56 protein-coding genes and 1 pseudogene (1 of these 57 cut by a window edge) are annotated in these 55,418 nt (G+C 63.5%); 19 read left to right on the forward strand and 38 right to left on the reverse strand.

The genetic code is table 11. The features are described 5' to 3' along the window. The first annotated feature begins 145 nt into the window (after positions 1–145). From glnH to AB4Y32_RS22845, 5 genes are read left to right on the forward strand one after another with little or no spacing between them, the layout of a single operon-like run. Positions 146–892 carry a glutamine ABC transporter substrate-binding protein GlnH gene (glnH, locus tag AB4Y32_RS22825; RefSeq protein ID WP_087739079.1) on the forward strand — a complete coding sequence of 249 codons (747 nt, stop codon included), beginning with the start codon at positions 146–148 and terminating at the stop codon, positions 890–892. Positions 893–915: 23 nt separating this feature from the next. Beyond that, positions 916–1,572 carry a glutamine ABC transporter permease GlnP gene (glnP, locus tag AB4Y32_RS22830; protein WP_368723524.1) on the forward strand — a complete coding sequence of 219 codons (657 nt, stop codon included), beginning with the start codon at positions 916–918 and terminating at the stop codon, positions 1,570–1,572. Then, the gene (gene glnQ / locus AB4Y32_RS22835; RefSeq protein WP_368723525.1) at positions 1,569–2,309 is read left to right on the forward strand and encodes a glutamine ABC transporter ATP-binding protein GlnQ; all 741 of its coding nucleotides are present in this window, start codon (positions 1,569–1,571) and stop codon (positions 2,307–2,309) included. The genes glnP and glnQ overlap by 4 nt, the downstream gene beginning before the upstream one ends. A gap of 10 nt (positions 2,310–2,319) precedes the next feature. After that, the gene (locus AB4Y32_RS22840; protein ID WP_368723526.1) at positions 2,320–3,384 is read left to right on the forward strand and encodes a C45 family autoproteolytic acyltransferase/hydolase; all 1,065 of its coding nucleotides are present in this window, start codon (positions 2,320–2,322) and stop codon (positions 3,382–3,384) included. Continuing rightward, a complete protein-coding gene (locus AB4Y32_RS22845) occupies positions 3,341–4,339 on the forward strand; it encodes a MurR/RpiR family transcriptional regulator (RefSeq protein ID WP_368723527.1) in 999 nt (332 codons plus the stop codon). The genes AB4Y32_RS22840 and AB4Y32_RS22845 overlap by 44 nt, the downstream gene beginning before the upstream one ends. A gap of 473 nt (positions 4,340–4,812) precedes the next feature. Here the strand turns inward: AB4Y32_RS22845 and AB4Y32_RS22850 are convergent, their stop codons facing one another. The 8 genes and pseudogenes from AB4Y32_RS22850 to npdG all read right to left on the reverse strand — a co-directional run bounded on the left by AB4Y32_RS22850 (position 4,813) and on the right by npdG (position 10,984). Then, entirely contained in the window at positions 4,813–5,781 is a 969-nt protein-coding gene (locus tag AB4Y32_RS22850; RefSeq protein ID WP_368723528.1) for a hypothetical protein, read from the reverse strand. Between the two features lies 1 nt (position 5,782). Then, the gene (locus AB4Y32_RS22855) at positions 5,783–7,006 is read right to left on the reverse strand and encodes a tyrosine-type recombinase/integrase (RefSeq protein ID WP_368723529.1); all 1,224 of its coding nucleotides are present in this window, start codon (positions 7,004–7,006) and stop codon (positions 5,783–5,785) included. A 272-nt stretch (positions 7,007–7,278) separates the two neighbouring features. Next, on the reverse strand, positions 7,279–8,211 hold the full coding sequence (locus AB4Y32_RS22860) for an AMP-binding protein (RefSeq protein ID WP_368723530.1): 933 nt from the start codon (positions 8,209–8,211) through the stop codon (positions 7,279–7,281). 220 nt (positions 8,212–8,431) lie between these two features. Further along, entirely contained in the window at positions 8,432–9,085 is a 654-nt protein-coding gene (locus AB4Y32_RS22865; RefSeq protein WP_368723531.1) for an NAD(P)H-dependent flavin oxidoreductase, read from the reverse strand. A 157-nt stretch (positions 9,086–9,242) separates the two neighbouring features. Next, a pseudogene (locus tag AB4Y32_RS22870) lies at positions 9,243–9,488 on the reverse strand (nitronate monooxygenase); the annotation flags it as partial. A gap of 52 nt (positions 9,489–9,540) precedes the next feature. Then, positions 9,541–10,167: a 2-phospho-L-lactate guanylyltransferase gene (gene cofC, locus AB4Y32_RS22875; RefSeq protein ID WP_368723532.1), complete on the reverse strand. Its 627-nt coding sequence runs from the start codon at positions 10,165–10,167 to the stop codon at positions 9,541–9,543. Beyond that, positions 10,164–10,295 carry a hypothetical protein gene (locus AB4Y32_RS22880; protein WP_368723533.1) on the reverse strand — a complete coding sequence of 44 codons (132 nt, stop codon included), beginning with the start codon at positions 10,293–10,295 and terminating at the stop codon, positions 10,164–10,166. The genes cofC and AB4Y32_RS22880 overlap by 4 nt, the downstream gene beginning before the upstream one ends. Next, entirely contained in the window at positions 10,292–10,984 is a 693-nt protein-coding gene (npdG, locus tag AB4Y32_RS22885; protein ID WP_368723534.1) for an NADPH-dependent F420 reductase, read from the reverse strand. The genes AB4Y32_RS22880 and npdG overlap by 4 nt, the downstream gene beginning before the upstream one ends. Positions 10,985–11,951: 967 nt before the next feature. Here npdG and AB4Y32_RS22890 point away from each other — a divergent pair. Continuing rightward, entirely contained in the window at positions 11,952–12,485 is a 534-nt protein-coding gene (locus AB4Y32_RS22890; RefSeq protein WP_368723535.1) for an acyltransferase, read from the forward strand. Between the two features lie 92 nt (positions 12,486–12,577). On the opposite strand, the gene AB4Y32_RS22895 is transcribed toward AB4Y32_RS22890, so the two are convergent. From AB4Y32_RS22895 to shiA, 5 genes are all read right to left on the reverse strand, one after another. Then, entirely contained in the window at positions 12,578–13,231 is a 654-nt protein-coding gene (locus tag AB4Y32_RS22895) for a ProQ/FinO family protein (protein WP_368723536.1), read from the reverse strand. Positions 13,232–13,548: 317 nt separating this feature from the next. Further along, positions 13,549–14,769: a porin gene (locus AB4Y32_RS22900; protein ID WP_368723537.1), complete on the reverse strand. Its 1,221-nt coding sequence runs from the start codon at positions 14,767–14,769 to the stop codon at positions 13,549–13,551. Positions 14,770–14,958: 189 nt separating this feature from the next. Continuing rightward, complete coding sequence (locus AB4Y32_RS22905; RefSeq protein ID WP_368723538.1) at positions 14,959–16,866, reverse strand: bifunctional sugar phosphate isomerase/epimerase/4-hydroxyphenylpyruvate dioxygenase family protein; 1,908 nt, start codon at positions 16,864–16,866, stop codon at positions 14,959–14,961. 27 nt (positions 16,867–16,893) lie between these two features. Beyond that, the gene (locus tag AB4Y32_RS22910) at positions 16,894–17,739 is read right to left on the reverse strand and encodes a 3-keto-5-aminohexanoate cleavage protein (protein ID WP_368723539.1); all 846 of its coding nucleotides are present in this window, start codon (positions 17,737–17,739) and stop codon (positions 16,894–16,896) included. Positions 17,740–17,893: 154 nt separating this feature from the next. Next, entirely contained in the window at positions 17,894–19,201 is a 1,308-nt protein-coding gene (shiA, locus tag AB4Y32_RS22915) for a shikimate transporter (protein WP_368723540.1), read from the reverse strand. A 352-nt stretch (positions 19,202–19,553) separates the two neighbouring features. Here shiA and AB4Y32_RS22920 point away from each other — a divergent pair, with 352 nt between their 5' ends. Together AB4Y32_RS22920 and AB4Y32_RS22925 are read left to right on the forward strand one after the other, a co-directional pair. Beyond that, positions 19,554–20,324 (forward strand): IclR family transcriptional regulator domain-containing protein, encoded by a 771-nt coding sequence (locus tag AB4Y32_RS22920; RefSeq protein ID WP_368723541.1) that lies wholly within the window; start codon positions 19,554–19,556, stop codon positions 20,322–20,324. 37 nt (positions 20,325–20,361) lie between these two features. Further along, positions 20,362–21,024, forward strand: coding sequence for a phosphoribosyltransferase (locus AB4Y32_RS22925; RefSeq protein WP_368723542.1), 663 nt, complete (start codon positions 20,362–20,364; stop codon positions 21,022–21,024). Between the two features lie 82 nt (positions 21,025–21,106). Here the strand turns inward: AB4Y32_RS22925 and galU are convergent, their stop codons facing one another. From galU to AB4Y32_RS22940, 3 genes are all read right to left on the reverse strand, one after another. Then, positions 21,107–22,000 (reverse strand): UTP--glucose-1-phosphate uridylyltransferase GalU, encoded by an 894-nt coding sequence (gene galU, locus AB4Y32_RS22930; protein WP_087735950.1) that lies wholly within the window; start codon positions 21,998–22,000, stop codon positions 21,107–21,109. A gap of 238 nt (positions 22,001–22,238) precedes the next feature. After that, a complete protein-coding gene (locus tag AB4Y32_RS22935) occupies positions 22,239–22,382 on the reverse strand; it encodes a hypothetical protein (protein ID WP_368723543.1) in 144 nt (47 codons plus the stop codon). Between the two features lie 358 nt (positions 22,383–22,740). Then, on the reverse strand, positions 22,741–23,037 hold the full coding sequence (locus AB4Y32_RS22940; RefSeq protein WP_368723544.1) for a YciI-like protein: 297 nt from the start codon (positions 23,035–23,037) through the stop codon (positions 22,741–22,743). Between the two features lie 242 nt (positions 23,038–23,279). Here AB4Y32_RS22940 and AB4Y32_RS22945 point away from each other — a divergent pair, with 242 nt between their 5' ends. The 3 genes from AB4Y32_RS22945 (at position 23,280) to AB4Y32_RS22955 (ending at position 25,420) form a co-directional block, all read left to right on the forward strand. Next, the gene (locus tag AB4Y32_RS22945) at positions 23,280–23,573 is read left to right on the forward strand and encodes a PsiF family protein (RefSeq protein ID WP_368723545.1); all 294 of its coding nucleotides are present in this window, start codon (positions 23,280–23,282) and stop codon (positions 23,571–23,573) included. A 357-nt stretch (positions 23,574–23,930) separates the two neighbouring features. Beyond that, positions 23,931–24,377, forward strand: coding sequence for a hypothetical protein (locus tag AB4Y32_RS22950; protein ID WP_368723546.1), 447 nt, complete (start codon positions 23,931–23,933; stop codon positions 24,375–24,377). 455 nt (positions 24,378–24,832) lie between these two features. Beyond that, a complete protein-coding gene (locus AB4Y32_RS22955; RefSeq protein WP_087735716.1) occupies positions 24,833–25,420 on the forward strand; it encodes a BPSL1445 family SYLF domain-containing lipoprotein in 588 nt (195 codons plus the stop codon). A gap of 257 nt (positions 25,421–25,677) precedes the next feature. Here the strand turns inward: AB4Y32_RS22955 and AB4Y32_RS22960 are convergent, their stop codons facing one another. The 10 genes from AB4Y32_RS22960 to mltG all read right to left on the reverse strand — a co-directional run bounded on the left by AB4Y32_RS22960 (position 25,678) and on the right by mltG (position 35,686). After that, positions 25,678–26,751, reverse strand: coding sequence for a glycosyltransferase family 4 protein (locus tag AB4Y32_RS22960; protein ID WP_368723547.1), 1,074 nt, complete (start codon positions 26,749–26,751; stop codon positions 25,678–25,680). Positions 26,752–27,170: 419 nt separating this feature from the next. Beyond that, on the reverse strand, positions 27,171–28,334 hold the full coding sequence (locus AB4Y32_RS22965) for an AAA family ATPase (RefSeq protein ID WP_368723548.1): 1,164 nt from the start codon (positions 28,332–28,334) through the stop codon (positions 27,171–27,173). Positions 28,335–28,410: 76 nt separating this feature from the next. After that, complete coding sequence (otsA, locus tag AB4Y32_RS22970; protein ID WP_368723549.1) at positions 28,411–29,844, reverse strand: alpha,alpha-trehalose-phosphate synthase (UDP-forming); 1,434 nt, start codon at positions 29,842–29,844, stop codon at positions 28,411–28,413. 363 nt (positions 29,845–30,207) lie between these two features. After that, the gene (locus tag AB4Y32_RS22975) at positions 30,208–30,564 is read right to left on the reverse strand and encodes a Rap1a/Tai family immunity protein (protein ID WP_368723550.1); all 357 of its coding nucleotides are present in this window, start codon (positions 30,562–30,564) and stop codon (positions 30,208–30,210) included. A 112-nt stretch (positions 30,565–30,676) separates the two neighbouring features. Beyond that, a complete protein-coding gene (locus tag AB4Y32_RS22980) occupies positions 30,677–31,450 on the reverse strand; it encodes an ankyrin repeat domain-containing protein (RefSeq protein WP_439899824.1) in 774 nt (257 codons plus the stop codon). A gap of 51 nt (positions 31,451–31,501) precedes the next feature. Continuing rightward, on the reverse strand, positions 31,502–32,293 hold the full coding sequence (locus tag AB4Y32_RS22985) for a TatD family hydrolase (RefSeq protein ID WP_368723552.1): 792 nt from the start codon (positions 32,291–32,293) through the stop codon (positions 31,502–31,504). A gap of 43 nt (positions 32,294–32,336) precedes the next feature. Continuing rightward, positions 32,337–32,843 carry an N-acetyltransferase family protein gene (locus tag AB4Y32_RS22990; RefSeq protein ID WP_368723614.1) on the reverse strand — a complete coding sequence of 169 codons (507 nt, stop codon included), beginning with the start codon at positions 32,841–32,843 and terminating at the stop codon, positions 32,337–32,339. Positions 32,844–32,913: 70 nt separating this feature from the next. Next, complete coding sequence (locus tag AB4Y32_RS22995; RefSeq protein ID WP_368723553.1) at positions 32,914–33,963, reverse strand: DNA polymerase III subunit delta'; 1,050 nt, start codon at positions 33,961–33,963, stop codon at positions 32,914–32,916. A 92-nt stretch (positions 33,964–34,055) separates the two neighbouring features. After that, positions 34,056–34,676: a dTMP kinase gene (tmk, locus tag AB4Y32_RS23000; RefSeq protein ID WP_368723615.1), complete on the reverse strand. Its 621-nt coding sequence runs from the start codon at positions 34,674–34,676 to the stop codon at positions 34,056–34,058. Further along, complete coding sequence (mltG, locus tag AB4Y32_RS23005; RefSeq protein ID WP_368723554.1) at positions 34,676–35,686, reverse strand: endolytic transglycosylase MltG; 1,011 nt, start codon at positions 35,684–35,686, stop codon at positions 34,676–34,678. The genes tmk and mltG overlap by 1 nt, the downstream gene beginning before the upstream one ends. Before the next feature lie 78 nt (positions 35,687–35,764). Between mltG and ygfZ the strand changes: the two genes are divergently transcribed. Together ygfZ and AB4Y32_RS23015 are read left to right on the forward strand one after the other, a co-directional pair. Next, a complete protein-coding gene (gene ygfZ, locus AB4Y32_RS23010) occupies positions 35,765–36,811 on the forward strand; it encodes a CAF17-like 4Fe-4S cluster assembly/insertion protein YgfZ (RefSeq protein ID WP_368723555.1) in 1,047 nt (348 codons plus the stop codon). A gap of 100 nt (positions 36,812–36,911) precedes the next feature. Beyond that, positions 36,912–37,736, forward strand: coding sequence for an NRDE family protein (locus tag AB4Y32_RS23015; RefSeq protein WP_368723556.1), 825 nt, complete (start codon positions 36,912–36,914; stop codon positions 37,734–37,736). Between the two features lie 28 nt (positions 37,737–37,764). Here AB4Y32_RS23015 and AB4Y32_RS23020 read toward each other — a convergent pair whose 3' ends face one another. The 5 genes from AB4Y32_RS23020 to AB4Y32_RS23040 form a co-directional block, all read right to left on the reverse strand. Then, complete coding sequence (locus tag AB4Y32_RS23020; RefSeq protein WP_368723557.1) at positions 37,765–38,724, reverse strand: alpha/beta hydrolase; 960 nt, start codon at positions 38,722–38,724, stop codon at positions 37,765–37,767. Between the two features lie 91 nt (positions 38,725–38,815). After that, positions 38,816–39,685 (reverse strand): SDR family oxidoreductase, encoded by an 870-nt coding sequence (locus AB4Y32_RS23025; protein ID WP_368723558.1) that lies wholly within the window; start codon positions 39,683–39,685, stop codon positions 38,816–38,818. A 70-nt stretch (positions 39,686–39,755) separates the two neighbouring features. Further along, on the reverse strand, positions 39,756–40,754 hold the full coding sequence (locus AB4Y32_RS23030) for an NADP-dependent oxidoreductase (protein ID WP_368723559.1): 999 nt from the start codon (positions 40,752–40,754) through the stop codon (positions 39,756–39,758). A gap of 54 nt (positions 40,755–40,808) precedes the next feature. After that, positions 40,809–41,255: a PaaI family thioesterase gene (locus tag AB4Y32_RS23035; protein WP_368723616.1), complete on the reverse strand. Its 447-nt coding sequence runs from the start codon at positions 41,253–41,255 to the stop codon at positions 40,809–40,811. A 30-nt stretch (positions 41,256–41,285) separates the two neighbouring features. Beyond that, entirely contained in the window at positions 41,286–41,585 is a 300-nt protein-coding gene (locus AB4Y32_RS23040; protein WP_368723560.1) for a Dabb family protein, read from the reverse strand. 440 nt (positions 41,586–42,025) lie between these two features. Here AB4Y32_RS23040 and AB4Y32_RS23045 point away from each other — a divergent pair, with 440 nt between their 5' ends. Next, positions 42,026–42,319 carry a GYD domain-containing protein gene (locus tag AB4Y32_RS23045; RefSeq protein ID WP_368723561.1) on the forward strand — a complete coding sequence of 98 codons (294 nt, stop codon included), beginning with the start codon at positions 42,026–42,028 and terminating at the stop codon, positions 42,317–42,319. A 170-nt stretch (positions 42,320–42,489) separates the two neighbouring features. Here the strand turns inward: AB4Y32_RS23045 and AB4Y32_RS23050 are convergent, their stop codons facing one another. Continuing rightward, positions 42,490–43,113 (reverse strand): trimeric intracellular cation channel family protein, encoded by a 624-nt coding sequence (locus AB4Y32_RS23050; RefSeq protein ID WP_368723562.1) that lies wholly within the window; start codon positions 43,111–43,113, stop codon positions 42,490–42,492. Positions 43,114–43,459: 346 nt separating this feature from the next. Here AB4Y32_RS23050 and AB4Y32_RS23055 point away from each other — a divergent pair, with 346 nt between their 5' ends. Beyond that, positions 43,460–43,897 (forward strand): LEA type 2 family protein, encoded by a 438-nt coding sequence (locus AB4Y32_RS23055; RefSeq protein ID WP_439899827.1) that lies wholly within the window; start codon positions 43,460–43,462, stop codon positions 43,895–43,897. Between the two features lie 86 nt (positions 43,898–43,983). Here the strand turns inward: AB4Y32_RS23055 and AB4Y32_RS23060 are convergent, their stop codons facing one another. The 5 genes from AB4Y32_RS23060 to AB4Y32_RS23080 form a co-directional block, all read right to left on the reverse strand. Then, positions 43,984–44,790, reverse strand: coding sequence for an SH3 domain-containing protein (locus tag AB4Y32_RS23060; RefSeq protein WP_368723564.1), 807 nt, complete (start codon positions 44,788–44,790; stop codon positions 43,984–43,986). Positions 44,791–45,459: 669 nt separating this feature from the next. Next, a complete protein-coding gene (locus AB4Y32_RS23065) occupies positions 45,460–46,638 on the reverse strand; it encodes an acetyl-CoA C-acyltransferase (protein WP_368723565.1) in 1,179 nt (392 codons plus the stop codon). Between the two features lie 55 nt (positions 46,639–46,693). Next, on the reverse strand, positions 46,694–47,320 hold the full coding sequence (gene pncA, locus AB4Y32_RS23070; RefSeq protein WP_368723566.1) for a bifunctional nicotinamidase/pyrazinamidase: 627 nt from the start codon (positions 47,318–47,320) through the stop codon (positions 46,694–46,696). 107 nt (positions 47,321–47,427) lie between these two features. Further along, entirely contained in the window at positions 47,428–49,512 is a 2,085-nt protein-coding gene (locus AB4Y32_RS23075; RefSeq protein WP_368723567.1) for a 3-hydroxyacyl-CoA dehydrogenase NAD-binding domain-containing protein, read from the reverse strand. 170 nt (positions 49,513–49,682) lie between these two features. After that, the gene (locus tag AB4Y32_RS23080; RefSeq protein ID WP_368723568.1) at positions 49,683–51,371 is read right to left on the reverse strand and encodes a 3-(methylthio)propionyl-CoA ligase; all 1,689 of its coding nucleotides are present in this window, start codon (positions 51,369–51,371) and stop codon (positions 49,683–49,685) included. A gap of 151 nt (positions 51,372–51,522) precedes the next feature. Between AB4Y32_RS23080 and AB4Y32_RS23085 the strand changes: the two genes are divergently transcribed. The 4 genes from AB4Y32_RS23085 (at position 51,523) to AB4Y32_RS23100 (ending at position 54,976) form a co-directional block, all read left to right on the forward strand. Next, positions 51,523–53,091: a YdiU family protein gene (locus tag AB4Y32_RS23085; RefSeq protein WP_368723569.1), complete on the forward strand. Its 1,569-nt coding sequence runs from the start codon at positions 51,523–51,525 to the stop codon at positions 53,089–53,091. Positions 53,092–53,327: 236 nt separating this feature from the next. Continuing rightward, a complete protein-coding gene (locus AB4Y32_RS23090; RefSeq protein ID WP_090862268.1) occupies positions 53,328–53,858 on the forward strand; it encodes a septation protein A in 531 nt (176 codons plus the stop codon). Position 53,859: 1 nt separating this feature from the next. Beyond that, entirely contained in the window at positions 53,860–54,186 is a 327-nt protein-coding gene (locus AB4Y32_RS23095) for a BolA family protein (protein WP_087735739.1), read from the forward strand. 10 nt (positions 54,187–54,196) lie between these two features. Continuing rightward, positions 54,197–54,976, forward strand: coding sequence for a peptidylprolyl isomerase (locus AB4Y32_RS23100; RefSeq protein WP_368723570.1), 780 nt, complete (start codon positions 54,197–54,199; stop codon positions 54,974–54,976). 181 nt (positions 54,977–55,157) lie between these two features. Here the strand turns inward: AB4Y32_RS23100 and purL are convergent, their stop codons facing one another. Then, positions 55,158–55,418: the 3' portion of a phosphoribosylformylglycinamidine synthase gene (purL, locus tag AB4Y32_RS23105; protein WP_368723571.1), read on the reverse strand. It continues 3,831 nt past the right edge of the window; 261 of the gene's 4,092 nt are visible here — the last part of the coding sequence; its start codon lies beyond the right edge, outside the window — the gene reads right to left on this strand; it ends in the stop codon at positions 55,158–55,160.

Below are 55,418 nucleotides of genomic sequence, written 5' to 3' on the forward strand. Positions count from 1 at the left end.
GCCCCCAAAGCCAGGGTATACCCAATTCGCAAGCAAATTTGCGTACGCCCCCTATTGCGCAAATAAATTTGCGAGAAGATACTCAGCGCAAATCGACTTGCTGTCGTTCCCTGTCGTTTCATCAACCAACGCAGAAGGTGTCGTCATGAAACTTGTAGCAAAGCTCGCCGCGGCCGCACTGGTCGCTGTTTCCGTCCTTGGTCATGCGGCGAGGGCAGAGACCCTGCTGGTCGCCTGCGATACGGCGTTCGTGCCATTCGAATTCAAGCAGGGCGACAAGTACGTCGGCTTCGATATCGATTTGTGGGCGGCCATCGCGAAAGATCTGAAGATCGACTACAAGCTGCAGCCGATGGACTTCAGCGGCATCCTGCCCGCGTTGCAGACGCATAACGTCGATGTCGCGCTCGCAGGCATCACGATCAAGGACGAGCGCAAGAAGGTGATCGACTTTTCGGACGGCTACTACGACAGCGGCTTCACGCTGATGGTGCCCGTCGCAAGCACGATCAAGGGCCCGGACGACCTGAAGGGCAAATCGCTTGCGATCAAGACAGGCACGTCGTCGGCGGATTACGCGAAAGCGCACTTCGCTGGTACGGACCTGCGCCAGTTCCCGAACATCGACAACGCGTACCTGGAGTTGCAGACAGGCCGCGTCGACGCGGCCATGCACGACACGCCGAACGTTCTCTACTACATCAACACGGCAGGCAAGGGCCACGTGAAGGCAGTCGGTCCGCAGATGATGGCGCAGCAATACGGCATCGCGTTCCCGAAGGGCAGTGCGCTCGTGCCGAAGGTCAACGCGGCGCTTGCGAAGATCAAGGCCGATGGCCGCTATGCGGCGATCTACAAGAAGTGGTTCGGCGTCGAGCCGGCGAAGTCCTGATAAGCGGCCTCGGGAGAGAAGTCATGCAGTTCGATCTGTCCGTCGTCGTCAATGCGTTGCCTGCGCTGTTACAGGGCGCGCGGCTCACGGTGCTGATTACCATCGTGGGCCTCGCGGGCGGCATGCTCGTTGGCTTCCTGTTCGGCCTGATGCGCGCTTACGGCAACGCGCTCGTGCAAAAGATCGCGTTCGCGTACGTGGAATTCGTACGCGGCACGCCCATCGTCGTGCAGGTGATGTTCATCTACTTTGCGCTGCCCGTGCTGCTGAACGTGCGCGTCGATGCGATGACGGCCGCCGTCGTGTCGATCATCGTCAACTCGGGCGCGTATATCGCCGAGATCGTGCGCGGCGCGTTTCTGTCGGTGCCGCGCGGCCTGAAGGAAGCGGGCCTCGCGCTCGGCATGCCGATGTGGCGTGTGCTGGCGTTCGTCGTCGGGCCCGTCGCCGTGCGGCGCATGACGCCGTCGCTCGGCAATCAATTCATCGTGAGCCTGAAGGATACGTCGCTCTTCATCGTGATCGGCGTCGGCGAACTGACCCGTCAGGGGCAGGAGATCATGGCCGCGAACTTCCGCGCGGTCGAAATCTGGACGGCCGTGGCCGTCATCTATCTGTGCATGATCGGTGTGCTGACGTTCTGTCTGCGCACGATGGAAAAGAGGATGCGGATTCTATGAACGCGCTCGCCAACATGGTGGAATTCAAGCAGGTGACGAAGCGCTTCGGGCAGACGATAGTGCTCGACGGCGTCGATCTGGACATCCGCGCGGGCGAGGTCGTGGTGCTGATTGGTCCGTCGGGTTCGGGCAAGTCGACGCTCCTGCGCTGTATCAATGCGCTGGAGCATATCGACGGAGGCGATCTGATCGTCGATGGCATCAGCGTGCGGGGCGGGGCGAAAAAAGTCCGCGAGATCCGCAGGGAAGCGGGCATGGTGTTCCAGCAGTTCAATCTGTTTCCGCAAATGACGGCGCTCGAGAACGTCGCGTTCGGTCCGCGCCAGGTGCGCGGCGCGCGCAAGGACGAAGCGCAGGCGCTTGCGCGCGAACTGCTCGCAAAGGTGGGCCTCGCGGGACGCGTCGATCATTACGCGAGCGAGTTGTCGGGCGGGCAGCAGCAACGCGTGGCGATTGCGCGCGCTCTCGCCGTGAAGCCGAAGCTGATGCTGTTCGACGAGCCCACTTCGGCGCTCGATCCGGAACTGCGCCAGGAGGTGCTGCGCGTGATGCAGTCGCTGGCGGAAGAGGGCATGACGATGGTCGTGGTCACGCATGAGATGGCGTTCGCGCGCAAGGTCGGCACGCGGCTCATCTTCATGGAGCACGGACATATCGCCGTCGACGGACCGCCCGCCGAACTGCTCGACAATCCGCCGAATCAGCGCCTGCGTGATTTCCTTCAACACGTCGAATAATTTCGCACACATGCCAGCACTTGGATTCATCGAAATTTCCGGCTCGCCTTATGAGGCGGGCCAGGCGTTAGGTTGCTTCGGCGCCGACGCCGTGCATCGTCATCTGGTTCATGCGCCTGCATGGCACAACGTGATGCAATGGCGCGGCACGCCGATGGCAGCCGCGATGGCCGCGCACGTGCAGCAGCGGTTTCCGCGCATCTGGTCCGAGTTGCAAGGGCTCGCCGACGGCCTGCGCGCGCCGTTCGACGACGTCTTTCTTTGGAACTGCCGCGGTGACGTCTGGGCCGCGTCGCCCGATGGATGCACGACGGTGCAGTTGCCGTTTGCAGCGGAAAAGCGCATCAGCCACAACGAAGACGGCGATCCCGGTTTCGCGGGACATTGCGCGCTTGCAGCGTGCCGCATCGCCGGCAGTCCGGGCTTTACGGCGTTCGTGTATCCGGGCTCGCTGCCGGGGCATACGTTCGCCGTGACGGACGCTGGCCTCGCGATGACGGTCAACAATCTGCGGCAGCGCCGGGTCGAGGCGGGTGTGCCGCGCATGGTGCTCACGCGCGCGGTGCTGGATGCGCCGAGCGTCGATGCCGCGCTTGCCGTGCTGCGCGATAACCCGCGCGCGGGCGGTTTCCATCTGACGCTCGGGGCTTGCGCGAGTCCTGCGCTGCTGAGCGTCGAATTCAGCGCACACGGCTTTTCGGTGCGCGAGATCACGCAGCCATCGCTGCATGCGAATCACGCGATCCATCCGTCGATGCGCGATTTCCCGCAGGTCGTGACCGATTCGTCGCGCGACCGGCAGGCACGCGGCGACGCGCTGTTGAACAAGACGCGCGAAGCGGGGCGCACGCCTGATCCGCTTGCGATTCTCGCCGACACGCACGGCGCGTCGCTGCCGATCTATCGCGCCGACCCCGCCGACCCGGACGACGAGAACACGCTCGCCACCGCCGATATCGTGATCAGGGCATCTCACATAGAATGGGACGTTTATGAACAGCCAGGCAGGCCGCCCAGGTATCGACTGATCGATGGACACAGACAAACGCAAGACACGCCGCACGGCTCTGAATGACGATGAGGCGAGGGCGCCGGAAACGAGGGGAAGCGTGCCGCGCAGCGTCGACGGACTGCGCGAACTGGTGGTGCGCATCGGGCGCGACGAGGCGGGTGTGTCGCTAGGCGGCAAGGCGCATACGGTGCTCGCGAGACTGCTCGAACGGCCGGAGGAAGTGGCCGTGCGCACCATCACCGATCTGGCGACGGCCCTGGACGTGAATGCGTCGACGCTCACGCGACTCAGCACGAAGCTCGGCTATACCGGGTTCGCCGATTTTCAGAGCGTGTTTCGCGATTCGCTCGCACAGCGCCATCGGCACTTCTATACGCATCAGGCCGAGCGGCTCGTCGCGGGGAAAAAGGCGCGCACGCAGACGCCCGTGAACGGCGGAACGTCGCCCGAGGTCGAGGTCGTCGCGCAACTGGCGCGCGAATCTATCGGCAACGTCGAGACGTTTCTTGCGCGGCTGTCGCCTGACGATCTGCGCGGCGCGGCGGCGTTGCTCGCGGGCGCGCCGCGGGTTCGCGTGCATGGCTTGCGCCAGTTCAGCGCGCTTGCGAGCTTTCTTTGTTATGGGCTCGGGATGATCCGGACGGATGTCGCGTTGCTCGATGCGCAAGCACTCGGCGTGGCAGAAGGACTCGCGCAACTGCAGCCGGGCGACGTGGTGGTCGTGTCGAGCGTCGCGCCTTATACGCGCAGCGTTGCCGAGGCCGCGGTGGCAGCCGCCGAGGCCGGTATGACCGTCATCGCGATTACGGATACGCTTGCGTCTCCATTGGTACCGCCCGCGCGCCACGCGTTTCTGATTCCGCATGACAGCAGTTTTTTCAGCAACAGCATGGGCGCTTATCTGATCTTTTGCGAAGGCTTGCTGAATCTGGTCGCGACGCATTTGGGGAAACGGTCGTTGCAGGCGTTGTCGCGGCGCGAGCGGTTGATCACGGCGTTGGGGATTGAGACGGGGTGATTCGGGCGTTTCTTGGGAGCCGGTCGAGGATTGATGGCGCGTGTTGCCAAAGAGCCATAACAACCGGCGTCCGGTCAGCAGTGCAACTTGGCCGCTACAACAGATGTCAAAGCTATTTTGAAATGTCCGCTGTCCAGCCAAGTTGAAATGTCCTCCGATGGTCCGAAAAGCGGACATTTCAACTTGGCTAAAAGCGGACATTACCATTTAGCCGCTACAACAGAAAAGTTGAATCTTGGTATGTATGGCTTGCTGTTGCGTCGGTTTTAGTTTTTCGGATTTTCTTTATATTTCAACGGGTAAGGCGGCCAAGTTATCCACAGGATGTCCAGTTTTTGGGGTGTGGCCTGTTGCGTGCAGGCGGCCTCGGTTTTTGTTGCGGTTTGACGCAACAGGATTTCACCTAAGATCGCTCTCTTGCCGCCCCGTTGTTGCGCCCCCGGCTGCCCACTAGCCGACTTGCGTCTTGGGGTTCACGCCGAGACGCCACAGCACGTCGATATTTTTGAGATAGACGGCGACGTCTGCGCGTGATGCGTGGATGATCGAATGATCCTGATCATCGGCGCTATCGACCTGCGCGTCCACGGGTCCTCAAGGCACTGGCAGATGTCGTTGATGTCGTCGCGATACTGTTCCAGCCTGTCCGCTTCCCAGTTCCTCACAACGTCGGGTGCGAGAAGCACAGTCAGTACACCTTTTCTTTCCCCGATATACCGTACCGGGGGAAGCAGGCCGCCAATGTAGGCGCACAGCAACATGCCTGCTTCATCCAATGCAGGAGGTAACGCTCCCGCTGCGCGTCCGGATTCCGTCGCAACCTGATCGGCAATGCCGTCCAGGTATCGAACAATGCTCGCTTCCTCGTCGACTGAGAGAAACGCGTCTCCAGATCGAACGCCCGCATAGGCGTCCCCTGCTGGCCAGGGGAGCGCACTCAGGAACTCCAGATACGATTCAGACCAGCCGTTCAACCGATGGCGACATAGCATACGGAGAACCGTCTTGACGCACGAGTAGGCCGTCGTCGGCATGTCCCGCGAGCGCAGGATTTTCCACAGCCGGAGAATTCCGGTCGGCGTTGCGCTCAGCACCGACGCCATATCGTCGCGGCTGATGTGCAGGCCACCGCCTACGGCATGGAGAACCGTAGACATGCTGAGGTCCTCGCCGAGCACAAATGCGAAGACGTGTTTCAGAAGTAACCCGTAGGCCCTCCCAAACCGGGCAAAGTCAAACACTCCTCTTGAGCCATCGTACATGTATTCGAACGAATCGGAACCTTCGGGATCGGGTATTGATCTCACACAGTCATCGAATTCATCGTAGTAGCGGATGACAGGAGGCAGAATGGGCAGGGCGGCCAGCACCTTCTCAATAGGGTCGTTCTGCGCCGCGTCCAGAGCGCGAAACAGTTCGCTCGGCATCTGCGACCCGCTCATGTCAACGTCCCTTTGGAAGGGCGCGCAGGAGGGCAACCCGATCATCAAAGGCATCGTTCCAGACATTCGCAAGTCGATCCTCGAATACGGCACGGGCGTAGCGCGATGGCATGACCGACTTACTTGACCAGCCGAAGAACGTCCGCATTTTCTGCAGTGCCTCGTCCATTGAATCGCCTTGCTCAAGCAACTGATGAAGTCGAACGACCGCGCACGTGTGGCGCAGATCATGAGGTGTTACGGATTCCTTACCAGTACGATCCTGCAGCTCATTCAATACGTCAGACGGCAGGCAGCGCGACACCTGGGCAAACGCCTTTGTCAGCGTTTCGGTGGCGAGCGGCATATTGGATTGCGCGTTCAACAGGAACGGGTGATCGGGCCGGCCACGATAGTTTTCTACGTAGGTCTCTACTATGGTGGCCGTTAGCTGACTGACGGGCACCTGACGGACGGAGTGCACGGTTTTGATCGAAGGTTTCGAATACCGTGGGTCGCCATCGTCATCTTCATACCCGTTTTCCTGAACATTGAGCCAGTACCGAGTCCTGTTCTGCTTCTGGTCATAGGCGCTTTTCACCGCATCTGCAGGAAGCAGCAGGATCTCGCCGCGCCGCAGCCCCTGATGCAACATCAGCACAAATGCGACGTAGACACGCCAGCGCGTTTTCATGCGTAGAAACGGATTTTGCGGGCCTTCCGGATCAAGCAGCGCGTACAGCGCTCCGACGGTACTCGCTGGAAGCGATCGGACCGCATCCACCGCTGCGCGCCTGCGAACGCGCAGCTGGCTGTAAAGCGAAGACAGCCGGTGCAATCGCTGCTCAATGTGCCGGAGCCGATCGTCGGCGCTCCGGGCGCTGGAAAGCCAGGTGATGACGTCGGTTACAAACCCGAGGCCAGTTTGCCAGCGATTTTCGTCGGCACTGGTCACCGCTGGCTGATTGCGGATCGAGATGAACCACGATTCGAGGATTGCCGCCAGTGCCTGGTCGTCAAATCCACTCAGGGCATCATCAAGCGCGTTGGCGCCAATCAGGTCGTCCGCATGCTGATACAGGTTTTCAACGTACCGAAGCTTCTGCGTGAGCGTTGAACTGGCGAGCTGTGCTATCGACGTCGCTGACCAGATCGCAGACCAATAGCGCGGTATGCCGGTTTTGTCGACCAACACCGGGCCACGAAGTGCTGCAGGAACAAGGCTGCTGTTGAGCTGACGAAACACGGGCCGCTCGCGACGAATACGCAACTGCCAAATTTACCATTCGCTGTGTGTCAGGTTGCTGACTCGGTGCGCCTTCACGCAACACTTTAAAACTGACCACATACGTTGATAATTTATGTTATGTCAAATAACCAGCCCGCAACAACCATCCAACCCACCAACCCGCATCCCCAAGACACAGCCATAACCAAAGATTCGCAACACGCATCGGACGCAACTCACGCAAACTTCCCCGCGCATCCGGGCGTCCCCTCAAGTCATACGAGCGACTCCTACGACACCATTCGAGCGCGATCCTTCCAGTACTGCTCCCGGACCTGTCGACGCAGCACCTTCCCGACCACGCTCACCGGAAGCGATTGAACGAAGTCGATCGATTTCGGTGCCTTGAACCGGCCAAGACGGCTCTTGACATGCTCGATCAGCTCGTCTGGACTCACCTGGGCGTCGGCCCGCAATACGACCTCGGCATGCACCGCTTCGCCCCATTCCTCGTGCGGCACGCCGACCACGGCGGACCTCTGCACGGCCGGATGAGAATTCAGCGCAGCCTCGACCTCGATCGCATACACGTTGAACCCGCCCGTGATGATCACGTCCTTCTTGCGATCGACGATATACAGGAAGCCCTGCTCGTCGATATAACCCATGTCGCCGGATTTCCAGTAACCGTCTTCGAACTCGGCCGCAGTGCCCTCCAGATTGGGCAGGTAGCCTGACACCGTGGCGCGCGAACGGAGCCAGAATTCGCCCCTCTGGCCCGGCGACACGTCCACGCCGTCATTGCCCACGACCCTGAGATCCACGCCCGGTGCGACACGCCCGGCCGAAGCGAGTTGCGCATCGCTTGCCACAAGATGATCGGCCTTGGTCAGGCACGTCACGGCCTGGAGACATTCCGTCGAGCCGTACTGCTGCACGAAAATATCGCCGAACCGCTGCTGTGCCTGCCTGAGCTTGGCGGGACTCATCGGCGCGCCGCCGTCGGTCAGCGTGCGTAGCGATGAGAGATCGTGCTGCGTGGCCTCCTGCAATTCCAGCAGCCGGTAGATCAGCGTCGGAAGCAACAGACTGGCATGCGGCCACGCGCACGTTCTATCGCGTTCGGCAGCCGTCGGCGCAACGACGTGCGCCGCGACCTTTCTTGCCGTTTCGCGAATCATCAGTTCCCGCTCGCTGAGAAATGCCGCTGAATTGTCTTTCATAGTCATTCCGCCAGTTGGTTTCGTTTCAATACGTGATTACGAATGCCGCCGCTTCCGGCCCGGCTTGCGCTGTCGCACCGCTGCCGCCCTTGCGCGTCCCGTCCGCCGACAAAAGAATGCAGATCGATTTATTGATTTGTATTCCTTACTAACATGGGGTGCATCGTCATGGTCGATCCGTCGCGAACGGCGCGCCACATCGATGTCGAAAACGAAGCGATCAAACCGACACCATCCGGTTCTGTATCTCCTCTGCTTCGTGGAGTGCTCGTTGAATGATCGCCGACGCGGACAGCACCTCGTCGATCAGTCCCTGAACCTGTCCGATCGGCAAAATACCGCGCTCCATGTCGCCCTTATGGATGGACAGCAGCGTGGATTTCGTCAATGCGCCGATCCTGACTTGCACCAGGTTTGCAGGCCGCACGCACGCCATTCTGAGAATCTGAGGCAAGGACATCCCGAGCTGGGCGGCGCTCGCCAACGCACCCGGCACGGCTTCGATGAAACTGATCGCGCGACGAGCACGCTTGCGCGCAGCTCGCGTGTCCATCACACGGCATGGAATCCCGTCGAAACTCGGGCTGTACAGCGTGTCGGTCACGCTCTTGCTGATCGCCGTATCCTTTGCGTGCAGCGGACTTTCGAGCGACAACGCGAAGCGCGTACCCATCGCGATGGCGTCGGCACCGAGCGCGAGCGCCGCGACCAGCCCTCGCCCGTCAGCGAACCCTCCCGCCGCGATGATGGGTAGCTCGACGGCATCGCGCACGGCGGGGACGAGCGTCAGCGACGTCGCTGCGCCGCCGTGTCCGGCCGCCTCGTGACCCATCACGATCAGCGCGTCGGCACCCGCCACTTGCGCGGCGCGCATGCTTTTCGGTCGTAACCGTGTTGACGATCATGCCGCCGTAGGCATGAACGGCATCGGCGATTTCCTTGCTTCGCCCGAGCGACAGATTCACGACGGGCACACGCTCTTCCAGCGCGACGCGCACGTTCCCCGACGCAAACGCCGTCAACATCGTGATGTTGATGCCGAATGGCCGCGAGGTGATCGCTCGCACGCGTCGAATGGACTCGCGCGTCGATTCGGGGGTCAACGGGGCCGTTGCAAGAATGCCCAGCCCTCCCGCTTCGGAGACCGCGGCGACGAGTTCCGGTACGGCAATGTGGCTCATGCCTGAACAAACGATCGGATGATCGATACCGAACAGTCGTGTAATGCGGGTTTCCAAAGTTGAGCTCCTTAGTCGTTTGCATCGGCGAGTGTTCATGTCCAAACGGCGCACCGTGCGCCGCGCTCGGGCTTGCAGTCCGCGTACGGCCCTACGCTGCCCGCGCGCGCGGCCACAGCCACAGCACGACGAAACGCAGCGCTTGCAGGTCCGCCGGCGTGTCGAGATCGACGGCAAGCCCCGGCCGTTGAACCTCGACAACCGGCAAGCCATTTCGCGCTGCCGCGCCGCAGTGTCGCGCTGCGCTGTCTTTCCCGAAGCCGAACGCGAACGGAACGTCGATGGGCAGGCATAGCGCGTTCGTGCCGCAACCCGTGTGGTCACGTGCAAGCGCGACGCCGGTTGCCACGGGAACGGCTGTCGCCAGCGCGATCAGATCGTCGGCGCACAGCAACGGCAGATCGCACGACACCGTCATCAGGCGTGATCCGCGATTCGTACCAAGATGGGCGCGTGCGTCGTCGAGGGCGCCGTTCATCCCTGTGTGATTGCGCTCGATGAGCCATTCGACGCCCGCCCTGTGCGCCACAGCCGCCACTTCGGCGCAACGCGTCACAACGAGCGTGCGTGCGCGCCCGGGAAACCGCGCGGCCTCGGCCAACACATGTTCGAGGAGCGCCGTGTTCAGACGAATGCGTTCGTGCTCGCTCAATAAGTCGGCGAGGCGTTGCTTGCCGCTGCGTATGGATCGAACGGGTACGACGAGCCAGGGTTTCATGCGTTCGCTCTCAGGCCGGACAGGTCGAGTGGATCGAGCACGGGTGCCGCGAGTTCGGCGCCTGCTGACACAGACGCGACGGCTGCCGTTGCCGTCGAGACGATCTGCACAGGTTGCCGCGGCTTCATTGCTCGCGCGCGTGAGGATCGGCTTCGAAACCCGTGATGCGAATGCCCGCACCCGGAATCTTGTAGCGCGAATTGATGGCGATGAGCACCGACGTCAATGCCTCGGCGGCCGCGGCGTTGCAGATGGGCCCTGCATGGCACGCACGCAGGCCGATCGCGCGGGAGAGACCGATCACGGTGTCACGCGCGTCGATGTCGTCGCCGCACACCAGCACGTCGCATTCGGCCTCATGCGCAAGATCGCGCAGATGATGCGCCGAGACGTTCTGGAATGCCGCGACGACGCGCACGTCTGCACCGAGGTGCGCCTGCATCTGCGCGACGGCCGAACCGCCCTCGGGAAGTTGCACGCGTGCGACTTTGGGCGGCACGAGCGGCACAGTCGCGTCGATCAGGATCTTGCCGCCGAGCCTGTAGCGCACTTCATCGACGATGGCGCGTGCAGCCGCGTACGGCACCGTCAGCACGACGATGTCGGCTGCCTGCGCGGCAGTCGGATTGTCTTGCCATGTCAACGCCGCGCGGCCGAGTACGTCGTTGAGTTCGGCACATACGCGCACAGCCTTCTCTGCGTTGCGCGAGCCGATGATGACCCTGTAGCCGGCCTGCGCCCAGCGCAATGCAAGCCCGCTGCCTTCATTGCCCGTTCCGCCAAGCACGGCGATCGTCGGTTTTTCCTGTCGCATCATGTTGTCCTTCGCGTGTCTTTTCGATTCCTGCGACCTGAGTGGCAGCGTCGTGTTGGCTGTGAGTACCTCGGCGCCGCGCGCATTTCGGCGTGCCGCGCGAGTCCGGACGCGTCACGGTCCCGACTTATGGCCAGTCCCGCCCGTGCCCGCGCAAGCGACGGTCAATCGAGGTTCAATGTCACGCAGCCGGAGCGCTTCGCGATATCGACGAACGCTCGCAGTTGCGACAGAGGGTGGCGATGTACCCCATGTTGATGCCGATATGCATGCGGCTTGTCTCCTGTTCGACTCGACCGGGTTCGAGGATTGCTGCCGTTATCTGGCAGTTCGTGGCGCGATGCTATGCCAACACGTCTCGTGCGCACCCTGTCCTTTGAGGGGGTGTAGAGGTGTAAGCAATCCAGCGCTCGTCGCCCGTTTCAGGGCGTAGTTGCACCGCTCGGCAGAGCGTCGAAAGACAGTGATGAGCGACTGATTCGGGGCCACAGAAGGCATGCGCGCAATTCAACCCGAAGTGGTCGGCGCGACAGCGCATGGCGTGTCGAAGCTACGCGTTCGCGATCGCGAACGGCGTTGCGTCATGTGTGGCGAATCACTGCATCAGCGGCACGCGACGGCAGGCGTCGATACAGCGCTGATCGAGGCGAAAGCGGGGAACATTTCGACGCGCACCGCGCGATGACGTCGACGTTGCGACGCACGATGCTCGAATTCGCGCCAAAACCCCCTCTGAATAGGCCACTTGAGGAGCGAAACGGATTCGCGGGTGCAAGCGATCGGTAAGATCATACTTTTAGTCCAACCGAGCGGTTCGATGGCGGCGGTCAATCGAGCGAGCCGGGATTATCGACATGCCCTTCAAAGAATGGCTGAAGCCAGAACAACCCGACCGCGCGTGCGCCCCACGGAGCACGGCAACGTTCGACCGCGCGAGGATCGCACGATGCGCGGCGATCAAGGCAGGACGATGAATCTACTGACGGCACTGAAACGACACATCTTTATTAGCATCGGCAACGTGATGCCGACGTACGGCCCGTTCAATCGCATGCGTGCTTCGATGTATCGCAAGGCGGGCATGACGATCGGCGAGGACGTGACGATCATCGGACCGTTGGATGTCGAGATGAGCCTCAACGAGGAAACGATCGGCGGCATTTCGATCGGAGACCGCGCGTATCTGAACGCAGACACGCGTCTCGCCTGTCGGAACAGCCGGATCTCGATCGGCGTCGACGTGCAGATCGGACCGCGCGTGTCGTTCGAGACGGCCACGCATGGTCTCGTGTTCGAACCCGAGTTCGGGCGCGGACTGGATCACCACGAGATCTGCATCGAAAACAAGGTGTGGATCGGTGCGGGCGCGACCATCCTGCCGGGCGTGACGATTCACGAGGCGGCGGTGGTTGCCGCAGGGGCCGTCGTGACGAAGGATGTGCCGGCTTATACGCTCGTCGGCGGCGTGCCGGCACGGAAAATCAAGGATATCGAGCACGCGTGAAGCGTGCGGCGCGCGCTGCATGACGGAGCAATGCGGGCGAGGGTGTGTCGCCGATTTCGCCCTTCTCCGCTGCCCCGTTGGTGAACCGGCAATCAACCGCGAGCCTGATCCGCCTCGGACGTCTTGCCTTCATCGGCGGCAGCGCCTTCTGGCTCCGGCTTGCCACTGTCCTCCGCAGCCTTCGCGACGGCATTCGCTTCGCCCTCCGGCCTGGCCGGCTTCGTCCGCCCACCGGAGCGACGACGCGCAAACGCCGAATCCGATGCCGTGACCTTGCCGGTTTCCGTCCCCGTCAGATCGACGCGCGGCGCGCCTTCCGTCAAGCTCGCCCAATAGCGGCTGCCGCGGCACCAGGTGCTCACCGCGTCGCGGATTTCCTGCTCGGTCAGCTTCAGTTCGCCCGCTTGTGCAAGCAGATCTTCGAGAATGCCGATCTTCAGGGCGACCTTCGGCGCCGGATTCTTCGGAAACGCCAGCGGAAAGCGCTTCTGCAATTTGCCGATGGTATGCACGACGGGATCGACGGGATTTTGCCGCGCTGCCGGCCGCGCCTGCGCCGGCTTGCCCGCCGGCTTCGCGGCAGGCTTTGCCGCCGGCCTGGCGTCCCGGGGTTTTGCGTCCTTCGCTTTGGCATCCTTGCCACCCGCCTGGGCAGCCTGCTCTTTCGCCGCCTGCTTTTGCTTGCGCTGCGCGTTTGCCTGTTTGGCGAGTTCGTCCCTCAGCTTCGCCAGTTGTTCAAAGCCCATGTGTTCACCTGTATTGCAATGACGCAGGATTGTAGCAGCCGACGGGCGTCTTCACCCCGGCCGACTACCCACTGCCGTGCGCTTATCATGCACTTTCTTGATGGCCCTTTCTTGATGCTCTTCGCGATATGCGAGCTTTCGCCTCGGCGTGCATGAGGCGTGGCAGTGGCCGACTCGTTTAGCAAATAACGATCCTGATACGCGTGAATCACAAAAAAAAGTTGTCACCGCATGCGATTCTGCGCGAGATTCACGCATAAAAAAACAAAGCGCCGCAAACGCGGCGCTTCGTGTGACTTCAAGGACAACAAGCGGCATCAGAACCGATGCACGATACCCACGCCCACGCCGACCATGCTGCGCGATGACGACGGCGTCGAGTTGAAGCCGTCGCCGAGCGTCGCCGTCGCGTTGATGATGTTGCCTGCACCGTTGTTGCCGAGCGTCTGGCCGTTCGCGCGCTGATACGCCTGCAATGCATACAGGCCCGTGCGCTTCGACAGCGAGTAGTACTCGGACAGGTTGAACTGCTGATACTGCGCGCTGCTCGTGATGCCGTTGGACTTCGTCGCACGCGTGTAGCTGTAGCCCGTCGCGAAGTCCCACGCGGCCGCCGGCTTCCAGTGCAGCACGATGCCACCCGTGTTCCAGATCGCCTCGCTGTGGAACGACGAGCCGGTGCCCGGAATGTACTGCACGTTCGTGTACGTCGCCGTGATATCGAACTGGCTGTTGAACGTATAACCCGCGCCGACTGCGAAGCGCTGCTGCGCCTGCGCCGTGCGATAGCCGTTGGTCACGGCCGAGACGCCCGTCTGCGCGCCCGCATTCGACGTCGTCGAGTCAGCGCCGAATGCGCCGCCGCCGACCGTCGAGTTGTTGATCCGCGAGAAGCCGACTGCGAGACCGATCGGCCCCTGTGCGTACTGGATCGCCGTGCTCCATGTCGAGCCCTGGTTCACGCTGCCCGGCACGCCCGCGAACGAATACGAGCCACTGAACTTGAAGCCATACAGTTGCGGCGACATGTACAGCAGTGTGTTGTTCGCGCGATAGATCGTGTCGAGGCCATCGACGTCGCCCGGGTGCGCGCCGTAGAAGCCCGTGAGCCAGGTCGTCGGGCTATACGGCGACAGCAGCTGGTAGTACGACGCGTACTGACGGCCCGCCGTGAGCGTGCCATACGTGCCGTTCGTCACGCCGACGAATGCCTGGCGGCTGAACATCAGGTTGGTCGTCGACATCGCGCCGCTGTTCGCGCTGAAGCCCTCTTCCAGCGTGAAGATCGCCTTCGTGCCGCCACCGAGATCTTCCGCGCCCTTCAGGCCGAAACGGCTGCCTGCCCATACGCCCGTGATCATCTTGAACGCCGAGTGGCCGCCCGATGTCGAACCGAGCGTCGTCGAGCTCGACTGATAACCGATGCCGTTATCGACGATGCCGTACAGCGTCACGCTGCTTTGCGCGAACGCGGGTATCGAGGCCAGCATCGCTGCGCCGGCCAATGCCGCTTTGACTTCGGGGTAACGTCTTTTCATCTCCAAGACCTCTTTATGTTTGACTGTTATGACGATGCTTTGCATTGCCTGTCGGTGGTGAACAAACGAGCGGACAAACGAAGACCGTCGCCGCCCGTGCTGCGTGGTATTGCAGGGAAAGCTGAACTAGTGCGGGAAAACAGGGGTATTGCGAGGACCGCTAAGGCTTACTGCCAATGCGCACCGCTTTCATGTCGTCGAGCCGTTCTTGCGTTGAGCTTGTGCAGCGAGCCGCACGGGTGCATTGACGGCGCCGTAGCCATCGTATCCGCCCGTGCGCTGGACGACTTCGAGAAAGAAGCGGCCGTCCATCTGCTCGGTGTAGACATGGAAGAACTCGCCGCCTTGCGCATCCCTGTCGTAGAGAACGTGGGCGTCACGCATCTTCGTCACCATGCCATCGGGGAAATCGTAACGTGCTTCAAGGTCGTCGTAATAGTTTGGCGGGATCTTCAATAGCCGAACGTCGCGTGCGCGCAACTGTTCGACGGCGGCGAAGATGTCGTCGGTGACGAAGGCCACGTGGCTCAGGCCCGATCCGCGATACGTGTTCAACGACTCCGCAACGGACGTATGCGCGTCTTGCGATGCGTTCAGCACGATGCGCACGGAACCGTCGGCGCTGCGCACGGCGCGGCTGCGCACGAGTCCATACGGATCGGGAAGCAGCCACGCGGGTTCCGCCTCGAAGCCGAATACGGCCTTGAAGTACAGGACCCAGGTGTCGAGCGCATCGGCGGGCAGGTTCAGGCAGACGTGGTCGATGCGTTCGAGTCTGCCCTGCTCTGCCTTCGAATGCGTAGCATCGGGCGCGGGCGGATTCAGAACGAAATCGGCTTCGTAGAGCGTCGGCTCGTCGGGCCGCGCATCGACGAAGTAATGCAGGCTGCCATCGGGCGCACGCACGCTGGGCACGACGCGCTCGTTTGGCCCGACGCGGCCCGAAAACGGTGCATAGCCGAACGACGTCGCGCGCTCGAACACACGCGCCGCATCGTCGACCTGAAACGCCGATGCGCACAGCGACAGTCCATGTGTATGAAAGAACCCGCTGGCGAACGAATCGGTTTCCGCGTTGAGCACGATCGACGCATCGCCTTGCTGATAGAGCGTCACGTCTTTCGATCGATGCCGGCCCGCCGCATGAAAGCCCGCTTCGGCAAAGCGTTGCGCAAGACGCGGCGCGCTTGTCGAATCGACAGCGAACTCGATGAACTGAAAGCCCGAATGCGACGGCGGCGCGGGCGGCGTGAACAAAGGCTGCTGTGCCGCCGGCGCGACGCGTCGCCGCGCGGCCTGCTCTTCGAGATACAGCAGCGAGCGATAACCGTCGGCGGCCGTCGCGGCTGTCGGTGCCGCACGAAAGCCGTCGTTGAAAATCTCGAGCGAAAACGGACCTCGATAACCCGTTGCGAGCACGCGATCCGCGAAGCCCGCCACGTCGAAGTCGCCCTGCCCTGGAAAGCATCGATAGTGGCGGCTCCATTCGAGCACGTCCATCTTCTGCAGCGGCGCGTCCGCGATCTGCACGAACGCGATGCGGTCGCCTGGAATGTCGGCGATGGGATCGATCGGGTCACCGACCGACAGCGTATGGAAGCTGTCGAGTATCACGCCGAGGCTCGGATGATCGACGGCATCGACGAGCCGCCATGCGTGGCGATACGAATTGACGTGCTTGCCCCACGCGAGCGCCTCGAAGCCGACGCGCACGCCTTCGCGTTCCGCGAGCAGTGCGAGCTGGCCGAGCTGATCGACGATCAGCGCATCGTCCGCGATCGCGTTTGCATTGACGTTGCTGCACACGAGCACGAGATCGGTGCCGAGCTCGTGCATCAGCTCGAACTTGCGCTGCGCGCGGTTCAGGTTCTGCGCGAGCCGTTCCTTCGATACGCCTTCGAAATCGCGAAACGGCTGGAACAGCATGATTTGCAGGCCGAGATCGGCGCAACGCTTGCGGATGTCGGCGGGCGAGCCGTCGAAATACAGCAGGTCGTTCTCGAAGATCTCGACGCCGTCGAAGCCCGCTGCGCGAATCGCGGCGAGCTTCTCGACGAGCGTGCCGCTGACCGACACGGTGGCAATGGAGCGAAGCATGGGTATGACGTGAGTGAAGATTCGTTTCTATGCAGCGGGCTTGAGCAACAGCATCTCGCGAGCCTGTTTCGCGGTCGCGACGGGACGGCCGAATTCGCCGCACAGCTTCGCGACGCGCTCGACCAGTTGCGCATTGCTCTTCGCAAGCGTGTCCTTGTCCCAGCGCACGTTGTCCTCGAGGCCCGTGCGGCAATGACCGCCCATTTCGAGCGTCCAGTAATTCACTTCGAGCTGGTGACGTCCGATGCCCGCTGCCGTCCACGTCGCCTCAGGCAGCAGCTTTTGCAGTTGCGCGACTTCGAATTCGAGAATCTCACGCCGTGCGGGCAACGCATTCTTCACGCCCATCACGAACTGCACATGCACGGGTTCTTTCAACAGCCCTTGCCGGACCAGATCGACGGTGCTGTACAGCATCGCCAGATCGAAGATTTCGATTTCGGGCTTCACGTCGTAGTCGAGCATCGTCTGCGCGAGCGCGCGAACGAAATCGGGCGGATTCTCATAGACGGTCGTCGGAAAGTTCACCGAGCCCGTCGCGAGCGAGGCCATGTCGGGGCGCAGGTCGAGCATCGCGCCGCGCTGCTCGAACGAACGGCCGCGGCCGCCCGTCGAGAACTGGATGATGATGTCCGGGCAATGCTTGCGGATGCCTTCCTGAAGCGCCGCGAAACGGTTGCGGTCGGAACTCGAGCGCTCGTCTTCGTCGCGTACGTGAAGATGCACGAGCGTCGCGCCCGCTTCATACGCCTCGTGCGTGCTTTCGATCTGCTCGGGCACCGAGATCGGCACGGCCGGGTTGTCCTTCTTGCGCGGCACGGAGCCCGTGATCGCGACGGAGATGATGCAAGGCTGATTCGGATCGTGATTCATGGCAAAACCTTCTTCGATGAAACGCGTGATGCTGCGCGCCGCGTTCGATGTATCGTTCGCAAGCCGCGGCGCCATGCCTGCGTGCGATATTTGCGTGTGCTACCTGCGTGTTCTACCTGCGTTCGATGCTCGCGTGCGTTGACAAGCGTGCGGCTTAGCGCGTCTTCATCTTCCACGCGACCAGCACCGACAGCAGACAGCCGATCGCGAGATACGCTGCAACGGGATGCCACGAGCCGCCTGCCATGCTGACCAGCGCGACCGCGATGAACGGCGTGAAGCCGCCGCCGACCACGCTCGCGACCTGATAGCCGACGCCCGCGCCGCTATAGCGGAACTCGGTGCCGAAGAGTTCGGTGAACATCGGTTGCTGGACACTCACCACCATGTCGTGCGCGACGTTCGCGAGCATCACGGCGAAGATCACGATCCACAGCGTCGAGCGCGCATCGAGCGCGAGAAAGAACGGCACGGCCGACAGCATGCCGATCACGGCCCCCGTGATATAGACGCGGCGGCGGCCGAAGCGGTCGGCGGCGAGCGCGAAGAGCGGGATCGTCACGATGCTGACGGCGCCGACCAGCAGGCCGATGTTCAGGAAGAACTGACGCGGCATGCCGAGGTTGCTCGTCGAATAGCTGAGCGCGAAGGCCGTCACGATGTACATCGTGAACAGCTCGGCGAGACGCAGCGCGATGATCAGCAGGAACGCCTTCGGGTTTTCGCGCAACGCGTCGAAGATCGGCAGGCGCGCGCGGTGATGCGTCTTCTCGACCTTCTCGACGAACTCCTTCGACTCCTCCATGCTCGAACGCACCCACAGGCCGATCAGCACGAGCACGACGCTGAACACGAACGGAATGCGCCAGCCCCACGCCTTGAAGGCATCGTTGTCGAGCGTCGACGTGAGGATCGACACGATGCCCGTCGCGAGAATCAGCCCGACGCCATAGCCGACCTGCACGCCGCTGCTATAGAACGCCTTCTTCTTTTCGGGCGCGCTTTCGACGGCCATCAGCGCCGCCCCGCCCCACTCTCCGCCGACCGCGAAGCCCTGGATCGCGCGCAGCAGGACGAGCAGCACGGGCGCCCACCAGCCGATCGAGGCGAAGGTCGGCAGCAGGCCGATCAATGCCGTCGAGAGGCCCATCATCATCACCGTCAGCACGAGCATGCGCTTGCGGCCCAAGCGGTCGCCATAGTGGCCGAACACGAAGCCGCCGAGCGGACGAAACAGGAAGCCGACGCCGAACGTGCCGAACGCCGCAAGCGTGCCCATCGCGGGACTGATGTTGGGGAAAAATTCGGTGTTGAAGATCAGCGCGGCGACGATGCCGTACAGCAGAAAGTCGTACCAGTCGACGACGGCGCCGACGAAGCTGCCGAGCGCTGCCTTGCGCGCGCGGCTCTTTTCGGGGCTCACGTACGTCGGGGATTCGGTGGAACGAAGGACGGAAGTCATGACGGATGTCTCGGGTATCGTGTTTGCAGCGCGGGTTTCGGAGCCGGCGCTGAAAGTGGCTCAAGAATAGGCAGGCGTGAGTGGGCGGGCAATGCTCCGAATGACGAAAGCGTTCGATAATCGCACGCTCCTGTGCGCTCAGCGCGCGCTTTTCGGGTTAGCACCAGGCGGGGCATCAGGGCGGTCATCGCGTGTCTCCAATACTTTGTCGGGTGTTCGAAGCGTTCGCCGTGTTTCGGAACGTGATTGGATGCTAGGAGGGAAACGCACGCCGACCCAAGAACCAAACGCACCGTTTGCGCGATAATCGCGCTTACAGACGCGCTAAACGCGCAGAACCAGGGTAATTGCTATGAACCGACCGCCACTGGACAAACGGGACTGGATCGCAGGGCTCGAAAAAGGGCTCGCCATTCTCGAGTCGTTCGACAGCGAGCACGCGCGCCTCACGCCGAGCCAGGCCGCGCAACTGACGGGCATGACGCGCACGGCCGCGCGCCGCTATTTGCTGACGCTCGAACATCTCGGCTACGTGCAGGGCGACGGCAAGCTGTACGGACTGACGCCGCGCGTGCTGCGCGTCGGCTGGTCGTATTTCGACTCGGCGCGTCTGCCGAAGACCGTGCAGCCCTATTTGCAGCAACTGAGCGCGACGATCAACGAGTCGGTCTATGTAAGCGTGCTCGACGGCTGGGAGCTGGTGTTCATCGCGCGCAACGGCACGTCGCGTGTGATGACGACGGGCTTCGTGCTCGGCGCGCGCGTGCCTGCCCCGCTCACGTCGCCGGGCGTCGTGCTGCTTGCGTATCACCGCGATCAGGAGGCGATGCAGACGTGGCTCAACGACACCGAGCTCGCGCCCTTCACGCCGCACACGGTGACGAACCGGACGGGGCTGCTCGAAAAGATTCGCCGCGCGCAGGCCGATGGTTTCGCCGTGATCGAGCAGCAACTGGATATCGGCGTGCGCGGCGTGGCCGTGCCGATGAAGAACCGCCACGGCGATGTGGTCGCGGCGCTCAGCACGAACATGCCGATGGGCAAGGAATCGACGGAAGCCGCGTTGAATCGCGTGTTGCGACCGTTGCAGGAGTCGGCACTCTCCATGCTCAACGTCCTATAGTGAATGAACGGATTTGTAGCGGACGTGGGAGCGAATCATGTTCTGTCGATTTGCCGATCGTGCCGACGCGGGCCGCGCGCTCGCCGATCAACTGAAGCATTACGCGCAGCGCGACGACGTGGTGGTGCTCGGTCTGCCGCGAGGCGGCGTGCCCGTCGCGTATGAAGTGGCGCGCGCGCTCGGCGCGCCGCTCGACGTGCTCGTCGTCAGAAAGCTGGGGATGCCGTGGCAACCGGAACTGGCAATGGGGGCGATCGCGTCGGGCGACGCGCTCTACCTCGATGAAGAATTGATGCGCGAGTCCGGCGTCTCGCAGGCGGAGTTCGACCGCGTGCTGGCGGACGAGAAGACGCAGCTCGCGAGGCGCGAGGCGCTCTTTCGTGATCCGCAGCGCGCGAGCGTCGATGTCGCGGGCCGCGTCGCCATCATCGTCGATGATGGACTCGCCACGGGCGCTTCAATGAAGGCTGCCGCGCGCGCAATGCGCGCGCGCGGCCCGGCAAAAATCGTCGCCGCGTTGCCCGTTGCGCCGTATGACGCGGCTGAACGCATCGTCAGCGATGTCGACGAATTCGTCTGCGTAGCGGCGCCCGAACTCTTCTTCAGCGTGAGCCAGTTCTATTCGGATTTCGACGAAACCACCGACGACGACGTGCGCGAAATACTCGCGCGCGCATCGTCGGCGAGTGGGCACGCGTGAACGGGATCACGCGTGCGCTCGCGCGCACCGATGCGCAAGGCAGCGGCTGGTAGAGACGATGCCGCTGCCATAAACGCTGCTTTCACGCGGCGGCGGCCGTCAGATGCATGGGCAGATAGCTTTGCAGATAGTCCTCGAACTCCGCGCGCACTTCCGGGTGGCGCAGCGCGAATTCGACGGTGGCCTTCAGATAGCCGAGCTTGCTGCCGCAATCGAAACGCGTGCCGAAGTAACGGTAGGCCAGCACCTGCTCTTCCGTCAGCAGCGATTCCAATGCGTCCGTCAGTTGCAGCTCGCCGCCTGCGCCCGGCTTCAGCGCGCGAATGTGGCGGAAGATAGTCGGCATCAGCACGTACCGACCGACCACGCCGAGGTTCGACGGCGCCTTCTCGGGCGCGGGCTTCTCGACGATGCCCGACAGCTTGATCACATCTTCTTCCCATTCCTTGCCATCGACGACGCCATACGAACGGCTCGCCTCGCGCGCAATGGTTTCGACGCCGACCACCGAGCTGTGATAGTGGTTGAACACGTCGACGAGCTGCTTCATCACAGGCTGTTCGCTGTGCAGCAGGTCGTCCGCGAGAATGACGGCGAACGGGCTTTCGCCGACCAGTTTTTCCGCGCACAGCACGGCATGACCCAGACCGAGCGCTTCCGCCTGACGCACGTAGAAGCAGTCGACGTTCGAAGGCTTGATGCTGCGCACGAGCTCGAGCAGTTGCTCCTTGCCGCGCGCTTCGAGTTCCGCTTCGATCTCATAGGACTTGTCGAAGTGGTCTTCGATTGCGCGCTTGCTGCGGCCCGTGACGAAGATCATCTCGGTGATGCCCGCGGCGATCGCTTCTTCGACCGCGTACTGGATCAGCGGCTTGTCGACGATGGGCAGCATCTCCTTCGGGCTCGCCTTCGTGGCGGGCAGAAAACGTGTTCCGAGGCCCGCAACAGGGAAGACGGCTTTGGTGACTTTCAGCATGGTGTGCATTTCCACTCGGTTGATTGAATGTATGCAATCGCCAGGACAGGCGGCGCGATATCGTGCCCAGAAAAGACTGGCGAGCCATAAACACGACTCAACAATTAGTTATTGATTCATCTCGCGGGTCAAACCATTATATGAAATACATTCGGAAATAATGACGCGATCAGCTTCAATCAATTCACATGTGACGTAAATCTTGCTTAAGGCGCAGGCGCGTCCAGGCGCGCGACGCTCACTCTTTGTCCTTGAATTGCGGCATGTTTTCCGGAGTTATCCGGATACGGCTGATCGGCTCGTTGCGCAGCGCTTCGCGCCAGGCAGAAACGGCTATTAGCAGCGACAGCACGCCAACGCCGGCGAGCAAATGCAGGTTCATGACCTATCCTGTCAAAGGTTTGCCGCATTAACCTAACACGAAAAGAGCGCCAAATAATCTCATCGACTAACCGAATTGCGCCATTCTCTCCACATTGAAAAACAATCGCTAAATTATTGAATCATTTCTTATCGATTTTTTACACGTCCGTTCCTCTACGGTAGGCAATCGGCGTGCTGTGTCGTGAATGGCCGCGCGTCATCTGTTCAACGAGCCAGGCATAAAACGCCATCGCGCAGACGGATTTTCCATTTGAGCCGCGACTTTTCCGCCGCGCGAGGCGCTCATAGCCGCTTCGAAGAGCCGTCGTTTTTCTACTCTGCGACGCACTCGAAGTGTGCAAGCGAAGGATGCGCGTTCAACGAACTGGCGTCGACGCGTGCTCGCCGACGACGGTCGTCCAGGGCCGCACGCGCCATTGCGTGACGAGCCCATTGAGCACATACGGGTCGGCTTTGGCGAACGCTTCAGGCACGTCGGGCGAATCGGCGTCGAACAGCAGCACGGCGGAATCGACGGGATCGGCCAGCGCGCCCGCCAGCAGCAGTTCGCCGCGCTCGGCGGCCGCCCACGCGAGCTTCAGATGCGCGCCACGAAATTCGGCACGGCGTTGGAGATAATCGGATGACACATCGTAGATCAACAGATAGTGCATAGTGAAAACTCCCGGATGGTTACGACTAAAGGATAGCGGTACCGACTGTTCGGACGAGCGATCCTGGGGAAACACCTGTGCATTCCGAACGACGTCCCGGTCAACCGATTGCCCTGTCCGTTCGTTCTGACAGGCACCATGCGAAGCAATGGTGACGGCCAATCACAGCGAAGGCGACCCGCCCGGCTCGAAGCCCGTCTCACGAGAATCAACAACATCCACAACCCGTGATGGAGTGTCCCATGAAGATGCAAGCCATTATCACCGCCCTCGCCCTGACGGGCTTGCTCGCGTCGCCCGCATTCGCCGCGAACAGCCAGCAAACGAAGATGGCCGATTGCAACAAGCAGGCCGCCGACAAGAAAGGCGATGAGCGCAAGGCGTTCATGAAGAGCTGCCTGGCGGCCACGCCGACGGCTGCCTCCACGCCGATGTCGCAACAGGACAGGATGAAGATGTGCAACACGCAAGCCGGCGACAAGAAAGGCGACGATCGCAAGGCGTTCATGAAGACCTGCCTGAGCAACAAGGGCTAACGAAGGTTCGGTTCGAACCGCTGTCTGGTGGCTGCTCGTCCTTTGTGCGGGGAAAGCGAAGTCGAACCGTAGAAGGCGAAAAACGGCGTCCGTTGTGCGGGCGCCGTTTTTTTGCGCTCGGGCCGTGCCCGTTGCCGGTGTGGCGTGTCACGTCGCGTCACGTCTCATCACGTGCTGGCGATCCCCTCGCCTTGCGCTGTCGAGCACCTATCAGCGCTGCCCGGTGCATCGCGCCCTGCACTTTGCGGGCCATTTTCTTCTATGATGGCTGCACAGACGGCCCACCCCCACCTAAAACAAGTCCCACGGGCCGCCAGCTTGTCGTTGATGCCCCTCGCGCATCCCACGGAGGCAAGGATGGTTGGGAGACACAAGAATCGCTGGCTGCGTCGCTGGCTGGTGGTGATCGTATTCTGGGCGGTGCCTGTGGCGATCGTCGCCGTGCGCGAGATTCAGGAGGAGATGGCCTATAACCGGGTCGACCTCAACAACGCGCTCACGACGTGGCAGCTCACCGACGCGCAACGCGCCGCCGGCGCCGCCGCGCGCTGTCGCGGCATGCCCGACGATGCGCGCGCGGCCGGCTGTCCCGCTGACGTGCTAGCGGCCAATGCGCCGCGTCAGCAGGACGCGCTCAACGAATACGAGGTCCGCAAGAGCACGCTCGCCAACTATCTGTGGCATGCGTTCGTCGGCTACTGGGTCGTGCCGGCCGCAACGATTTTCGCGATCGGCGTCGTCATCGGGATGGTGCGGCGCGCGCTGCGCAGGCCGCCCGTGAACAAGAGCACGGCGAATCATTAGCGTAGTGACTTTCGCGTGCTTCAGGCCCTCGCCCGCCATTGATGACAAAACCGGTGTTACGGCGATGCGGCGCGCATGTGGATCGCGTCGCGACAGAGGCGGATGCGGCATTCCCGCAACACTTTCCATTGCCTTTCGACTGATTTTTTCGCAGTGCAAAAACCGGTAAATGCGACCTGCTTTCCGTGTCATGCGATGACGCGGACTGCGCGGCAAAGCGAGCCAATCGTATGACATCGCGTGATCGTTCGACGCTGCCGGGACACGGGTGCGGCCCATGTCCACCGACCGGCCAGAATTACCCAACGATTCGCTGACGATCCCCGGAGCGCCCGTCGCACAAGGGTTTGCGCGGTGTTCGCAAGATCCTTTGCTTTCTTGTGCGTGTGATATAACTAAACAGGCAACCCGCGTGAACTGAGGCTGCATCCCCGGAACCACGATGGAGAAAAACGATGCAAAGACGAAACTTCATTCTGAAGAGTACCGCCGCGCTCGCTTTCGGAAGCCTTGCACTGGCCGGCTGCACCACCACCAAGAGCAGCGGGGAATCGGCCGCTACCGACATGTCCAAACGCCAGTCGATCGACGCCAGTGTCGACGGCACGATGTCGCGCCTGTACACCTCGGTCAGCGGGTCGCGCGAACTGGTCTCGAAGGCGCGTGGCGTCCTCGTGTTCCCGTCCGTGCTGCAGGTCGGCTTCGTGGTCGGCGGGCAGTACGGTGAAGGCGCGCTGCGGGTCGGCGGCCATTCCGTCGGGTACTACAGCACGATCTCCGGCTCGTTCGGCCTGACGGCGGGCGCGCAGTCGAAGGCGATCATCTTCCTCTTCATGACGCAGGACGCACTCGACAAATTCCGCAATTCCGACGGCTGGTCGGCGGGCGCGGATGCGTCGGTCGCGCTCGTCAAGGTCGGCGCGAACGGCGCGGTCGACACGACGACGGCCACCGCTCCCGTCCAGGCGTTCGTGCTCACGAATGCCGGCCTGATGGCCGACGTCTCGCTGAACGGCACGAAGGTATCGCGGCTGAAGATCTGACGACGTGACGCTGGCGCGGCCCGCTTTCCTCCGTGCATCGGGGCCGGGCCGCTCTCGCGCATGGCGACGGGACGCGGACGCAAGTCCGCCAGGCAGGCGGTGTTCCGGCAGGCTGTCGATCAACCGTGCGGTGTCGCCGACCGTCGACGGCGTATATGACAAAGGGCAATGCAGCTACGCACTGCATCGCCCTTTCTTTATGCGCGATTCCTATCCGCGCCCTTTGCGCCCTCTGACGCGGACTGTGCGGGGACGCGTCAGGTAGTGCTCGACGACGCGTCGATCACCTTGAAGCGCGAGCGCTTCTGCGCGCGGATCACGGATTGATACGCCTCGATGTACTGCCGCGCCATCCGGTGCGACGTGAAGCGTTCTTCGAAGTGCTTGCGCACCAGCGCGCGCGGCAGCTTGTGCAGACGATTGATCGCGGCCACCGCGCCGATTTCATCCTCGACGATGAAGCCCGATATGCCGTCGTCGACGACTTCGGGCACCGCGCCGCGATTGAACGCGATGACGGGCGTGCCGCACGCCATCGCCTCGATCATGACGAGCCCGAACGGCTCGGGCCAGTCGATCGGAAACAGCAGCGCATGCGCGCCCGACAGGAATTCGGCCTTCTGATCGTCGGCGATCTCGCCGATGTATTCGACATACGGCAGATCGAGCAGCGGCTTGATGTCGCGTTCGAAGTACTCGCGGTCGGCGGCATCCACCTTGGCGGCGATGCGGATCGGCAGCCCGCAGCGGCCCGCGATGCGGATGGCCGTATCGACGCGTTTTTCAGGCGAAATGCGCCCGAGAAACGCGAGATATTTCTGCTCGACGGGCTGCGGCACGTAGAGCTTTTCGGGCAGCCCGTGATAGACGGTGGAAAGCCATTTGGCCTGCGGCATCGGATGACGCTGCGCGTTCGAGATCGAGATGACGGGTGCCGTGTTGAACGTATCGAACACCGGCTGCTGCTCCGGCAGATCGAGACGTCCGTGCAACGTCGTGACGAACGGCGTGTCCTGGCGCTTGAACACCGAAAACGAGTAGTAGTCCATGTGGAAATGGAGCACGTCGAAATCTTCTGCCTGACGGCGCACGAGTTCCATCAGCAGCATGTGCGGCGCGATGCGGTCGCGAATGCCGGGATCGAGCCGCAGCGCGCGCGGCCACACCGCTTCGAGCTTCGCGCTCGTGACGGAGTCGCCGCTTGCAAAGAGCGTCACGTCGTGCCCGAGGTCGACGAGCGCCTCGGTGATGTACGACACGACCCGTTCGGTGCCACCGTAAAGTTTCGGCGGCACTGATTCGGTCAAAGGGGCGATCTGCGCAATTCTCATGTGTGTCTCCAGGCGGGCAACGATGCGGGCCCGACGCGGCGAGTCGGTGGCGAACGAGTATGCCAGCAGGCCGACGGCCGATCAAACGCGGCGCGACGGTTCGATGCACGCTCGCGCGTCGATGCGCCGCCCGGCTCGGGTCGAACCCGGGTCAACCCGGACAACCCCTAAGGAGCGCTATTGCTTCGGCAGCACAAGGCGCGCTTCGCCGCTTCACCTAGGCACCACTCGTTTCCATTTACGGATTATTGCCTACCCTTTCGCGAAAGACCCTGGGGTATTTCAATTGCATGTCGCTGTTACAGTCGGGAAACACTCGATTACGGTGCTCGATTTCGGCGCTCGATTTCGGCGCTCGATTACGGCGTTCGATTCTTTGCGTATCGGGCACGTTGTCTGGCCCTTCGCGGTGCATACCGTTATCGCGCAAGCCACTTCCACGCGGGCAGATCGCGCGAATCCGCATCGACGATGCGCGTCGCGCCCGACTGCTTGTCGAGCACGACCGACTCGCTGCCCTCCTCGCGCTCCAACGCCGAAATCAGCCGCGCGGCATGCGATACGACGATCACCTGCGAGCGCAGCGAAGCTCGCGCGATCAGACGCCCCAGTGCGGGCAGCAGATCGGGATGCAGGCTCGTCTCCGGTTCGTTGAGCACGAGCAGCGCGGGCGGACGCGGCGTCAGCAGCGCGGCGACCAGCAGCAGGTAGCGCAGCGTGCCGTCGGACAGTTCCGCGCCCTTCAACGCGCGCAGCAGGCCTTGCTGCTGCATCGTCACCTCGAAGCGCCCTTCGAAGTTCGTGATCTCCACGCGCGAGCCGGGAAACGCATCGTCGATCGCGGTGTCGAGTGCGTTCGCGTCGCCGATCTCGCGTATTGTTTGCAGCGCCGCGGCGAGGTCCGCGCCGTCGTCGCCGAGCACGGGCGTATGCGTGCCGATTTGCGGCAGGCGAACGGGCGACTCCGCATCCGTTCTGAAGTGATCGTAGAAGCGCCAGGAGCGGATTTGTTCACGTACGGCGATCATCTCCGGCGCGCTTCGCGGGTCGGAGAACTCCGTCATCATGCTGTCGAAACTCGCGACGGAATGCGGAATAGTCTGCCATTCGCCGTCGTCGCCGCGCGCGCGGATCGTTGCGCCGTGCCGGTCTACCAGCAGCGCCGACGGACGCAGCACAGTCCCGTTCCAGATGCACTCGCGCTTGATGACGGGATCGAGCCCGAACTGCGTCTCGCCGGGAACGGGCAGGCCGAGGTCGATCGCATAGCCGAATTCGTCGCCGGCAAAGCCCAGTCTGAGATTGACTGGCTCCGAGCGGCGCGAGCCCTGCACGGGCGTCTCGCCGGCGAGCATCGCACGCGAAAAGCGCTCGGGACCGGCCCAGAGCGTCGACTGCAAACCGCCTTCGCGCGCGAGCGACGGAATGACGCCGCCGCGTGCGGTCGCGGCCAGCAGGCGCAACGCGCGGTACACGCTCGACTTGCCGCTTCCATTGGGTCCCGTGACGATGTTCAGCCGCCCGAGCGGCACGATCAGATCGCGAAGCGACCGATAGTTGGCGATCGCAAGCGTGCTCAGCATCCGCGCTCCGAACAGCGGGCGTTTCGTTCAGAACAATCGAGATTGATCCGGATAGCGAATAAATGCCGGCGACGCATCACGTATCCTTCGCCTGCCGCGCCGACGACCAGCTCTCGGGAAACGCAGCGGGCGCCGGCACATTGCGCAGATCGCGCAGGAACGAGTCGCGCCACACGCCGAGATCGTTCTTGCGCAACGCTTCCATGTCCATTTCGTGGCGCTGCTGGCGCTCAGCGAGCGGCATCGCGAGCGCTTGCTGCAACGCTTCGCACATGCCGATCGAATCGTGTGGATTCACGATCAGCGCGCCCTTCAATTCCGCCGCCGCGCCCGCGAACATCGAGAGCACCAGCACGCCCGGATCGTCTGTGTTCTGCGCGGCCACGTACTCTTTTGCGACGAGATTCATCCCGTCATGCAGCGGCGTGACGAAGCCGACCTGCGATTCGCGGAACAGCGACATCAGTTTCCAGCGGTCGTATTGCTGGTTCAGATAACGGATGGGCGTGTAGTCGAGGCCTGAGTATTTTCCGTTGATACGCCCTGCTTCATATTCGAGTTGCTGACGAATGTCCTGGTATGTCGTCACGTCGGAGCGCGTCGGCGGCGCGATCTGGACGAGCGAGACATTGCCGCGCCACTCGGGCGAACGCTCCAGCAGCGCTTCGAACGCACGGAATCGCTCGACGAGCCCTTTCGAATAGTCGAGCCGGTCCACGCTCATGATCAGTTTGCGACCTTCGAGGCTCTGCTTCAGGTCGAGCACATGCTGACGGCTCTCGTACCGCTTTGCCTGCTCGGCGATCTCATCGGGGAACACGCCGATCCGGTACACACCCGTGCGCAGCTTGCGGCCGAACGCTTCGACGTGCCCATCGTCCGATACGGCGCCGCGCGCGTGCCTGGACAGATAGTCGTGAAACGCAAGCTCGTCGTTTTGGGTCTGAAAGCCCAACAGGTCGTAGCAGCACAACGACTTGACCAGTTCTTCGTGCGGCGGGATGTTAAGCAGAATCTGCGGCGACGGAAACGGAATATGCAGGAAGAATCCGATGCGGTTCGACACGCCTTCGGATCGCAGCGCTTCGGCGAATGGAATCAGGTGATAGTCGTGGACCCAGATGATGTCGTCGGGCTGGAGCAGCTTGATCAGCTTGTGCGCGAGCCACGCGTTGACGCGCCGGTAGCCCGCGTACTCGTCGCGCTCGTAGCGCGCGAGGTCGTTGCGGTAGTGGAAGACGGGCCACAGCGTCGCGTTCGAAAAGCCGCGATAGTACTGGTCATAGTCCTTGCGCGTGAGCCCTGTGGTGGCGAACGTCACGCTGCCGTCCACTTCGAGTGTCGGGCCGGCTTCGGCGACCGTTTCGCTGACGACGTCGCCGCTCCATCCGAACCACACGCCGCCCGTGTCCTTGAGCGCGCCGAATACGCCCACGGCCAGCCCGCCCGCGGAGCCCTTGGTTTCCGTCGGCGTTGCCACGCGATTCGACACGACGATCAGTCGGCCCATGTCGTTGTCCCTCCACTTTCGTTGAGGCGGCCGGTCGTCGTGGCCGGCGCGCGCTGTTCAGTGTTGGTTCGACCGTGGTTGCCCTGGATCAGTTGCACATTTGTGAATGGCCGGAAGGCATAGGCAAAAAGCCCGCATCGGCGCGGTCCGCAGTTGCGCGAGAAACGACGCTGAAAGAAGCATGAGGCGCGCGCCAGCAACGAAAGCGCGGCGGCAAAGCACTCGCAAATGAAGCGCGGACGAAGAACGAAACGCGACGGAAGCACACGCTTCGCAGGCGCGAAAACGCGCGCCGTGCATGCAGCACGGCGCGCGTCGGAATGTGGCACGAACGGACGCAGCGGGCGCGCCGCCCGCCGTCCGTCAGCTACCCGACTTGCAGGGGAACGCCTTGCCGAGCCCTAGCGAGACGGCCGTGCTCGCGTTGTAGCCCGCGACGTTCGGATTGTCGGCGATGTACCTGCGCACGGCGTCCGTCAGTTGCTGCGAGCGCGCGTCCGGCGGCAGGCAGAAGTACTGGCCGACGCGCGGGCCCGTCGTTCCGCCGATGGCATCGATCGTGTTGAAGACGCCGTCCGCGGCCCCTTCGATGTACGCGGCGCACGCGCTACGGGACGCAACGTCCGTCTTCGTGCACAGCTTGTTGAGGTCGCCCCCCGTGAACGCGGCAGCCGTCAACGGCACGGCGAGCGCGCTGGCGCAAATCAAAACCCGCAGCATGTTTTTTCCTTCCTCGTATGAGCCCGGCAACGTCGACGCGTTACCCGGCTGTCTTTGCCGCCCAACAGACGTAGCTGCAACTCGGGCGCGTGGTGACGCGCGCCCGAAGTGGCTATTTTGCACTGTTTTGCGGCGTTGCAGGCGCGCCGGCGGGCACCTGCTTCTGCGTCTGCTGCATGCGCGCCGTCAGCCCCTCGACGACGTCCGGCTCCTTGTACTGCTTCGCGAAATCGAGCGCCGTCAGGCCGATCTGGTTCTTCACGTTCAGGTCCGCGCCACTGTCGAGCAGCAGCTTGACGGTCGACACGTGACCGCCGCGCGCGGCCATCATCAGCGGCGTCGTGCCGTTCGGCGAACCCGCGTCGATGTATGCGTCGTGATCGAGCAGCAGCTTGACGATGTCGTCGTGTCCGTTCGCGGACGCGTAATGCAGCGGCGCCCAGCCCTTCTTGTTGACCTCGGCGTCCTTCGCGATCAGCAGCTTCACGATATCGATGTCGCCGTTCAGGGCGGCCATCATCATCGCGTTTTCGCCAGCCTTGTCGAGAATCTCGACGTCCGTTTTCGGATTGTCGATCAGCGCGGCGACCACCTTGTCCGACTTCTCGCGCGCGGCGATCACCAGAAGCGGCATGCCCTGATTGTCGGCCATGTTCGGGTCCATGCCGTGCGCCAGCTGCTTCTTCACTTCCTTCACGTCGTCGAACTTGACGGCCTTGATCATCGTGTCGGTGGGCGCTGCGTGCGCCGGCAGCGCGCCGAACGTCGCGAACGCGACACCCGCCGCCAGCGACACTGCCGCGAAACGTCGGCGCAGGCCCACGGCGCGGGCGATGGTCGGGCGGAATGACGTGCCGTTATGGCCCTCAATCATGTATTTTTTCATGCTTTACTTTAGGAAAATTTCCTATCCCATTGATATTGCGGACTTCGCAACTCAAGCACCTGCCGGCGCCGGAATCTTGAACAGGCGGAAGAAGTTCTCGGTCGTCGCAGCGGCGAGCGCTTCGTCCGGCATCTCGCGTTGCTGCGCGATGAAGCGTCCGACATAGCTCACGTACGCAGGTTCATTCGGCTTGCCGCGATACGGCACGGGAGCGAGGTATGGCGAGTCGGTTTCGATCAGCAAACGATCGAGCGGCACGCGGCGCGCGACGTCCTGCACGTCGGTCGCATTCTTGAACGTGACGATGCCCGACAGCGAAATGTAGAAATTCTGCGCGAGCGCCTGCTCGGCGACGTCCCACGGTTCGGTGAAGCAGTGCATCACGCCGCCCGGCTCGCTCGCGCGCTCCTCGGCCATGATCCGCAGCGTGTCAGCCGACGATGCGCGCGTATGAATGATCAGCGGCTTGCCCGTCCGATGCGCGGCGCGGATATGCACGCGAAAGCGCTCGCGCTGCCACTCCATGTCATCGATCGAGCGGCCTTCGAGCCGGTAGTAGTCGAGCCCCGTCTCGCCGATCGCGACCACCTTCGGATGCTGCGCCAGCTCGACCAGCTCGGCGACGGTCGGCTCGCGCGCATCCTCGTGATCGGGGTGGACGCCGACCGACGCGTACACGTTGTCATACGCGCTCGCAATGTCCAGCACGGACGGCAGCGTTTCGAAATCGACGGATACGCACAGCGCATGCGTCACGGCATGCGAGCGCATGTTCTCCAGCACTTGCGGCAGGCGGTCGGCGAGTCCCTCGAAATTGATGTGGCAATGCGAATCGACAAACATGGTGAAGTCCTGCGAAAAATCCGATGGCGAGTCAGAAGGGTCCTTAATGTGAACCGTCCAGGCGCTTGCCGAGGATGACCAGATCGCGTTCGACGCCGTCCAGCACCGCAACGCGCGGCAGCGTGCCCCAGGCGGTAAAGCCGAACGATTGGAAAAGCCGCACGCTTGGCTCATTGTGGCCGAACACGAAACCGAGCACCGTATCGATGCCGAGTTTCGGGGCCGCCTCCAGCGAGGCCGCAAGCAGTTTCTTGCCCAAGCCCTTGCCGCGCGCCGCTTCGTGCAGATAGATGCTGACTTCGGACGTACGCTGGTAGGCGGGACGGCCGTAGAAATCAGAAAAGCTCAGCCATCCGATGATGCGCCCCTCGTCTTCAACCACCCACAGCGGACGCTTCTCAGGGCCATGCGCATCGAACCACGCGCGGCGGCTGTCGATGCTGACGGGCTCCAGATCGGCGGTGACCTGCCGCGACGGCACGGTCGAGTTGTAGATGGCGACGATTTCGGGCAGATCGTCGAGCGTGGCGTCGCGGTACTGAAAGGTCATGTCGATATCGTTCAATGAAATAGGACAGGAAGCGCGGCGAAACGGCAGGCGCGCGCCGCTCCGCGCGGGCCTACGCGAACAGGTCGCGATAGCCGAGAAACAGTTCCTCGAACACCAGCCTCGCGTTGAGCGGATGGTTTTCGACCGCGCGCTGCCTCGTGACCGTGCGCATGAAGCGCGCGAATGCGTGCGCATCGGCCAGCGACGCGCAGCGCGCGAGCGCCGACGCAGCCGCGGGGAAATAGCGCGGCGTGCCCGCTGTGGACTGCGCGAGCAGGTCGTACATCCAGCGTTGCAGCCAGCCGAGCACGAGCGGCACAGGCAGCTTCTGCAGCGTCTCGCCGCACGCGAAAGCATCGCAGTCCGGACCGGCCGCCAGTTGCTTCAGCGTCCAGTCGCGCAGCGGCCGGTTCTCGTCGCTTGCCAGCGCGAGCGCCGTGAGCGGCGCGCCGCCCACTTCTGCGAGCAGGCCCGGCGCATCGTCGACACCCTGCGTCGCGAGCCAGGCCGTGGCGGCCTCGGGGGAAGGCGTCGTCATCGGCCACTGGCGGCAGCGGCTGATGATGGTCGGCAGCAGACGATCGATGCGCGCTGACACCATCAGGAACACGACGCCCGCAGGCGGCTCTTCGAGCGTCTTGAGCAGCGCATTGGCAGCGGCGATATTCAGCGCCTCCGCGGGATACAGCACGACGACGCGCACGCCGCCGCGATGCGAGCCGACACCGCAAAAGTCCAGCAGCGCCCGCACCTGCTCGATCTTGATTTCCTTGCTGGGCGCGCGCGTTTTCTTGCCGCCGTCGTCGGCGTCGGCCTTGTCGGCCTTCTCCGCTTTTTCATCGCCCGCGGCGTTGACGAAGCCCGCTTCGGAGGCAAGGGCTTCGGGCAGCACGATCCGGTAGTCCGGATGATTGCCCTGGCTGAACCAGTTGCACGCCGCGCACTTGCCGCACGGCTCGCCGTCCGGCAACGCCGATTCGCACAACAGCCCCTGCGCAAGATGCTGGGCGAAGCGCAGCTTGCCGATCCCGGCCTGCCCATGGAGCAGCAATGCGTGCGGCCAGTGGGCGCGCAGCTGCTGCAGGCGGTTCCAGTCGTCGGTTTGCCACGGATAAATCATTGTTTGTCTTTTGATTCAATAGGTTGAAGATATTTTCTCATGTATCGGCCGAATAATTGGATCGACCATACGGATCTTATAATGCTTTAAAATCAAAGCGATATAATCAATTTCTCAAGCTGTTTCTGAATTTCGGCGATGCTACGCGTCGAGTCGATGATAGCGAATCGATAAGGCGCTTCCTCGGCGCGGCGCAGATATTCGGCGCGCGTGCGGGTAAAGAACGCGTCCGATTCGCTCTCGAAGCGATCCGGTGCGCGCGCCGCGCTGCGGCGTTCGCTGGCCGTATCGGGCGGCACGTCGAACAGCACCGTCAGGTCCGGCTGGAAACCGCCCTGCACCCAGCGTTCGAGCGTCTCCAGCTTGTCGCGCGGCAGGCCGCGTCCGCCGCCCTGATACGCGAAGGTCGCATCGGTGAAGCGGTCGGACAGCACCCAGTCGCCGCGCGCGAGCGCCGGCTCGATCACCTGGGCGAGATGCTCGCGGCGCGCCGCGAACATCAGCAGCGCCTCAGTTTCGAGATCCATCGGCTGATGCAGCAGGATGTCGCGCAGCGTTTCGCCGAGCTTCGTGCCGCCCGGCTCGCGTGTCATGACGACGGAACGGCCCGTCGCCGCCACCTTCTGCTCGAGCCGGTCGCGGAACCAGCCTAAATGTGTGGTCTTGCCTGCGCCGTCGATGCCCTCGAACGTGATGAATTTGCCCCGCGCCATCATTGCCCTCGAATGTATTTGTCGACGGCCTTGTTGTGATCGCCGAGCGTGTCAGAAAAAATGCTGCTGCCGTCGCCGCGCGAGACGAAATACAGCGCGCTGGTCGGCGCGGGATTGAGCGCGGCCTGCAGCGACGCGACGCCCGGCAGCGCGATCGGCGAAGGCGGCAGTCCCATCCGCGTGTAGGTATTGTATGGAGTGTCCGTCTGCAGGTCCTTTTTGCGCAGGTGGCCCGCGTAGCTGTCGCCCATTCCGTAAATGACGGTCGGGTCGGTCTGCAGCGGCATGCCCGCGCGCAGACGGTTCGCGAACACGCCCGCGACCATCGCCCGATCGGAGGCCTTGCCCGTTTCCTTTTCGACGATCGAGGCCATCGTCAGCGCCTCATACGGCGTCTTGTACGGCAGGCCCGGCGCGCGCCCGGCCCACGCTTCGTCGATGCGCAGCTTCATCAGCCGGTACGCGCGGCGATAGACGTCGAGATCGCTCGTGTCCTTGTCGAACAGGTAGGTATCGGGGAAGAACAGCCCTTCGCCCGTGCCCGTCGGCGTTTCCGGCGCGCCGATCGCTTTCAGGATGTCGGCGTCGGACATGGTCGCCGTGTCGTGCTTCAGCGCCGGATTCGAATCCAGTTCGCTGCGCATGTGCCTGAACGTCCATCCTTCGATGATCGTCGCGACATACTCGTTGACGTCGCCGCGCGCGATCTTTTGCAGCACGTCGTACGGCGTGATGCCCTGCTTGAATTCGTAGTTGCCCGATTTGAGCGCCGTCTGCAAGCCGAGCACGCGCGTCATGATGACGAAAAGCTCGGGCTCGACGGGCACGCCGCCCCGGTTGAGCTGCGCCGTGACGCTGCGCAAGCTGCTGTGCGGCTTGATCGTGACGTCGAGTTGCGGGGTGGCGAGTTGGACGGGTGTGGTGGCCCAGTGGTACGCGCCGAAGGCCGCGGCGACGGTCAGCATCGCGAGCACGACGCAGGCGATGAGACATTTCTTCAAAAAGGTCATGCGAAACATGGCTGGAGTGAAGCCAATATAATACTTGCTTGCCCTCGCCAAAGTCAGATTTGACTGTTCTCCGAATCCATGAACGCACCGCTCGCAGCCACCGGCACCTCTGTCCCCGCTTCAGTTTCGCTTCCCGCGTTCCCGCGACCCGCGCGCGACGAGTTCGACGCCGTGCTTTCGCGCGGCGCCTTCATGCCGCTGCCGCAGTTCGGCGTGATCGACACGAAGGGCGACGACGCGGCGTCATTCCTGCATTCGCAGCTCACCAACGACACACAGCATCTCGACGCGGCCACCGCGCGCCTTGCCGGCTATTGCTCGGCGAAAGGCCGCCTGCTGGCGTCGTTCCTGATGTGGTGCAGCGGCGAGACGATCCGGATGCTGGTGTCGAAAGACGTGCAGGCCGCCGTGCAAAAGCGTCTGTCGATGTTCGTGCTGCGCGCGAAAGCGAAGCTGTCCGACGCGACGGACGACACGCTCGCGATCGGCCTTGCCGGTGACGTGCGCGCCGCGCTCTCCGGTGTGTTCGACGCGATTCCCGATGGCGTGCACGTGAAGGTAGACGGCCCGTCGGGCTCGCTCGTGCGCGTGCCGGATGCGGCGGAACGCCTGCGCTACGTGTGGGTCGGCCCGATTGCCGAAGTCGAAGCGCGCCTGCCCGCGCTCGAAGCGAAACTCGCGCGCGTGTCGCCTGCCGTGTGGGACTGGCTCGACATCCGCGCGGGCGAGCCGCGCATCACGCAGCGCGTGACCGAGCAGTTCGTTCCGCAGATGGTCAACTTCGACGTGCTCGGCGGCGTCAATTTCCGCAAGGGCTGCTATCCGGGCCAGGAAGTGGTCGCGCGCAGCCAGTATCGCGGCACGATCAAGCGGCGCATGGCGCTCGCGAACGTCGCGGGCGAAACGGAAAGCGTCGTGCCGGGCGCCGAGCTGTTTCATTCGGACGATCCGGGCCAGCCGTGCGGCATGCTCGTCAATACGGCGGCGGCGCCCGGTGGCGGCGTCGATGCGCTCGTTGAGATCAAGCTCGCCGCGCTCGAAAACGGCACCGTGCATCTGGGCTCGGCGGACGGTCCGGCGCTTGCTTTCCTCCCGTTGCCTTACGCGCTGCCGGCGGAAATCTGAGCGACAACAACGCCTGCATGCCCGGCGCGCCGCGCCTCTTTGTTCGCGCGCGGCGTCTCCCCGCCGTATTCACGCACTCTCGTTACGTAGACCCTCTTCGATGTGTCTGATCGTGTTCGACTGGCGCCCCGATGCGTCCGACGGTCCACTGTTCACGCTCGCCGCGAATCGCGACGAATTCCTGAGGCGCACAGCCGAGCCAATGCACTGGTGGGACGATGCGCCCAACCTGCTGGCGGGTCGCGATCTCGTCGGCGGCGGCACGTGGCTCGGGATGACGCGCGACGGACGCTTCGCCGCGCTCACCAACTATCGCGCGCCGAGCGAGATGCGCGCCGACGCGCCGACGCGCGGCACGCTGGTCAGCAACTGGCTGTCGAACGGCCACGGCATCGAACGCGGCACGCCGCCGCTCGACTATCTGCTGCAAGTCGCGCAAGACGGCGACATGTATAACGGCTTCAATCTGCTGGTGGGCGACTGGAAGCGGCGCGAGCTCGCCTGGTACTGCAACCGCTCGCCTGCCGCGCCGACGCTGCTCGCGCCCGGCACGCACGGCATCTCGAACGCGGTGCTGGACACGCCGTGGCCGAAGCTCGTGCACAAGCGCGCCGAACTCGCGCAGGTTCTCGCCGGCGACGCACGCGCGCCGCTCGCGACGCTGGTCGGCCTGATGCGCGATCCGCGCGTCGCGCGCGACGACGAACTGCCGGCGACGGGCATTTCACTCGAGCGCGAACGCTCGCTGTCGGCGGCCTTCATCGATACGCCCGACTACGGCACGCGGGGCACGACGGCGTTGCGCGTGCTGGCTCAGGACGGGAGCCTCAGCGTATCGGCGCTCGAGCGCAGCGACGACAGCGGTTCGCACCGCGTCGTGCGCCCCGGCGATTACGAGCGCTGCTTCACGTTCGACATTTCGTAGCGCAAAGCCGCGCCACAGAGCACGCTCGCTATTCGACGCCGAACGCGGCGCGCAATGCCGCCGCGGCGTCCGCATGCGCGCGCGCGACGTCGGGCACGTAGCCGCCCATCTTGAAGAACTCGTGGATCATGCCGGCGTAGCACTTGAATGCAACGGCATTGCCTGCCTCGCGCAGCTTGTGCGCATACGCCTCGCCTTCGTCGCTCAACGGATCGTATTCGGCCGTCGCGATCCATGCGGGCGCCACGCGATGAAAATCCGGCGCGCCGCGCGTGCCATCGAGCGGCGCGAAACGCCAGTCGTGACGGTCGTCGTCGTTGCGCAGGTATTGCTCGAAGAACCATTGAATCGTGTCACCGGACAGCAGATAGCCGTCCGAGAGGCGTTCGTGCGACTCGGTCTGCTGATGGCCCGTCGTGCCCGGATAGATCAGCAGTTGCAGCGCGAGCTCGAAATCCGCGTCGCGCGCGAGCACGGCGCAGACGGTGGCGAGCGTGCCACCCGCGCTATCGCCGCCGACGGCGATGCGGCGCGCGTCGATGCCGTAGAGCGCCGCGTTCTGATGCAGCCACTTGAGCGCGTCGAACGCATCGTCGACGGCCGTCGGAAACTTGTGCTCGGGCGCGAGCCGGTAATCGACCGACATCACGACGCACTGCGCGTCGCGCGCGAACATCCGGCAGATCGCATCGTGCGTGTTCACGCTGCCGACCGTGAAGCCGCCGCCGTGATAGTAGACGAGCGCGGGCGCGGGGTTCGCCCACTGCGGCTCGGCGGGATGATACAGACGCACGCGGATCGGCACGCCGTCGCGCATGGGCACGTCGATGTCTTCGACGGAAAACATCGGCGCGGCGGGCACTTCGAGTATCGGCGCGCTCTTTTCATACGACACGCGCGCTTCCTGCGCGGTCAGATCGTGATACGCGGGGCGCTTCGCGCGCGCGATCATGTCGAGCACCTGCTCGATCTTTGGGTTCAACGGCATGGTTCGGTCGGCGGCGCATGAGCGCCCGTCGGTTGAGTGAGCGCCGTATGATGCCACGCGATGCCACGAAGCGCTCACGTCACGCGCGATGCTAACGGGCTTCCTTGACCTCGGGCTTCAGCGACAGCGGATCGGTCGGATTGCGCTGCTGCTCGATATCCTCGTGGCGCAGCCGCACGGTCGCGAGAATGGCGGGATGCGTGAGGATATAGAAGCGCCGCCCGGCGATCGCATCGAATGTCAGGCTCGCGACATCCGCCGCGCTCAGCTTGCCGGAACGCACGGCGCGTTGTAGCTGCTTGTCGGCGGCCTGTTGCGAGCGCGTCGGTTGCGCGCTGCTGCGCAACGATTCGGGACGCGTGCGCTCGGCGTCCGCGATGCCCGTCGGCACGAACGCGGGACACAGCAGCGAGCAACCGACTTCGCCGCCCGCGTTCAGCAGGTCGTGATACAGCGTCTCCGTCAGCGACACCACCGCGTGCTTCGACGCGTTGTAGATGCCCATCGACGGCGGCGACAGCAAGCCCGCCACCGACGCCGTATTGACGATATGCGCGGGCTCGTTCTGCGCGAGCATGATCGGCGTGAACACGCGCACGCCATGCGCGACGCCCATCACGTTGACGCCGAACACCCAGGCCCAGTCGTTCGCCGAGCTTTCCCACAAGAAGCCGCCCGCGCCGACGCCCGCGTTGTTGAAGAGCAGATGAACCTTGCCGAACGCCGCGAGCGCGGCATCCGCCAGCGCCTGTACCTGCGCGCCATCGGAGACGTCCGTGGGCACGCCGATGACTTCGGCACCCGACGCGCGCAGCGCGTCGACTGTTTGCGCGAGCGCGCCCGCATCGACGTCCGCGAGCACGAGCTTCATGCCGAGCGATGCGCCTTTTTCCGCGAACGCGCGGCCAAGGCCGCTCGCCGCGCCCGTGATCACGGCGACCTTGCCGTCGAACTGGAACATGCAGACTCCCTTGGTAGATGATTTTATTGGTGCGATTGCGCGTAGTACGTACCCGACGACGCCCGCGCGCTCAGATCAGCTTGACGAGCTGCTTGCCGAAGTTGCGCCCCTTCAGCATGCCGAGAAACGCTTCGGGCGCATTCTCCAGGCCGTGCGCAATCGACTCGCGATAGTGCAGCTTCTTTTGCGCGACGAGCGTGCCCAGCTCCTTCAGCGCAACAGGCCACACGTCCATGTGCTCGGTGATGATGAAACCCTGCACGAGCAGACGCTGCGTGAGGATCAACGACGGGTGCTTGAGCGGCACGGGCACGCCGTCATAACCGGCGATATAGCCACACACAGCGATGCGGCCGAACGCGTTCATCCGCGCGAGCGTCGCGTCGAGCCCGTCGCCGCCGACGTTCTCGAAGCAGCCATCCACGCCGTTTGGCGTCGCCGCCTTCAGGTCCTGGTAGAGGTCGCCCGCCTTGTAGTCGACGCACGCATCGAAGCCGAGCGTCTCGACCACGTAGCGGCATTTCTCCGCGCCGCCCGCAATGCCGACGGCGCGCGCGCCCGCGAGCTTCGCCAGTTGCCCGACCACGCTGCCGACGGCCCCGCTCGCCGCGCTGACGACGACCGTCTCGCCCACCTGCGGCGCGATGATCCTGTTGAGGCCGTACCAGCCCGTCGCGCCCGGCATGCCGACGGGCCCGAGATACGCCGAGAGCTGCACGTGCGTGTCATCGACTTTCTGCAAGCCTTTGCCGTCCGACGTGCCGAACTCCTGCCAGCCGAACATGCCGACCACCTTGTCGCCGGCTTTGAACGCCGCGTTCTTCGACTCGACCACTTCGCCCGCTGTGCCGCCGATCATCACTTCGTTCAACGGCTGCGGCGCCGCGTACGACTTCGCGTCGTTCATGCGGCCGCGCATGTACGGATCGAGCGACAGATAGTGATTGCGCACGCGCACCTCGCCGTCGACGAGCGACGCGAGCGGCGTTTCGACGAGCTTGAAATTGTCCGCGGATGCCGCGCCCTGCGGACGCGACACGAGGAGGATCTGACGATTGACTTCGGCCATGACGGTTGTCTCCGTGGATTGTTCGGTCATCGATGAAAGCGCTGGGCCACGCGTTCAGCCGTCGCTGGGCCCGGGTCTCGCGGACGGATCGCTGCGCAGCCGCTGCTGCCTGACCTCGCGGCCGATGGCGAGCCGCCGCATGTACTTGAACGTGCCGAGCGCCTTCGCGACGAAGTGGCCTTCACTGTCGCGAATCTCGCCTTCGCAATAGGCCATCGTGGTCGAGCGGTGCAGCACGCGGGCTGTCGCGCGCAACTCGCCGCTTCCGGGCTGCATGAAGTTAACTTTCATTTCGACGGTCACGACGCCGATGCCATCAGCGGCGAGACTGCGCGCAGCCATCGCCAGCGCGCAATCGGCGAGCGTCATCGTGATGCCGCCGTGCGCGACGGCCCATGTGTTCAGATGCTCGGGGCGCAACATCAGCAAGACTTCGCTCGCGCCGTCCGCGGCCGACACGAGCTGCGCGCCGAGATGATCGATGAACGGACTCTCGATCATCAGGTGATTGGGTTGATGGGTCATCGGTATTCAGATTTCGTAGTCGACGGCCTCGCGCGATTCGCGGATGGGCGCAAGAAAGGTCTTCACGAGCTGGTGCGCGGGATGGACCTGATACGCGTCGAGGGCCGCCTTGTCGGTGAAGTCGCAGACGAGCACGACGTCACAGGTCGAAGCGAGGCCAGGCGTCGCGATGCCCACTTCGAGACGCACCATGCCCGGCACGGCATCGCGGCACGCCTCGAGTTTTTGCTTCAGCTGCAGCGCGTTCTGTTCGCGCGTCGTGCCCTCTGCCGCCTTGAGCTTCCACATCACGATATGACGAATCAAAGGTTCACCTTTGGTGTTGACTGCGTTGCATGAAAATCGCGTCGTCAGATGATACCCGCGCTGTGCGCATGCATGGATCAGGTTGCACGGCATAGGACAAAAGCACATCGGCGCTTGTAATTGGCTCTTTCGGACGTGCCGCGTCACCTATACTTTTCAGGCAGTCAGCCCGGCCGTGCGCGGCATCCGCAAGGCAGTCACGACGCAGTCGCACAACAGTCGAAAACAGCGCGCAACGCGAAGCCGGGCATCAACGACCCGCGGCCTTCCCTCTCCTGAGCGCCCATCTTCTCGCGCTGCGGCCGCCTTGTATACCTTCCTCTTTGCGTCTTTATGCACGCATAGAAAACGGCCCGCGCGCCGTGCTGCGTTCGTCCATTCGTTTCGAACGCCATCGCGGCACGCGCGCGGCAGCTCCACTTTCCCGTCACGAGGACAACATGGCCACTTACATCATGCTCGCCAACTGGACCGATCAGGGCGTGCGCACCGCGAAAGACACGGTCAACCGGGCGCGCGCATTCCGCGAAACCAGCAAGGCGATGGGCGTAACGATCGGGACCGTGAACTGGACGCTGGGCGCGTACGACCTGGTGATCTCGTTCGATTCGCCCGACGACGAAACCACGACCCGCCTCGGCCTCGCGCTCGCTGCGCTGGGCAACGTCCGCACGGCGACGATGCGCGCGTTCGGCGAGGACGAGATGGAACGAATCGTCGGCGGATTGAAGTAGGCGCGTCGAGATAGCGCGAAGGCGCAGCGCGTGAGGGCATCGACCGATGCGCAGGCGCTGCGCCACTGATCACGCCGATGCCAGACCTCTACGATTGAAGACTGCGATTGTGGACTGCGATTGACGTCCACGATCGACGCCTGCGATTCGCGTCGGTCGGCAGACTGCGTTCATATCCTCGCGCGCGGCAGATGCCATCCATGTGTGGCCGCGACCACGCGCAGCACGAAGCACGCACCGCCGCCCATCACGCCCGCCATCGCGGGAGACAGCCCCAGGCGACGCCCGATCAGCACGACAACCGCGCCGAAGAACGCCGCCGTCGCGTAGATATCGGCGACCAGCACGGACGGGATGCGCGCGAGCAGCACATCCCGGATGACGCCGCCGCCGACGCCCGTCACCGCGCCCATCAGCGCCGCGATGAACGGCCGTATTCCGAACAGCATCGCCTTCTCGACGCCCGCGACCGCGAACAGCGCCAGCCCCGCCGCGTCGAGCACCATGAGCCAGAACGCGGGAAAGCCTTCGGCGTCGGAATGAAAGACGAACGTGAGCAGGCCGGCGACGAAGGTCAGCGCCGGATAGCGCCAGTCGCGAATCGCATTCGGCGGGCTCGCGCCGATCAGCAGATCGCGCGTCACGCCGCCGCCGAGCGACGCGACGAACGCGATCACCATCACGCCGAGCAGATCGAGGCCGCTGTGCATCGCCGCCACCGCGCCCTCGATCGCGAAGATGAACGTGCCGGCGAGATCGGCGGCGAGGACGATGGTTTCCATTCTTGGTTTCATGCGGATCGTTGCAATCGAGATGAGCCCGGCGTCAGGGCAAAACGCGCGGTCACGGCGTCGTTCATGTGCGCCGCCTTCGGTGCGAGACAGGTCGGCGCCGGATACGGCGCGCGACGGGCGGCGCGATTGTCTCATCGCAACGGCAATCGGAAAAGCGGGAGCGCCGCGGGCGTTGTGCCGCTCGCCGCTTCATTCGTCGTTACGCTCGCACGGGCGCGCCGTCCGCCGTGCGCCCCGCTAGAATTCATCAGATGCACGCCGTTTCGCGTGCTTCTTGATGAGGTGCATGACCATGGCCATTCAACGCGTCTGGCGCTCCTTTCGCGTGTTGTTCTTCGTCGTCGCGATGCTGTCGGTGGCCGGCTGCGCGGGCATGTTCGGCCACGATCCGTTGCGCGTGAACGTCGCCGGCATCGAGCCGCTCGCGGGCCAGGGCATGGAAATGCGCTTCAATCTGAAATTGCGCGTGCAGAACCCGAACGACACACCCATCGAATACGACGGCGTTTCCGTCGAACTCGATCTCAACGGCAAGCCCTTCGCGAGCGGCGTCAGCGATGAGGCGGGCACCGTGCCGCGTTTCGGCGAAGCAGTGATCAGCGTGCCGTTGACGGTGCCCGCGTTCGCAGCCGTGCGTCAGGCGTTCGCCTTCGCCGACAGCGCGCAGACAGGCAACCTGCCCTACGTTCTGCGTGGACGCCTCGCGGGCGGCATCACGGGCGGCACGCGCTTCATCGATCAGGGCACGCTGTCGCTGCCGATGGGCAACATGAGCGGCCTGTAGCGTTGACAGCGGGTTCGCCGTGGGTGACACGGCGTGAACGCGCTGCGACTTGCGGCCGATGAGTGCGCCTCGTCGCCGCGAGACACTCAGTGGTTCGTCGTGGACGGGGCTCCCGGTATTGCGCCTCTCGGCTGCGGCAGATTGTGTTCCCCTTGCCCCGGCGGCGGCCCGGTCGGGCGCGCCACCGCCTGGCCGGGCGGCGGGCCCGACGGATGCCCACCACCCTGAACGGGCGGTGGTGCCGCCGGACCTCCGCCCTGCATCGACGGCTGCTGCGGCCGAGGCCCACCGCCCTGCACCGGAGGCTGCCCCGGTTGCGGCCTACCGCCCTGCATCGGCGGCGGGGCGCCACCTTGCGGCGGCCCCGCCCGATGCCCATGTTCGGCACCAAGCGGTTGCGGACCTTGCTCGGGCGGTGGCGGCTGATTCGGTGGTGGCGGCCGGTTCGCGCCTTGTGGCGGGGGCGGCGGCCGGTGTGGAGGCGGCGGATGATGCTCCCAGCGCGAGCGATCCGGATACCATGGGCGCTCGCGATAGTAATGGCCCCAGTACGTCCCCAGCGAGAAGGTGATGAGGGGCAGACCGATGACTTCGCCGTAGTTCATGACGGGGACGCTGCTGCCCTGATATGGATACGTCAGATAACCGCCGTAGACCCAGCCGCGTGCGTCCGCGATCTCGACATCGCACCACGTATAGCCGCTGACGCAGCCGTAGACGGTCACAGGTTGCCCCGATGGCAACTGCGCGACGACGGGATAGTCCTGCGCCGGTCCCGCGTACAGATAGACGGCTTCGTTCGTGTAAGCCTGCGATTGCGCCGACGCGGCACCCGATGCGACCGACAGCGCCGCCGTCTCCACTACGGCGACGCAAGCAACACGCATTCGCATGATTCCCTCCTGTGTCGACCCGAGTTAGCGCTTTAGCGCTTACTCGGGTCCCATGCAACGCTGTCGACCCGGGTTAGCGCTTTAGCGCTTACTCGGGTCCCATGCAACGCTGTCGACCCGGGTTGGCGCTTTAGCGCTTACTCGGGTCCGATGCAAAGCTGTCGATCCGGGTTGGCGCTTTAGCGCCTGCTCGGGTCCCATGCAACGCAGTTGACCCGGGTTGGCGCTTTAGCGCCTGCTCGGGTCCCATGCAACGCAGTTGACCCGGGTTGGCGCTTTAGCGCCTGCTCGGGTCCCATGCAACGCTGTCGACCCGGGTTAGCGCTTTAGCGCTTACTCGGGTCCGATGCAAACCTGTACTCCCTAGTTGGAGCGTCAGCGCCTTACTCTGTTCCCATACCAGGTTGTTGCGGTGAACCTCGCTCCCGTCATCGACTACGGCCAAAGCCATCGGCGCCGCGTGCGCATCATGGATCACTTCAAGCCGCAAGCGGGTCGACGATGGCGAGCGAATCCTGTGCCTGCCCTGCTGCGTCGTCGTCGTGTTCATCGTCACTCACTGGACGAACGTTGGACGAATCGCGGCGCCATCGACAAGCAGAAACGCGCGCAACAAAAAAGCCCGCGTGCTTTCGCACGCAGGCTTTCCATCAGCCGATTCGAACGCGATCAGGCGATTTCGAACAATCCCGCCGCGCCCTGGCCGCCGCCGATGCACATCGTCACCACGACGAATTTCGCGCCGCGCCGCTTGCCTTCGATCAGCGCATGGCCCGTCAGGCGCGCGCCCGACACGCCGTACGGATGTCCGACGGCAATCGCGCCGCCGTTGACGTTCAGGCGTTCGTTCGGAATACCGAGCTTGTCGCGGCAATACAGCACCTGCACGGCGAACGCTTCGTTCAGCTCCCACAGGCCGATGTCGTCGACCTTGAGTCCCGCCTGCTTCAGCAGCTTCGGCACGGCGAATACAGGGCCGATGCCCATTTCGTCCGGCTCGCAGCCCGCGACGGCAAAGCCCCGGAAGATGCCCAGCGGCTGCAGGCCTTCGCGCTCCGCGACCTTCGCGTTCATCACCACGCACGCCGACGCGCCGTCCGAAAACTGGCTCGCGTTGCCCGCCGTGATCACGCCGCCCGGCACCGCCGTGCGGATCTTCGACACGCCTTCGAGCGTCGTATCCGCGCGGATGCCTTCGTCGGCAGCGATCGTCACTTCCTTCGTGAACATGCGCCCGCTCGCCTTGTCGGCGACGCCCGCGAGCACCGTCATCGGCACGATCTCGTCATTGAAGCGTCCTGCTTCCTGCGCCGCCGCCGCGCGCTGTTGCGACTGCACGCCGTATTCGTCCTGACGCTCCTTCGAAATCGAATAGCGTTTCGCGACGGTTTCGGCCGTCTGCAGCATCGGCCAGTAGATCTCCGGCTTGTGCTCCATCAGCCAGCCTTCACGCAGCATGTGCAGATTCATTTCGTTCTGCACGCACGAGATCGACTCGACGCCGCCCGCGACGAACACATCGCCCTCGCCGACCATCACGCGCTGCGCGGCCAATGCGATCGTCTGAAGCCCCGACGAGCAGAAGCGGTTCACCGTCATGCCGGCCACCGTCACGGGCAGGCCGGCGCGCAACGCGATCTGCCGCGCGATATTCGAGCCCGTCGCGCCCTCGGGGTTCGCGCAGCCCATGATCACGTCCTCGACGCGCGCCGGGTCGATCTTCGCGCGTTCGACGGCGACCTTCGTCACGTGTCCGCCGAGCGTCGCGCCATGCGTCATGTTGAACGCGCCGCGCCACGATTTGGCAAGACCCGTGCGGGCAGTCGATACGATTACGGCATCAGTCATCTACGTCTCCAACTTTCCAAAGAGTGTGTGAGGTTCGCTTTGCGCGCGGGACAACTCAGGCGAGCACGTCGGCCGATTGCAAGCGCTCGACACCCGCCGCGCGCATGTCGCGCCACGCGTTGTCCAGCGAACCGTTCAGATCGATCGCGCGGGTCGCGTCTTCGATGACGGCGGCCTCGAAGCCCGCCGCGCGCGCATCGAGCGCGGACCACGCGACGCAATAGTCGGTCGCTAGCCCGCAGCACCACACGCGCGTCACGCCCGTGTCGCGCAGATAGCCCGCAAGCCCCGTCGGCGTCTTGCCGTCCGCTTCGAGAAACGCCGAGTAGCTGTCGACGTCCGCGTGATGGCCCTTGCGGATCACCGCGCGCGCATGCGGAATGTCGAGGTCCGCGTGCAGCGCGGCGCCCGGTGTGCCCTGCACGCAATGCGTCGGCCACAGCACCTGCTCGCCGTACGGCAGCGTGATCGTCTCGAACGGCTGGCGTCCCGCCTGGTTTGCCGCGAACGAAACATGCGACGGCGGATGCCAGTCCTGCGTCAGCACGACGTGGCTGAAACGGCGCGCGAGCCGGTTCACGAGCGGCACGATTTCGTCGCCGCGCGCGACCGCGAGCGCGCCACCCGGCATGAAGTCGTTCTGCACGTCGACGACGAGCAGAACTTCGTTCGCACTTTTCATCACTGTTCCTTCCGCGCTGTTCCTTCTACGCAATCGCTTCGACAACGTTGCTTCGATGCTATCGCTTCGACAACGTTGCTTCGACCCAGTCAGCGGCCCGTTCGCGTTCAGCCGTTGAAGCCGCGCCCTTGCGCCGCGCGTTCGGCGATGCCCGAAGCAATCTGCCAGGCGTCGCCGTTCGCTTGCGCCGCATAACGGCGGATCGCGCGCTCGACGTTGTAGAGCCCGACGTTATCCGCGTAGAGCATCGGACCGCCGCGCCACAGCGGGAAGCCGTAGCCCGTCAGATAGACCATGTCGATGTCCGACGCCTTCGACGCGATGCCTTCCTCGAGAATCTTCGCGCCTTCGTTGACGAGCGCGAACACGAGACGCTCGACGATCTCGTCGTCGGAAATCTTGCGGCGCTCGACACCGAGCTCCTTCGAATACGCGACGATCATCTCGTCGATCTGCTTCGACGGATACGCGTTGCGGTCGCCCGCCTTGTAGTCGTACCAGCCGCCGCCCGTCTTCTGCCCGAAGCGGCCCGTCTCGCACAGACGGTCGGCGATCTTCGAATAGTGCATCTCCGGCTGTTCCTGATAACGCCGCTTGCGAATCGCCCAGCCGATATCGTTGCCCGCCAGATCGCTCATGCGGAACGGTCCCATCGCGAAGCCGAACTTCTCGATCGCCTTGTCGACCTGCGCGGGCAGCGCGCCTTCTTCGAGCACGAAGAGCGCCTGACGGATGTACTGCTCGATCATCCGGTTGCCGATGAAGCCATCGCACACGCCCGACACCACTGCCGTCTTTTTGATTTTCTTCGCGACCTTCATCACGGTGGCGAGCACGTCCTTCGCGGTCTGATTGCCGCGCACGACTTCGAGCAGCTTCATCACGTTCGCGGGGCTGAAGAAGTGCATGCCGACCACGTCCTGCGGACGCTTCGTGAACGCAGCGATCTTGTTCAGATCGAGCGTCGACGTATTCGACGCGAGGATCGCACCCGGCTTCGCAACTTCATCGAGGCGCCCGAACACCTGCTCTTTCACGCCGAGCTCTTCGAACACGGCTTCGATGATCAGATCGGCGTCCTTGAGATCGTCATACGAGAGCGTCGGCGTGATCCGCGCCATGCGCTCTTCGAGCGCCTCCGCCGTCAGCTTGCCCTTCTTGACGGTCGCCTCGTAGTTCTTGCGGATCGTCGCGACGCCGCGATCGAGCGCTTCCTGTTTCGTTTCGAGCATCATCACGGGCAGGCCCGCATTGACGAAGTTCATCGCGATGCCGCCGCCCATCGTGCCCGCGCCGATCACGGCCACTTTCCTGATGTCGCGCACGGGCGTATCGGACGGCACATCGGGAATCTTGCTCGCCGCGCGCTCGCCGAAGAACGCGTGACGCAGCGCCTTGCTCTCGGGCGTTTGCACGAGCGCGAGGAAGCATTCGCGCTCGACTTTCATGCCTTGCTCGAAGCCCTTCAGCACGCCCGCTTCGATCGCATCGATACACTTGTGCGGCGCCGGGAACTGCTTCGCGACGGCCGCGACGCTGTTGCGCGCGAACTGGATGAAGCCCGCCGCGTTCGGATGCTCGATCTCGCGCTCGCGGATCTTCGGATGCGGACCGCTTTGCGCGCCGACCTTGCGCGCAAACGCGAGCGCGTTTTCGAGCAGATCGCCTTCGACCAGTTCATCGAACAGGCCTGTGCCCGCGAGCTTCTCCGACATCACAGGCGTACCGGACACGATCATGTTGAGCGCCGCTTCCAGTCCCAATGCGCGCGGCAGACGCTGCGTGCCGCCCGCGCCCGGCAGAATGCCGAGCTTCACTTCGGGCAGTGCAATCTGCGCGCCGGGCGCCGCAACGCGATAGTGCGCGCCGAGCGCGAGTTCCAGCCCGCCGCCCATCGCAACGCTGTGGATCGCGGCGACAACCGGTTTTGCGCTGCCTTCGACGGCCTTGATGACCGTCATCAGCGTCGGCTCCTGCAGCGCTTTAGGCGTGTTGAATTCGGTGATGTCGGCGCCACCCGAGAACGCCTTGCCCGCGCCCGTCAGCACGATCGCCTTGATGGCGGGATCGTGCTGCGCGCGATCGATGCCCTCGATGATGCCCGTGCGTGTCGACAGGCCGAGGCCGTTGACGGGGGGATTGTTCAGTGTGATGACGGCGACGCCGTCGTGTGTCGTATAGTCCACTGCCATCTGCCTGCCTCCATGCCATGAGGCCGCGATTCGGGTACGCGGCCATGATCGGAACATGCGGACCATTGTCCGCCGTTTTAACGTTCCTTAACGATAGCAGGCAGAATACACAAAAAAGCACGCTCGTTCAATTAAAGCAATGCGCGCTTGCAGTAGGGTTAACCCGAGATCTACGACGGATCGCTTTTCGCGTGCGCTTCGTCGTCTAACGGGCAGTTTTCGATTGCGAGCGCGGACGGCAGCACATGATCGCGAAACCGTTCGCGCAACTTGAGCTTTTGCAGCTTGCCCGTCGCCGTGTGCGGCAGCTCGTCGACGAACACGACATCATCGGGAATCCACCACTTCGCGATCTTGCCTTCGTAGAACGCGAGCAGTTCGTCGCGCGTCACGTCGGTATCGGGGCGCTTCACGACGACGAGCAGCGGCCGCTCCGTCCACTTCGGATGCGCGCACGCGATACACGCCGCTTCCGCGACGGCGGGATGCGCGATCGCGATGTTCTCGACGTCGATCGAGCTGATCCACTCGCCGCCCGACTTGATCACGTCCTTGCTGCGGTCGGTGATGTTCAGGAAGCTGTCCTTGTCGATGGTCGCGACATCGCCCGTCGGGAACCAGCCGTCGACGAGCGGCGACGCGTCGCCGCGGAAATACCGGTCGATCACCCACGGCCCGCGCACGTGCAGATCGCCGAACGCAACGCCGTCCCACGGCAGTTCGCGCCCGTCGTCGCCGACGATCTTCATGTCGACGCCGTACATCGCGTGCCCCTGCTTCTCGCGCAGCTTGCGCTGCTCGTCCGGCGAGCGCTGCGACTGCTCCCACGTGAGCTTCGACAGCGTGCCGAGCGGCGACATCTCCGTCATGCCCCACGCGTGAATCACCTCGACGCCATACGTATCCTGGAACATCCTGATCATCGCGGGCGGGCACGCGGAACCGCCGATCACCGTGCGCTCCAGCGACGAAAACCGCACGCCCGCTTCGCGCACGTGATTCAGCAGCCCGAGCCAAACGGTTGGCACGCCTGCGGAGTACGTGACGCGCTCGGCTTCCATCAGCTCATACAGCGACTTGCCGTCGAGATCCTTGCCCGGAAACACGAGCTTTGCGCCTGTCAATGGCGCGGCGTGCGGAATGCCCCACGCGTTCACATGGAACATCGGCACGACGGGCAGCACGCAATCGCGCGCGGACAAGCCCATCGCATCCGGCAGCGACGCGCCGAACGCGTGCAGCACCGACGAGCGATGCGAGTACAGCGCGCCTTTCGGATTGCCCGTCGTGCCCGACGTATAGCAAAGGTTGGATGCGCAACGTTCGTCGATGAGCGGCCAGTCGAAGTCTCCGTCGTGCTGCGCGAGCAGCGCTTCGTAACTCGACGCGGCCGTCGACATGCGCGGCATGTGCGCCTCGTCCGTCATCGCGATCCAGCCGCGCACGTTCGGACATTGCGCCGCGAGCACATCGACGAGCGGCGCGAACGTGATGTCGAACAACACGTAGCGGTCGTCCGCATGATTGATGATCCACGCGATCTGATCGGGAAAGAGGCGCGGATTGATCGTGTGACACACGGCGCCGAAGCCCGTCGCGCCAAAGTACGTTTCCAGATGCCGGTAGCCGTTCCATGCGAGCGTGCCGATCCGGTCGCCCATTTCGACGCCCAGTGCAATCAGCGCCTGCGCAAGCTGCTTCGCGCGCTTCTCGCAGTCTCGGTACGTGTAGCGATGCACGTCGCCCTCGATGCGCTTCGACACGATCTCCGTCGTGCCGAAGTGGCGTGACGCATGCGCGAGCAACGAAGAGACCGTCAGCGGCACGTCCATCATCTGTCCATAGAGCGGCGTCGTCATACGCGGGTGTCTCCCAGTTTGTGTATTCGTTCGAATGCGCGACGGCTGCCGCGCCGTCGAATGACGAGGCATTCGAAATGCGCCGCAGACGTGCGCCCTGCAGCGCGGCAGGCGCGCAATTACAATATCGGTTAATAAAGAGGCGCTCAACATGTCGTTTTCCCCATGCAATGTAGGGCTATCGGCCGGCTTGTCCGGTCCCATGTCGACGGCGGCAGTCACCATCGACAACCAGCGCGAAGGCAGCTTCGCGGCACTCGGCACCGTCTTTCTGACGCGACTGCCCGCAGCGCCGTTGCCTGCGCCGTATGTCGTCGGCTTCGCGCCGGATGTCGCGGCCATGCTCGGCTTCGATCCCGGTCTCGCCGATACACCGGGCTTCGCGGAGTTCTTCTCGGGCAACACCACGCGTGACTGGCCGTCCGACTCGCTGCCGTATGCATCGGTGTATTCGGGGCATCAGTTCGGCGTATGGGCCGGTCAGCTCGGCGATGGCCGCGCGCTCACGCTCGGTGAAGTCGAGCACGCGGGCCAACGGTTCGAGCTTCAGCTGAAAGGCGGCGGACGTACGCCCTATTCGCGCATGGGCGACGGCCGCGCGGTGCTGCGCTCGTCGATTCGCGAATATCTGTGCTCGGAGGCGATGCATCACCTCGGCATTCCCACGACGCGCGCGCTCTGCGTAACCGGCTCCGATCAGCCCGTGCGCCGCGAAGAAATGGAAACGGCGGCCGTGGTCACGCGCGTGTCGCCGAGCTTCGTGCGCTTCGGGCATTTCGAGCACTTCTATGCGAACGATCGCGTCGATGCGTTGCGCTCGCTGGCCGATCACGTGATCGACCGCTTCTATCCGGCGTGCAGGCAAGCCGAAGACCCGTATCTCGCGCTGCTGAACGAAGCCGTGCTGTCGACGGCCGATCTGATTCCGCAATGGCAAGCCGTCGGTTTTTGCCATGGCGTGATGAACACGGACAACATGTCGATCCTCGGTCTCACGATCGACTATGGTCCATTCGGCTTCATGGATGGCTTCGACGCGAATCACATCTGCAATCACTCGGATTCGCAGGGGCGCTACGCGTACCGGATGCAGCCGCAGATCGCGTACTGGAACCTCTTCTGTCTCGCGCAAGGCCTGCTGCCGCTCTTCGGCGAGCGTTACGACGAGGCGCAGCGCGGCGAGCGCGCGGTGCAGGATGCGCAGCGCGTGCTCGAAGGCTTCAAGACGCGTTTCGCGCCCGCGCTCGAAGCGCGGATGCGCGCGAAGCTCGGACTCGAAACGGAACGCGATGGCGATGATGCCCTCGTCAACAAGCTGTTCGAGATCATGCACGCGAACCGCGCCGACTTCACGCTGACGTTCCGCAATCTGTCGAAGCTGTCGAAGCACGATGCAAGCGGCGATGCGCCCGTGCGCGACCTGTTTCTCGATCGCGCAGCTTTCGATGCGTGGGCGAACGACTATCGCGCGCGCCTGTCGCACGAAACGCGCGACGACGCCGCGCGCGCCGAGGCGATGAACCGCGTGAACCCGAAATACGTGCTGCGCAATCACCTGGCCGAAACGGCGATCCGGAAGGCGAAGGAAAAGGACTTCTCCGAAGTCGGGCGCCTTGCGAGCGTGCTGCGCCATCCGTTCGACGAGCAGCCCGAATATGAAGCGTATGCGGGGCTGCCGCCCGATTGGGCTTCGTCGCTGGAAGTCAGCTGCTCGTCGTGACGGCGCCACTGCATCAACCGGGCTGCGTTACAATTCGTGCCCAGATAGTGTCGCGCGCGCTCCGCTTTTTTCTGCGGCACGTGCGAGCGCGGACCAATGCGCGCGGTCGCATACAAGCTCGACGGCAAGCGTTCTTCGGACTGCCCGGGCTGGCCTTTGCAGCCATTCACGTCACCCAAATCGATCACAGACTGCGCGCAGGATGCGCCCAACTTCCAGGACTCCCGACCCCGATAATGAAATTCCTGTTCGATCTGTTCCCGATCATCCTGTTCTTCGTTGCATACAAGGTGTGGGGCATTTTCACGGCGACGGCCGTCGCGATCGCCGCCACGCTGGTGCAGATCGCGTGGGTCGCGTTCCGTCACCGCAAGGTCGACCCGATGCTGTGGGTGAGTCTCGGGGTCGTCACCGTTTTCGGCGGCGCGACGCTCGTGCTGCACAACGACACCTTCATCAAGTGGAAGCCGACCGTGCTCTACTGGGCGTTCTCGGTCGTGCTGGTCGTATCGGCGATCGCGTTCAACAAGAACCTGATCGAAGCGATGATGGGCAAGCAGATCCAGTTGCCGCATCGCGTGTGGGGTCAGTTGAATATCGTATGGGCCGTATTTTTCGTGCTGCTCGGCATCCTCAACCTGTTCGTCGCGTACAACTTTTCCACCGATGCGTGGGTCAACTTCAAGCTGTTCGGCGCTACCGGCTGCCTTGTCGTGTTCATTGTCGGGCAGAGTCTGTGGCTGTCGAAGTATATGAAGGAAGAGTGACATGAGCGACGACGTTTCCCCTGATGTTTTCCTTCGAGCAAGTCCCGCCGAGCGCATCGCGCTGATCGAGTCGCGCATCGCGGCCGCGCTCGCGCCCGTCGATTCGATCACCGTGCGCGACGACAGCGCGCAGCATGCGGGCCACGCCGGCGCGTCGGCGGGCGGCCATTATGCGGTGACTATCGTGGCGGCTGCGTTCGCCGGCAAGGCGCGCGTGGCGCGCCATCGCATGGTGTATGATGCGCTGGCCGATGCCATGCAACGCGGCATTCACGCTCTCGCCATCACGGCTTATACGCCAGAAGAATTCAATTTGCTGTCCCGTTAGGAAACTTCCGATGACCTTGAAAAAAACCCGCTATTGGGTCTTGCTGGCTGCTTGCGCGGCCGCGCCTGCATTCGCACAGAACATCGCCGTCGTGAACGGCACGCCGATTCCGAAGTCGCGTGCCGATGCGCTGATCCAGCAACTCGTGCAGCAGGGTCAACAGGATTCGCCGAAGCTGCAACAGGCCGTGCGCGAAGAACTGGTGAACCGCGAAATCCTGATGCAGGAAGCGGTCCGCGAAGGCATTCCGTCGAAGCCCGAAGTGAAGGCGCAGGTCGCCGTCGCGCAACAGACGGTCGTGCTGCGCGCGCTGATCGAAAACTACCTGAAGCAAAACCAGCCGTCCGACGCCGAAGTCAAGGCGAAATACGACGAACTGGTCAAGCAGATCGGCGGCAAGGAATATCACCTGCACCACATCCTTGTCGAGAGCGAGCAGCAGGCGAAGGATCTGATCGCGAAGATCAAGGGCGGCGCGAGCTTCGAAGACCTCGCGAAGCAGTACTCGAAGGACCCGGGCTCGGGCAAGAACGGCGGCGACCTCGACTGGTCGGACCCGAAGGCTTACGTGCCGGAGTTCGCCGACGCCGCGCAAAAGCTGCAAAAAGGCCAGATGACGGATACCCCCGTGCATACGCAGTTTGGCTGGCACATCATCCGCGTCGACGACGTGCGCGAGACGCCGCCGCCGCCGTTCGAGCAGGTGAAGAAGCAGATCATGCAGCAGATGCAGCAGGAAAAGCTGCAAGCGTTCGAAGAGGACCTGCGCTCGAAGGCGAAAATTCAGTAAGCGTCGCCGTCTGCTTGCTGGCAGTGTTTGCTGCCCACCAGATGTGGAAAAGCCGCCCTCGGGCGGCTTTTCTTTTTTCGTAGTCGACGCGTAGTCAACAGGTTTGCATCGTCGCGAACATCGCGGCAAAACAAGGGCACACGGTTCGACCGTTTCACCCGTCGAACCGCGCCCCGCTATATCAGCCCAGCCACTTGCGCGCGTTCTGGAACACACGCATCCACGGGCTGCCGTCCGTCGCGCTGTCCTTCCACGCCTGCGGATGCCAGCTCATCTGCACGTTGCGATGCACGCGCTCCGTGTGCGGCATCAGCACCGTGAAGCGGCCATCCGGCGTCGTGACCGACGTGATGCCGGCAGGCGAGCCATTCGGGTTGAACGGATACTGCTCGGTCGGCTGACCGCGATGATCGACATAGCGCATCGCGACGGCGACACGCGC

Source organism: Paraburkholderia phymatum, assembly GCF_040965635.1.
Classification (GTDB): Bacteria; Pseudomonadota; Gammaproteobacteria; order Burkholderiales; family Burkholderiaceae; genus Paraburkholderia; species Paraburkholderia phymatum_B.

Excerpts from the sequence above, each read along its gene's own strand:
- glnH (WP_087739079.1), top strand. The coding sequence starts at position 146 with ATGAAACTTGTAGCAAAGCTCGCCGCGGCCGCACTGGTCGCTGTTTCC.
- glnP (WP_368723524.1), top strand. The coding sequence starts at position 916 with ATGCAGTTCGATCTGTCCGTCGTCGTCAATGCGTTGCCTGCGCTGTTA.
- glnQ (WP_368723525.1), top strand. The coding sequence starts at position 1,569 with ATGAACGCGCTCGCCAACATGGTGGAATTCAAGCAGGTGACGAAGCGC.
- AB4Y32_RS22840 (WP_368723526.1), top strand. The coding sequence starts at position 2,320 with ATGCCAGCACTTGGATTCATCGAAATTTCCGGCTCGCCTTATGAGGCG.
- AB4Y32_RS22845 (WP_368723527.1), top strand. The coding sequence starts at position 3,341 with ATGGACACAGACAAACGCAAGACACGCCGCACGGCTCTGAATGACGAT.
- AB4Y32_RS22850 (WP_368723528.1), bottom strand. The coding sequence starts at position 5,781 with ATGAGCGGGTCGCAGATGCCGAGCGAACTGTTTCGCGCTCTGGACGCG.
- AB4Y32_RS22860 (WP_368723530.1), bottom strand. The coding sequence starts at position 8,211 with ATGAAAGACAATTCAGCGGCATTTCTCAGCGAGCGGGAACTGATGATT.
- AB4Y32_RS22865 (WP_368723531.1), bottom strand. The coding sequence starts at position 9,085 with ATGCGCGCCGCGCAAGTGGCGGGTGCCGACGCGCTGATCGTGATGGGT.
- cofC (WP_368723532.1), bottom strand. The coding sequence starts at position 10,167 with ATGAAACCCTGGCTCGTCGTACCCGTTCGATCCATACGCAGCGGCAAG.
- AB4Y32_RS22880 (WP_368723533.1), bottom strand. The coding sequence starts at position 10,295 with ATGAAGCCGCGGCAACCTGTGCAGATCGTCTCGACGGCAACGGCAGCC.
- npdG (WP_368723534.1), bottom strand. The coding sequence starts at position 10,984 with ATGATGCGACAGGAAAAACCGACGATCGCCGTGCTTGGCGGAACGGGC.
- AB4Y32_RS22890 (WP_368723535.1), top strand. The coding sequence starts at position 11,952 with ATGAATCTACTGACGGCACTGAAACGACACATCTTTATTAGCATCGGC.
- AB4Y32_RS22895 (WP_368723536.1), bottom strand. The coding sequence starts at position 13,231 with ATGGGCTTTGAACAACTGGCGAAGCTGAGGGACGAACTCGCCAAACAG.
- AB4Y32_RS22900 (WP_368723537.1), bottom strand. The coding sequence starts at position 14,769 with ATGAAAAGACGTTACCCCGAAGTCAAAGCGGCATTGGCCGGCGCAGCG.
- AB4Y32_RS22905 (WP_368723538.1), bottom strand. The coding sequence starts at position 16,866 with ATGCTTCGCTCCATTGCCACCGTGTCGGTCAGCGGCACGCTCGTCGAG.
- AB4Y32_RS22910 (WP_368723539.1), bottom strand. The coding sequence starts at position 17,739 with ATGAATCACGATCCGAATCAGCCTTGCATCATCTCCGTCGCGATCACG.
- shiA (WP_368723540.1), bottom strand. The coding sequence starts at position 19,201 with ATGACTTCCGTCCTTCGTTCCACCGAATCCCCGACGTACGTGAGCCCC.
- AB4Y32_RS22920 (WP_368723541.1), top strand. The coding sequence starts at position 19,554 with ATGAACCGACCGCCACTGGACAAACGGGACTGGATCGCAGGGCTCGAA.
- AB4Y32_RS22925 (WP_368723542.1), top strand. The coding sequence starts at position 20,362 with ATGTTCTGTCGATTTGCCGATCGTGCCGACGCGGGCCGCGCGCTCGCC.
- galU (WP_087735950.1), bottom strand. The coding sequence starts at position 22,000 with ATGCTGAAAGTCACCAAAGCCGTCTTCCCTGTTGCGGGCCTCGGAACA.
- AB4Y32_RS22935 (WP_368723543.1), bottom strand. The coding sequence starts at position 22,382 with ATGAACCTGCATTTGCTCGCCGGCGTTGGCGTGCTGTCGCTGCTAATA.
- AB4Y32_RS22940 (WP_368723544.1), bottom strand. The coding sequence starts at position 23,037 with ATGCACTATCTGTTGATCTACGATGTGTCATCCGATTATCTCCAACGC.
- AB4Y32_RS22945 (WP_368723545.1), top strand. The coding sequence starts at position 23,280 with ATGAAGATGCAAGCCATTATCACCGCCCTCGCCCTGACGGGCTTGCTC.
- AB4Y32_RS22950 (WP_368723546.1), top strand. The coding sequence starts at position 23,931 with ATGGTTGGGAGACACAAGAATCGCTGGCTGCGTCGCTGGCTGGTGGTG.
- AB4Y32_RS22955 (WP_087735716.1), top strand. The coding sequence starts at position 24,833 with ATGCAAAGACGAAACTTCATTCTGAAGAGTACCGCCGCGCTCGCTTTC.
- AB4Y32_RS22960 (WP_368723547.1), bottom strand. The coding sequence starts at position 26,751 with ATGAGAATTGCGCAGATCGCCCCTTTGACCGAATCAGTGCCGCCGAAA.
- AB4Y32_RS22965 (WP_368723548.1), bottom strand. The coding sequence starts at position 28,334 with ATGCTGAGCACGCTTGCGATCGCCAACTATCGGTCGCTTCGCGATCTG.
- otsA (WP_368723549.1), bottom strand. The coding sequence starts at position 29,844 with ATGGGCCGACTGATCGTCGTGTCGAATCGCGTGGCAACGCCGACGGAA.
- AB4Y32_RS22975 (WP_368723550.1), bottom strand. The coding sequence starts at position 30,564 with ATGCTGCGGGTTTTGATTTGCGCCAGCGCGCTCGCCGTGCCGTTGACG.
- AB4Y32_RS22980 (WP_439899824.1), bottom strand. The coding sequence starts at position 31,450 with ATGAAAAAATACATGATTGAGGGCCATAACGGCACGTCATTCCGCCCG.
- AB4Y32_RS22985 (WP_368723552.1), bottom strand. The coding sequence starts at position 32,293 with ATGTTTGTCGATTCGCATTGCCACATCAATTTCGAGGGACTCGCCGAC.
- AB4Y32_RS22990 (WP_368723614.1), bottom strand. The coding sequence starts at position 32,843 with ATGACCTTTCAGTACCGCGACGCCACGCTCGACGATCTGCCCGAAATC.
- AB4Y32_RS22995 (WP_368723553.1), bottom strand. The coding sequence starts at position 33,963 with ATGATTTATCCGTGGCAAACCGACGACTGGAACCGCCTGCAGCAGCTG.
- tmk (WP_368723615.1), bottom strand. The coding sequence starts at position 34,676 with ATGGCGCGGGGCAAATTCATCACGTTCGAGGGCATCGACGGCGCAGGC.
- mltG (WP_368723554.1), bottom strand. The coding sequence starts at position 35,686 with ATGACCTTTTTGAAGAAATGTCTCATCGCCTGCGTCGTGCTCGCGATG.
- ygfZ (WP_368723555.1), top strand. The coding sequence starts at position 35,765 with ATGAACGCACCGCTCGCAGCCACCGGCACCTCTGTCCCCGCTTCAGTT.
- AB4Y32_RS23015 (WP_368723556.1), top strand. The coding sequence starts at position 36,912 with ATGTGTCTGATCGTGTTCGACTGGCGCCCCGATGCGTCCGACGGTCCA.
- AB4Y32_RS23020 (WP_368723557.1), bottom strand. The coding sequence starts at position 38,724 with ATGCCGTTGAACCCAAAGATCGAGCAGGTGCTCGACATGATCGCGCGC.
- AB4Y32_RS23025 (WP_368723558.1), bottom strand. The coding sequence starts at position 39,685 with ATGTTCCAGTTCGACGGCAAGGTCGCCGTGATCACGGGCGCGGCGAGC.
- AB4Y32_RS23030 (WP_368723559.1), bottom strand. The coding sequence starts at position 40,754 with ATGGCCGAAGTCAATCGTCAGATCCTCCTCGTGTCGCGTCCGCAGGGC.
- AB4Y32_RS23035 (WP_368723616.1), bottom strand. The coding sequence starts at position 41,255 with ATGATCGAGAGTCCGTTCATCGATCATCTCGGCGCGCAGCTCGTGTCG.
- AB4Y32_RS23045 (WP_368723561.1), top strand. The coding sequence starts at position 42,026 with ATGGCCACTTACATCATGCTCGCCAACTGGACCGATCAGGGCGTGCGC.
- AB4Y32_RS23050 (WP_368723562.1), bottom strand. The coding sequence starts at position 43,113 with ATGAAACCAAGAATGGAAACCATCGTCCTCGCCGCCGATCTCGCCGGC.
- AB4Y32_RS23055 (WP_439899827.1), top strand. The coding sequence starts at position 43,460 with ATGCTGTCGGTGGCCGGCTGCGCGGGCATGTTCGGCCACGATCCGTTG.
- AB4Y32_RS23060 (WP_368723564.1), bottom strand. The coding sequence starts at position 44,790 with ATGCGAATGCGTGTTGCTTGCGTCGCCGTAGTGGAGACGGCGGCGCTG.
- AB4Y32_RS23065 (WP_368723565.1), bottom strand. The coding sequence starts at position 46,638 with ATGACTGATGCCGTAATCGTATCGACTGCCCGCACGGGTCTTGCCAAA.
- pncA (WP_368723566.1), bottom strand. The coding sequence starts at position 47,320 with ATGAAAAGTGCGAACGAAGTTCTGCTCGTCGTCGACGTGCAGAACGAC.
- AB4Y32_RS23075 (WP_368723567.1), bottom strand. The coding sequence starts at position 49,512 with ATGGCAGTGGACTATACGACACACGACGGCGTCGCCGTCATCACACTG.
- AB4Y32_RS23080 (WP_368723568.1), bottom strand. The coding sequence starts at position 51,371 with ATGACGACGCCGCTCTATGGACAGATGATGGACGTGCCGCTGACGGTC.
- AB4Y32_RS23085 (WP_368723569.1), top strand. The coding sequence starts at position 51,523 with ATGTCGTTTTCCCCATGCAATGTAGGGCTATCGGCCGGCTTGTCCGGT.
- AB4Y32_RS23090 (WP_090862268.1), top strand. The coding sequence starts at position 53,328 with ATGAAATTCCTGTTCGATCTGTTCCCGATCATCCTGTTCTTCGTTGCA.
- AB4Y32_RS23095 (WP_087735739.1), top strand. The coding sequence starts at position 53,860 with ATGAGCGACGACGTTTCCCCTGATGTTTTCCTTCGAGCAAGTCCCGCC.
- AB4Y32_RS23100 (WP_368723570.1), top strand. The coding sequence starts at position 54,197 with ATGACCTTGAAAAAAACCCGCTATTGGGTCTTGCTGGCTGCTTGCGCG.